Here is a 57,313-nt window from a genome sequence, read left to right on the forward strand (position 1 = left end):
GGCGCCGTTGCCTGCCGGCTTGGCGAACTGCGTGCGATAGAGGTCGGCGTACAGGCCATCTGCGGCCAGCAACTCCTCGTGCGTCCCGTGTTCGCGGACTTGTCCGTCGTCGATCACGAGAATCTGGTCGGCCTCGCGGATCGTGGACAACCGGTGGGCGATCACCAGGGAGGTACGGCTGCGCAGGGCGATCTTGAGGGCCCGCTGGACGGCGGCCTCCGACTCGGAGTCCAGGTGCGCGGTGGCTTCGTCCAGCACGACGATCGAGGGTGCCTTCAGCAGCAGCCGGGCGATGGACAGCCGTTGCTTCTCCCCGCCCGACATGCGGTAGCCGCGATCGCCCGAGACGGTGTCGAGCCCACTGGGGAGGGAGGCGATCAGATCCCAGATCTGGGCCCCTTTGCATGCCTCGATCAACTCGTCCTCGGTGGCGGTCGGGCGAGCGTAGAGAAGGTTCTCCCGGATCGTGTCGTGGAACAGGTAGGCGTCCTGGCTGACCACCCCCACCGCTTCGCGGAGCGAGTCGAAGGTGAGGTCCCGCAGGTCGTGTCCGCCTACGCGAACGGTCCCGGAGTTCGCGTCGTACAGCCGGGACACCAGGTGCGTGATGGTGCTCTTCCCCGCGCCGGACGGGCCGACCAGCGCGGTGAGGGTTCCGGCCCGCACGTGAAAGCTCACGTCGCGCAGGACGTCCGGCGTCACTTCCCCGCGCTCGCGATCGGTCCGCAGATGTTCCAAGGACGCCAGTGAGACCTCGTCCGCGGTGGGATAGCGGAACGACACATGCTCGAACTCGAGGTCCGGCGGCACGTCTTGCGCGAGCACGACCGCATCGGGGCTTTCCTGGATCAACGGCTTCAAGTCGAGCAGTTCGAAGACCCGGGAAAAGCTCACCACGATGGCCTGCGCGGTCTGCTGCATCCCGGACAGCTGGGTGATCGGCCCGAACAGTCGCTGGAGCAGGGTGGCGAGGGCGATCAGCGTGCCGAGCTGGAAAGTCCCGGCGAGCACGAGCCCGCCACCGACCCCGTAGACGAGCGCCGTGGCGAGCGAGGCCATCAGCGTCATCATGACGAAGGCGCCCCGGCCCCAGACGGCGAGGTTCACGCCGATCGTGCGGATCTTCCTGGCACGGTCCGCGAATTCGGCCATCTCCTCGTCCGGACGGCCGAAGAGCTTGGAGAGCATCGCCCCTTGTACGTTGAACCGCTCCTGAAGCCGTCCGCCGAGGCCGGCGTTCTCGTCCATCTGCCGTCGGGTGCGCCGCTGTATCTGCCGCCCCACGTGCACCCAGGGCACGATGAACAGCGGAACCAGCGCCAGCGTGATGAGGCCGACGAGCCACGACAGGTAGAACAGCTCGGCCAGCACCACCAGGGCCATGACCGCACTGGTGGCCGCCATCAGCAAGCCGGTGAACTGCTGCTGCACCATGACCAGTTCGGTGTGCAGCCGACCGACCAGCACCCCCGTCTGGGTGCGGGTGAAGAACGCGAGCGGCTGCCGCCGGACGTGGTCGAGCGCCTGCACCCGGAGGTCGTGGGTGACCCCCTGCCCGATCCGCCCGGAGATGTAGGCGGACACCAGCGACAACACCGCGCCCAGCACGGCGAGCCCCGCGGCCAGGCATGCCGTCGAGATCACGACCCCGCGGTCGTTCTTGACGATGCCGTTGTCGACGAGCTCCCTCAAGAGCAAAGGAGTGGTGGCGACGGCGAACGCCTCCAATGCGGCGACAGCAATGAAGAGCACCACCGTGCGAATGTGCGGGCGAAAGTAGGCGAGGACTCTGCGCACCGTCCCCGGGTGGATGTCGGTGTGCCAGGGATCGGGGTCCTCATCACTCTTCTTCATGCCCTGGAAGCGCAACACCATCTCCACGCAGGTGCCCCTCTCATACAACGCACGAAGTCAGCGAATCCCAATCGTGCTGAATCACGTCGATGTCCACGAGTGAGTCCAACTGAGGACTTCGGGCACTTGGACGCAGCGACCGGCGTCTGTGCCGCACGACCGCCGCGGCGCGGGGGACCACCGCGATCACCCTCTCGACCCAGGGCTCGTCGGCTTGCCGCCCGGTCGGGCCTCACTTCCTTGCGACGACGCAACTGGCCACAGGGTAGGCCGGGTGGTATGTGCTCAATTCCAGGGTGTCGAGTTCCTCGGCCGCGACACCCATGAGCGACGCGATGACACTCATCGGATTGCCGTACTGGTACACGGTCTGTTCGGACCAGGCGCCGAACATCTCCCGCAACGCTGCCGGGAGTGGCCGCCAGTAGTCCTCGGGCGCGCCGTGCAGTCGTTGGGCGCTGGGAACCATGCAGTACGCTCTTCCGCCCTTTCGCAGCCATTGCCGCATGTTGTCGACCACCTGCCACGGGCGCGCGGTGTGCTCCAGAACGTTGAAGGCGATGATGGCGTCAAGGGAGTCCGCCGGGATGATTCCTGGGTCCGCCGCGTCACCGACCAGAGAGACTCCCGGGGCCTCTCTGATGTCCAGACCGCGGTATCCGGAAGTACGGGTGAAACCGTAGACGTCCTTGTTTCCGTCATTTCCGCCGATCTCCACAACATCTCCTTGAACGAGATCACGGATTTCGGCGATGAACTGGTTCAGGTAGTGGCGGTCGATGGGGGTGCCCCGGGATATTCCGAAATCCGGGCAGATCGGCGTCAGCCTGCGCAGCTGGCCCCAGTCGATCTCACCGACCGACGGCACCAGGAGGCCACGTTCCTGCAGTTCCGTGAAAAGCCCGCGAAAATTCGGGGTTTCGAGATCGTGGCTCAGATTTCGCCGCATTCCCAGCGCCCGCAGCACCTGCCGGGTCGAACGGCTCTGTGCGGTCAGGTCCGCCGCCGGGGCCATCTTCCGATCATCGCGCACGATGACAGAGCCGCGCTGGGCGCGTATCGAGCAGGTGTTCCCGCTGTAGCTGAGTTCATCCACAGCGGCTTGCGCGTCGGCCGCCAGTGGGGCCCTCCGCACCGCGGTGAACTGGGCTTCCGCCGCTGCGACATCATGCTCGTGGAGCATGATGTCCAGGATGAGCAGCATATCCAGGGAGAGTGGAAAGCCCTCCTCCCCGTTGGCTGCACCCCCCTTTACGCACATCCGGTCGGGTTGGGCGGACAGCGTCACTGTGGAGGTGAACAGTCCGTTCTCTGACATTGTGCATCCGCTCCTCGCTGTTTTTCCGACACCGTTTCCCCGGACGAGCGAATGAACGTATAGGAACGTCACCCCGCAGGAAAATTACCCGTCCCGAGTTCAGGGCACTTTTGCCATACACTGATCCGCAAAGACGCATTCTGGGTCCACCTGCTGAATCAGGTCAATGGCCACGAGTGAGTCCAACTGAAGAATTTTGCCACTTGGACGTGGCCGGCCCGCGGTGGCCTTCCCTGCGCCTCCGCCGACGTCACCGCCTTCACCCGAGGGTGTGGGCCGCCATGCCGGCGGTGAGCATGGCGCCGTCGGCCGGGTCAATCAGGATGAACGATCCGGTGCGGCGGGAAGCGGCGTAGTCGTCGACCGGCACCGGCTCCGCGGTGCGGAGCACCACCTCACCGATGTCATTGACCACGAGTCGTCCCGGGCCCGGCTGCTGGGACAGGTCGGCCAGGGTGAGCCGGGAGTCGATGGCCTTGACCTTGGCGGTGACCGTACGCGTGCCGTGTCGCAGCAGTACCCGGTCGCCCGCGGTGAGCGGTGTGTCCGCGAGGTGGCACACCGTTGCGGTGACCTCGTTGGTCAGCGTGGGCGGCTGGTCGGACGGGGCGATCACGTCGCCGCGGGAGACTCCAGGTCGTCTGCGAGGCGCATCGTGATCGACTGCGGAGCCCAGGCGATCTCGGCGGCCTCGCCGAGGACGTCGATCGCGGCGATCGTGGTGGTACGTCCCGAGGGCGGAACGGTGACCTGCTGCCCGACGTGGAAGAGGCCGGATGCGATCTTTCCGGCGTAGCCGCGGTAGTCCGGGTGCTCCGCGGTCCGCGGTCTGCGGTCTGCGGTCTGCGGTCGGATGACGTACTGCACGGGGAAACGGGCCACTCGACGACGTTGTCGCCGTGGAGTGCGGAGATGGGGATGGCCGTCACCGCGGGCACACCCAGGCGGGTGGCGTAGTCGACGAAGTCCGCGGCGACCGTGGCGAAGACGTCCTCGTCGTACGCGACCAGGTCCATCTTGTTGACGGCGAGGACCACGTGCGGGACGCGCAGGAGGCCGGCGATGGCGGCGTGCCGGCGGGTCTGCTCCACCACGCCTGTACGGGCGTCGATCAGGATGATCGCGAGTTCGGCCGTGGAGGCTCCGGTGACCATGTTGCGGGTGTACTGCACGTGGCCGGAGGTGCCGGCGAGGATGAAGCGCCGGGCAGCGGTGGCGAAGTAGCGGTAGGCGACATCGATGGTGATGCCCTGTTCGCGCTCGGCACGCAGGCCGTCCGTGAGCAGCGCCAGGTCCAGGCCCTCCTTTCCGCGGCTCCTCGATGCGCGCTCAATGGTGCGGAGTTGGTCGGCGAGGACCGATTTGGAATCGTGCAGCAGCCGGCCGACCAGCGTGGACTTGCCCTCGTCCACGCTTCCGGCGGTGGCCAGGCGCAGAAGTGAGATGCCGTTCATGGTCAGAAGTAGCCTTCGCGCTTGCGGTCTTCCATCGCGGTCTCCGAGAGGCGACCGTCGGCGCGGGTGGCTCCGCGCTCGGTCAGCCGGGAGGCGGCGATCTCGGTCACGATCTTTTCGACGGTGTCGGCACGGGAGTCGACGGCACCGGTGCAGGACATGTCGCCGACAGTGCGGTAGCGGACGAGGCGGGTCTGGGCGGTCTCGCCGCGTCTTGGGCCGCCCCGGTCGCCGGCGGCCAGCCACATCCCGTCGCGACGGAACACCTCACGCTTGTGCGCGTAGTAGATCGACGGGAGTTCGATCTTCTCGCGGGCGATGTACTGCCAGATGTCCAGCTCGGTGAAGTTGGACAGTGGGAAGACGCGGACATGTTCGCCGGGGGCGTGCCGGCCGTTGTACAGGTGCCACAGCTCCGGACGCTGCCGGCGCGGGTCCCAGCCGCCGAACTCGTGCCGCAGGCTGAACACCCGTTCCTTCGCGCGGGCCTTCTCCTCGTCCCGTCGCCCACCGCCGAAGACGGCGCCGAGCCGCGCGGTCTCGATGGCGTGCAGAAGCGGCACCGTCTGCAGCGGGTTGCGGCTGCCGTCCGGGCGCTCGCGCAGCCTGCCGCTGTCGATGAACTTCTGCACCGAGGCCACGTCCAGGCGGAGGTTGTGCTCCGCCACCACTCGGTCGCGATACCTCAGCACCTCCGGGACGTTGTGCCCGGTGTCGACGTGCAGGAGCGCGAACGGCAGCGGGGGCCGGGGCCATGGCCTTCAGTGCCAGGTGCGGCATGACGATGGAGTCCTTGCCGCCGGAGAACAGCAGCACCGGCCGTGCGAACTCCCCTGCCACTTCCCGGAATACGTGTACCGCTTCCGACTCCAGGACATCGAGGTGCTCCAGGTCGAACGCGGCACTCATGCCGGCCCCCGTCCAGGGTCTTTGGTCAGCCACCCGGTGGCACCGTGGTCCAGCGCAGCGGTGCGGGTTCGTCGTTCGGTATCGGACATGAAGACTCCCAGGGGTGGCACGGCCATGCGCGCATCCGGCAGTCGGACCCGCCCCCAGGGGAAGTGAACGGCGCCTCCCACTGCGGCCGTACGGTTCCGGGCGGGTACGCGGGGCGGGCGGTCTGCGGTGCGGCGGCCCGATCGGCGCGTTCGAGCCGGCCATCGTTGTCCTCGGTGCGGCCATTGGCCGGCCCTCGAAGCGCGGACAGAGCATATCCATCGCTGCCTCATGAAGCTTCTTGTCCAGCGGAGCCGTGCATTTCGTCGGCATATCGAAAACTGGATACGGGCCGACAACATCGCGCCCGCTCAACTGGAGGCATGAATGAATCGCACATCATCCCGCTTCGGCCCCGTGACCGGCTGTTCGCCGTACTTGCCGTGGTGCTCGCCGTGCTCCTGCTGCCCGTCGCGTTCGTCCGCCATCCCGGCCGCGCCCGCGAATGGGCCTGCCACTGGGCGCTGGGGGTCCGGTTTCCGGCCGAAAATCTCACCGGGCTCACCTACGGTGCCAGGGCGGCGTTCACCGCTGCACGCGCTGAGGCGCTCTGGCGTCACGGGCAGCTCATCGGCCTCACCTCGGGATACCGCGACCCCCTCGTCCAGCAGCGGCTGTTCGACGAGGAGGTGAGTCGCGTCGGCTCACCGGCCGCGGCCCGGATGCTTGTGCTGCCACCGGCGGAATCCAAGCACGTCAAGGGCACCGCGCTGGATGTGCGCCCGTACGAAGGCGCGCGCTGGCTCGAGGAGCACGGTGCCCGCTACGGCCTCCACCGCATCTACGACAACGAGTGGTGGCACTTCGAGTACCGCCCGGACGCCGGCTTGCAGGCTACGGAGGGGATCAGCAATGCTCTCCCGAATCCGCAAGCGGCATCAACGTGCTGAACTGCGCCGTAAAACGCGATTATTCTGCGGCCAAACTGGTCGCCCAGTTCTCCAGGCATTCCGCGAACCCGGTCCAGACCTGCGCGTGCTCTCTGGCGAACTCGGCGATCACGTTGTACAAGTGCGGCGGGACGCGGTGCAGGATCCTTTCCCACTCCTGCCCGTCGATGGAGTGCATGGCCAGCATGCGCAACAGAATGCGGCCGGTCTCGCTCAACCGCAACGCCGGATCGGCCTTGAGGCGCTCCAGCGTCACGAGGCGGTCTCGATCCACCGCGCGGCCGAAGCCCGTTTCCGTGCGATGCAGTGGACGCGACTCGGTTCGTAACTTCAGGCTTCCTTCCGGGACCGGGCTCTCACCGCGCTCGAGCCGGCCGCGCACGTCCCGGACCGTCTCCGGGGAGATGCCGACCTGATGGGCGACCTGCCGGAGCGAAAGGCCCGGGTTGCTGCGGATGAGCTCGGCAGCGTGTCTCCTGCGCCCCGAGCCGTCGGCCGGACGGATGCGTCCATCCCTGCCGATCCTTGCCTCGGTTCCCTTGTCGCCGCCGCGTCTGCGCAGGTCGGCCACGGTACCGGCGGAGATGCCGGTCGCCGAGGCTACGCGCCGGTCGGACCACTGCGGATGCGTCCCGATGATGTGCACGGCAGCACGCTTGCGATCAGCGAGCGAGAGCGGCAGACCGTGCCGTATGTTCGCCTCGACGGCCAGGACGAAGGCGTCCGCTTCAGTGCCGTCGACGAGCCTTGCCACGATCTTTGTATCGCCTCTGAGTCGCGCCACCTTCAACCGGTGCAGGCCGTCGACCACCCGCATCGTCGGTCGGTGGACGAGAATAGGCGGCAGTGCTCCCTCTGTCGACAACAATGTCTCGACGTGCTCCGGATCCTCTCCTGAGGTTCGGGGCGAGGATACGGAAGACAGCCGGGACAACTCGATTTCGACGACAGGGAGAGCGACCATGTCAACGCTTGTCGGATCCACCTGAACTCTCCCTTTCGGGTTTCTACTTCGTCGGCGACGTTGCGGTGCGGTACGGAATTACCCATTGCCACTACTTACCCGTTCGGTGCCTGTGGTGCAGACGGAGTTTCCTGCCTCAAAGCCCGGGCCACAGCGCGAGGGCGCGGCCGGACGAGCTGCCGAGCTGAAGCGGACCGATGGGCCTCCCAGGTCCCAGGCCCGCTGGAGATGGGCCCACTGACGTGGGTGTCAACGCGCCTTCGGCGCCCCAGTGGAACGCTGGTGACAGTAACAGCGCCGCGTGACGGCAGTCAACGGAGGTATAACTGTAAACTCCCTCTACTCTTACGTGAGTTGATGGCCCCTACGGTCGGCAGCCCACAGACCGGGGCAACGCAGCGGCATCACGCGCGCGGACCGCGCTAACTGCGGCTGCAGCGACCGTTCACCGATGCGGCGACGACCGGTGAATGTGCGAAGGCTCGTGCGATCTGTGACAGCCAAACGGCCTCGCTGACCAGATCGTCGCCCCCGTACGGTTCGGAGGGGACGGGGTGGCCAGTACTGGCGCCTGAAGCCGGAACGGGGGCTCCGTTCATTTTGGCCCGGAGCGCCGCCTTCAGCTGGGCTGCCTCAACCACCGCCCGAAGGTCGTTGCCGGTGAGGCCGGCCTCTTCGCCCAGTTCGGCTGTCCGCATTGCTGTTTCAGGACTCATGTAGGGGCGCAGCGCGATCTGTCCGTCACGGATCTCGATGGTCCGGCGATACAGACGGTAGTTCAGATTGACCATGACCGAAGCTGGAGAATGCAATACGATCTCGGGTAGTTCTTGATGCATCGCCAGCCATAAGGGGGAAAGGCTGCGGTAGGTGCGGTAGTTGTTCCACCAGGTATTCAGGGTCGACAGGCGGGGCCCCCAGGACGGCATGGTGAGACCACCGACGACGAGTGGTATGCCGATCCCTGCACCAAGCACGGTCACCAGTTCCCACTCCAACGGGTGGAGGCCGAATTGCACGCTGACCACGGCCGACGCTCGACTGACGAAATTGACCGAATAGACCACTGCGCCTACAGCGGTCAGGCGCAGGCCGCGGCGCAGCCATGGCTCTCCCGCGACCTCGGCATATCTCCAGCACAGGCGGGCGATCTCGACGAGCGCCACCAGCAGGGCGCCCACGTAGATGAGCGAGTAGGCAGCCACCACGGGCCGGTGAACGTTCTGCAGAAGAAAGTGCGCCGAGCGTTCCTGCGACTCGGACGAGGCCATGATCCACAGCGACAGCATGGCCAGCATCATGATCGCGGCCATACCGAGCCGCCATTGAGCCCTCGGCCATGCCTGTTCGGGTGGGTGCGCCCAGAACAGGAGGACAACGAGTAGTGCGGCACTGAAGGCCACGCCACCGAGGACGTGTATGGCCAGCGCCGTCACGTCGGATATGCCTAGATACTCGTCGACGGCCAGGGAGACCGCGGGGGTCGCGAGCGCGAAGGCCGACCCCTTCAGGAGGAGAGCGGCCAGTAACGCGAGCAGCCCTGGATCACACCGACCCGATCTCAGGGAGTGACACTTGTAGAAGAAGGCCACCCAACACAATAAGGCAAGTAAAGGGTATAAGACACTCTTGGCTCCGGTCACAGCAACTCCGCGGCAGGTAAAATTAGCGACCGGTCGCCTTCAGTCCACCAACAAGCGTTGCACTCTTCGCACGGCCTCGTCGACCTCCGGCACGGCCCGGTTCAGTCCTGACGGCGACCGGTCGACACCCTGGAGAATCAGTGAGGCGATCATTTCGGCCTCCTTTTCTTCCGGGGTGTTGTAATAGGTGCGCTGCAGCACTCGCTCGATCATATTCGGGCTCAAGGTCGGCATGAGCCGGCGCGTTATATCGTTGTTCACATCCGTGAGGCGGACATGGCCGCACAGAAGATGGCCGAGCTCGTGAACAATGATGTGCTCCTGATGGAGCGGGCTGGCCTGTTTCTCGTAGAAGATGTAGTCGGTGCCGGCCGTGGACACCCACAGCCCGCAGGGGCTGCCTGCCGGCATGGCGATGGCAATCAACTGAATGGGACGGCCCTGCCGTTGTGCAACGCTCTGAATCAACGTGTGTACGTCGAACGGGCTCGGTATCTCCAAGTTGCGGATGAGAGCCTTGCACCGCCGCTGTAAGCCTCCCAGTTTCACGCACCCTCTCCGTTTCTCTCGTCAGGCACTGCGCCGCCAGGTAAGGACGGCAACTTTCCGTCCTGGTGGCCTCGTTCTGCTGAGCGGTGATCCGGCGCGTCCTGCTGCAGGCCCTCCAGTTCACGGACCCGCTCGATCACCTCGCTGATCGAGCGCAGACTCTTGGACGACAAGCCGGCCGCTCTGAGCGCGACGCTCTGCACGCCTGCATCCTTGAGCGCGACGAGCAGCCTCAGGTCCGCGTCGACGTCCGCTGCCACCTGGTCGTCGAAGAAGTACGCGGCGGGCACTCCGAAGAAATCCGCGATCGCCTGCAGATGCCGGATGGTGGGGTTGTCCCGCTGGCCTTTACGCAGCAGCCAGACATAGCTGCCGGAGATCGACACCCCGCTTGCCGTGATGGCCTGGGCCACTTCCTCCGTGCCGTAAGGCTCACGTCCGGGTGGGACGACCGTCCGGAACAAGTGCTCCAGTTTGTCGGCGAGCGCGCGCCCCGCCGGACCACGCTCGCTGTCCATGGCCGTCTCCCTTCTGGTGTTTCTCGCCCGCACCGCCGATCCTCAACTAGCGTAGGGGAAGCCCCCTTTGTGGTCCATCGTGAGTCGAACGGCGGACCGCGGGAGTCGGCGTGGCCGCCCGCCGAACTACGCGAGCGCGGCGGCGACCTCGTCGAGGCACGCCCCGCGGGAAGCCTTGACGAGTACCACGTCGCCGGTGTCGAGGTGACCGCGCAGCCAGTCGACGGCCGCGTCGTTGCCGGCCAGCACCACTGACCGTTCGCCCGCGCCGTCGGCGATCGGCCGGGCGGCTTCGCCGACCGCGACCACCGTGTCGGCCCGGGCGGCGGCGTACGCCCCGACGGCACGGTGCTCCGCCTCGCTGCCGTCGCCGAGTTCGAGCATCGCGCCGAGGACGGCGATACGACGCCCGCCCTCGATCGCCTCCAGCGCGTCCAGGGCGGCGCGGGTCGAGTCGGGGTTGGCGTTGTAGGAGTCGTTGAGCAGCGTCGCCCCGCAGGCGAGGTCGCGCAGCTCCATCCGCCACTTCGACAGCGAGACCGTGCCCAACGCCGCCGCGGCCACCTCCAGCGGTATGTCGGCCGCGAGCCCCGCCGCCGCGGCGGCCGACGCGTTGAGTGCCTGGTGCGCGCCCACGAGCGGCAGCGCGACGCGCGCCGCGGTGTCGGCGGTGCGCAGTGTGAAGGACGGCCGGCCGAGCCGGTCAAGGGTCAGGTCGAGCACGCGTACGTCGGCGTGCTCGGCCCGCCCGAAGGTGAGCACCGGGCCGTCGGTGAGCGCGCGCATCGCGACCACCCGGGGATCGTCGGCGTTGAGGACGGCGGTGCCGCCGGGCGCCAGCCCCCGCACCAGTTCGCTCTTGGCCTCGGCGATGGCGGCGCGCGACCCGAACTCGCCGAGATGGGCCACTCCGACGTTGAGGACGACAGCGATGTCGGGCGCGACGAGGCCGGTGAGGGCGGCGATGTCGCCGACATGACGGGCTCCCATCTCAAGGACGAGGAACTGGGTGCCCATCTCGGCGCGCACCATGGTGAGCGGTACGCCGAGCTCGTTGTTGAGCGAGCCGGCCGTGGCAACCGTCGGCGCGGCGCTCGACAGCACGGCCGTCAGCAGGTCCTTGGTGCTGGTCTTGCCCTGCGAGCCGGTCACCCCGGCGACGGTCAGTCCGTTGCGCAGGCCGGCCACGACGTGGGCGGCGAGCCTCTGCAGCGCGGTCTGGACGTCCTCGACGACGACGGTGGGCAGCGGCGTGGGCTGGGAGCCGAGCACGGCCACCACTCCGGCCCGGCCGGCCTGGCCGGCGTAGTCGTGACCGTCGGCACGCTCCCCGGCCATGGCGACGAAGAGGCCGCCCGGCTCGGCCTGCCGGCCGTCGAGCACGGCCGGCGCGGTCACCGTCACGGCGCCGTCGCCCACGACCGTGCCGCCGACGACCGCAGCGATCTCGCTGAGGCTGAGCGGGACCATGCCCACGCGGCGCGGGAGCCCGCGGGCTGGAGCGAGGCCGGCGAGGTAGAGGTAGGAGGAGGCAGGTTCGCTGTAGGTCACACCTCCAAGTCAAGGCGGCGTCATGTTGCGGGCACGTATGCGGTTTTCGATACGCCGACGATATGTTACCGCTGGGTAACATATCGTCGACGTATCGAAAACCGCATACGTTGCGGCAACGCCGTGCCGCCTTGACTGAGGGCATGACCTACAGCGCATCAAAGCACACGGCGTCCCGCGAGAAAGCAGGAACCGGCATGGGCAAGCTGAACGTCGGAATCCTGTTCGGGGGCTGTTCCGAAGAGCACCCGGTCTCCATCAAATCTGTGCAAGAGGTCGCAAAAAGCATTGATCTCACCAAGTACGAGCCCTTCTACATCGGAATCACGAAGAGCGGTGCCTGGAAGCTTTGTGACAGCCCCGGCCCGGACTGGGAGAGCGGCGACTGTCGCACGGCACTGCTGTCACCGGACAGAAGCGTAGGCGGATTGCTCGTTCTGGAGCAGGGGCGGTACAGCACGGTCAAGCTGGACGTCGTATTGCCCATCCTGCACGGAAAACTCGGCGAGGACGGCGCGATGCAAGGCCTGCTGGAGGTCGCCGGCATCCCCTACGCGGGCTGTGATGTGCAGAGTTCCGCTCTGTGCATGGACAAGTCCCTGACCTATCAAATCGTCAGGGGGGCCGGGATCGCCACACCGAACTTCTGGACGGTGGCGGCGGACGAGAATATTGATCCCGGGAAGCTGACGTATCCCGTCTTCACGAAGCCGGCCCGTTCGGGGTCGTCCTTCGGCGTGACCAAGGTGTCCCGGGAGGAGGAACTGCTGCCTGCGGTGGAGACCGCGCGGCAGTACGACTCAAAGGTGCTGGTCGAAGAGGCGGTCGTCGGCAGCGAAGTCGGATGCTCCATCCTGGGGAACGAACTGGACTTGATCACCGGCGAGGTGGACCGAGTCGCCCTGTCGCACGGGTTCTTCAAGATCCATCAGGAGAAGAATCCGGAGAGCGGGTCCGAGAACTCGACGTTCATCGTTCCCGCTGACATTTCAGCAGAATCGCGCTCACTCGTTCAGGAGACGGCGAAGGTCATCTATCGCGCCCTGGGCTGCAGCGGTCTGGCACGGGTGGACCTGTTCCTCAAGGAGGACGGAAGTGTGGTCCTCAACGAGGTCAACACATTGCCGGGCCTGACCTCCTACAGCCGTTACCCGAGGATGATGGCGGCTGCGGGGTTGCCGCTGACCGAAGTGATCGACCGCATGGTGACGTTGGCACTGACGGGGAAAATCCAATGAAGGACAACTTCGCCTTCCTGGACGAAGGCGTACCCGGAATACGCTGGGATGCCAAGTACGCCACCTGGGACAACTTCACCGGCAAACCCGTGGACGGCTATCTGGCCAATCGAATCGTCGGCACCATACCTTTGTGTTCGGCTCTGGAAAGGGCGCGAGAAAAGGCCCGGGCCTATGGCTTCGGCCTGCTCATCTGGGACGGGTACCGCCCCCAACGCGCCGTGGACTGCTTCGTGCGCTGGTCGAAGCAGCCGGAGGACGGCCGGACGAAGCAGCGGCACTATCCGAATATCGACAGAGCCGACATGTTCGAGATGGGCTATGTCGCCGAGAAGTCCGGCCACAGCCGGGGCAGCACCGTCGACCTGACGCTCTACCATCTGGCCACCGGAGAGCTGGCCGCCATGGGTGGTGACCACGACCTGATGGATCCGATCTCGCATCACGGAGCACACGGGATCACACAGTCCGAGGCGAGAAACCGGCAATACCTCCGCTCCATCATGGAGACATGTGGTTTCAACGCCTACGCGTGTGAATGGTGGCATTACACCCTGAAGGACGAGCCGTATCCGGACACGTATTTCGACTTTCCGGTCACGTGACTGAACCGGGCCCGGGAAGTCGAAGCCGCCGAAGCGCGTGCGGCTCACGCGAGAAAGAGAAGGTATGTCAGAGCGCCATTCCGGCTGGTGCCTGCGGTGTGGGTGCAACCATCACCGCGGGCCGGCGGGGGATCTGAGCCGGGCGATCCCGCGGTTCGAGCGGACGCTGTCGAACTCCGCACGGGTGCTCGGTGAGGAGCACCCCGACACCCTGACCGCCCGCAACAACCTCGCCTGCGCGTATCAGTCGGCCGGGGACCTGATGCGGGCCGTCCCGCTGTTCGAGCAGACCCTGTTCGACACCGCACGGGTGCTCGGTGAGGACCACCCCGACACCCTGACCGCCCGCAACAACCTCGCCAGTGCCTATGAGTCGGCCGGGGACCTGATGCGGGCCGTCCCGCTGTTCGAGCAGACCCTGTTCGACACCGCACGGGTGCTCGGTGAGGACCACCCCGACACCCTGACCGCCCGCAACAACCTCGCCAGTGCCTATGAGTCGGCCGGGGACCTGATGCGGGCCGTCCCGCTGTTCGAGCAGACCCTGTTCGACACCGCACGGGTGCTCGGTGAGGACCACCCCGACACCCTGACCGCCCGCAACAACCTCGCCTACGCCTACCAGTCGGCCGGGGACCTGGGCCGGGCCATCCCGCTGTTCGAGCAGACTGTGGACGCCCGGGTCCTGCTGCTGGGTGAGACCCACCCCTCCACCCTGACCACCCGCAACAACCTCGCCTACGCCTACCAGTCGGCCGGGGACCTGAGCCGGGCCATCCCGCTGTTCGAGCAGATTCTGTCCGACTCCGCACGGGTGCTCAGTGACAACCACCCGCTGACACAAGCAGTCCGCCAGGCTCACCTCGCAGCCTGCGCCCAGCGGGCTGTCGAGGGCCCCAGGACGATGTGAGCGCCCGCCTCGTCCCTTGGACGAGGCGGGCGCTCAGCCCCGGTTGTTCCTGCTTTCGAATGTCAGGCAGTTGGTGAGGGAGTTCTCCACGGTGTCGCGCAGGGCGTGGTCCGTGTAGTAGGCGGTGTGCGGGCTGATGAGCACATTCGGCAGCTCCTGCAGTCGCAACAGCCCCTTGCCTTCTATGGCTTTGCTTCGGCAGTCGGCGTAGAAGATGCCTTCCTCGCCTTCGACGACATCCAGTGCCGCGCCACTCAGACTGCCGCTCTCCAACCGCTGCACCAGTGCCTCGGTGTCGATGAGCGCACCCCGTGCGGTGTTGACGATCAGCGCGCCGTTCTTCAGCTGTGCCAGGCGCTGCCGGTTCAGCAGATGGTGCGTCTGCGCGGTGAGCGGCACATGCAGCGTGACCAGGTCGCTGCGCCGCAGCAACTCATCGAGCGGAACGAGCTCGACAGCGGCACCGGGGCGGTCCGCGGGACGGTGGTCATGGGCCAGGATGCGGCAGCCGAAACCCCGCAGCCGGTCGATGACCGCCGCGCCGATGCGGCCCGTCCCGATCACTCCGACCGTCAGGTCGCGCAATTCCCTCCCGCGCTCCTCGCTGAGCCGGTAATCGTGCATGTCGGTGCGCCGGACGATGGCTTTCGCATCCCGCACCGCCATCAACATGAGCATCAGCGTGTAGTCGGCCACGCTGTCCGGCGAGTAGGAGACGTTTTCCACGAGGATGCCGATGCTGTCCGCGTATGCCACATCGATGTGGTTGTAGCCGATGCTCCGCGTGGAGATGTAACCCACGCCGGCCCGGCCGAGCGCACGGAGAGTGGCGTGGGTGATGTGCGTTTTGTGGCCGACGCTGACGCACCGGCTGCCTGCGGCCAGTTCGGCATTGGCCTCGGACACTGGTGCGTCGGTGACGACCGGCCGCACACCGAGGCCGGGCGCCAGTTCGCGGAACAGAACGGCTTCGTCCGGGCCGCACCCGTACATGGTGATGCGGGTCGTTTCGCTGTGGGTCATACCTTCAGTCAAGACGGTGTGCTGTTGCCGGAACGTATGTGGTTTTCGATATACCCGCGATACGTCGCGGGCGGGGCGATGCCCGGCCGCAGTGGCAGGTCCCACTCGCCGACGTACCGCACCGCCTGGCCGCCGGTGCCGGCCTTGGACCGGACGAGGCCGACGTGCGCCCCGTAGAGCCTGATCCGCTCGGGATCCTCGGCCCACATCTTCGCGAACATGGTCTCGAAAGAGCGCAGCGGCCGGGGTGTGAAGCGCTCGCGCTCGGCGGCGTGGACGTAGAGGTCGTGGAACGCCTTCAGGTCTTCCGGGTTTCCGTCGCCGGCCGTGACCACGACGCCCGCCCTGTCAGCCTTGTCAATGTCGCGGCGCCACTGCTGGTTCATGCCTCTGAGTACGTCGTCCTCGGCTCTGCCCGCCAGCGGAATCTCGTATCTGTACTGCGGATGTCCCATCCCGAAGCCGTCCCGGGGACTCCGCGGAAGCCGGCCGGCGGCGCTGAGCCGGGCGGCCACATGGGCGCCGACCGGGTCGGTCCACCGGCCGGACACCTCGGTGGGCCGCCTGCTGCCGAGATGCGCCGCCGGCGGATCGAGCCACGTTTCGATCTCGCCGGTCCAAGGGCGGCGGAGTGTCGCCCGGGCGTATGCACATCTCCATACGCCGACGATATGTCCCCGCCCCGCGGTGGGAGCGGCGTTCACCAGCTGATTCCGGCCGCCACCGGCCGGTGGTCACTGCTCGTGGCCGGCAACAGCCACGCGCTCCTCGGCTCCACACCGCGGACCAGGATCTGGTCGATCCGCGCCACCGGGAACTTCGCCGGCCAGGTGAAGCCGAAGCCGTCCCCGGCCACGTCCTGGACCGAGCGCAGCTGCGAGGAGAGGCCGTCGAGCGCACGATCGTCCACGGTGCCGTTGAAGTCGCCCAGCACCAGTACCCGCTCACTGCGCTCGGCGGCGACCGCCTCGGCGAGCTTCGTCGCGCCGGCGTCGCGCGAGTCGGTCCAGAAGCCGCCTCTGGGCATCACCCGCACCGAACCCAGATGCGCCACGTACACCGCCAGCGGTCCCTGCCCGGTGGTCACCGTGGTGCGCAGCGCCCGGGGCGGGTCCACCGGGGTGTCCTCGGGCCGCAGCTTCTCGGCCAGGGGCCCGGCCCTGCCCCGCAGGACGTCGACCGGCCGGGTGCCGGACAGCGGCAGCTTGCTCCACAGTCCGACCGTGCCCTGCACGGTGTGGTGCGGGTATGCCTGCGCGAGCTCCTTCTCGTACGTGCCCCTGGCCTGGTCGGTCAGCTCCTCGAGCGCCAGCAGGTCCGCGCCGGAGGCGGCCAGGTCACGGGCGGTGCCGACCGGATCGCGGTTCTCGGCGGCGACGTTGTGACTGACGACGGTGAGGTCGCTGCCCGCGTGGGACTTGTCGCCGAGCAGCCCGCCGAAGAGGCTCACCCACGCCACGGCCGGAAGCACCAGCGCGGTGACCGCGGAGGCGGAACGGCGCCAGAGCGCCGCAGCGAGCAGCACCGGGACGAACAGACCGAACCATGGCAGGAAGGTCTCCACCAGACTGCCCAGACCGGCCCGGTCCGTGAGCGTCCCGTGCAGCAGCAGAAGCAGGCCGAGCAGGAGCGCGCACGCCGTGGGTACCGGGCCGCGCTTCCACGGGCCCGGCCGGGAGCCACCCGCGGGCATCGCGGCTGTGACGGCCGTCGGGCCGACGGTGGGCAACCAGCGAACCCGGCGGGTCGTCGTTGCTCGTGCTGATGCTGGAGTTCGAGGCATGCCGCTAGTGAAAGCACTCCGGTGTTGCCAGCACGTATGTGGTTTTTGTTACGCCGACGATATGTGCCGACTCGTAGTCTTCAGAACATGCGTGTCTTGATCGTCGAGGACGAGCCCTACATGGCAGAAGCGATCCGCGATGGCCTGCGCCTGGAAGCGATCGCGGCCGACATCGCCGGTGACGGCGATACCGCCCTGGAGCTGCTGAGTATCAACACCTACGACATCGCCGTCCTCGACCGTGACATTCCCGGTCCTTCCGGCGACGAGATCGCCAAACGCATCGTCGCCTCCGGCAGCGGCACACCCGTTCTGATGCTCACCGCGGCCGACCGGCTCGACGACAAGGCGTCCGGGTTCAAACTCGGCGCCGACGACTACCTCACGAAACCTTTCGAACTCCTGGAGCTCGTGCTCAGGCTCAGGGCACTCGATCGCAGGCGCGCCCACAACCGGCCGCCGGTGCGGGAGATCGCGGGGCTGCGCCTCGATCCGTTCCGCCGCGAGGTCTACCGCGACGACCACTACATCGCGCTCACCCGCAAACAGTTCGCGGTCCTCGAAGTCCTCGTCGCCGCCGAAGGCGGTGTCGTCAGCGCCGAGGAACTCCTGGCGCGCGCGTGGGACGAGAACGCCGACCCGTTCACCAACGCCGTCCGCATCACGGTCTCCGCCCTGCGCAAACGCCTCGGCGAGCCCTGGCTCATCGCCACCGTGCCGGGCGTCGGCTACCGCATCGACACGACGCGCGACACCGGGCGTGAGGGAGGCAGCGGTCGTGGATAGGCAGCCCGGATGGAGCGTGCGCCTCAAACTCACCCTCAGCTACGCCGGATTCCTCATGCTGGCCGGCGTCCTGCTGCTCGCAGCGGTATGGGTGTACCTCCTGCGCTCCTACCCATCGGGCATGCTGATCCGCTCCGTCCTCCTGCAGGGCTTCGGCCCGGCGGTAGCCGTTGTACTGGTATGTCTGCTGATATTCGGTCTTCTGGGAGGCTGGATCCTCGCCGGACGCATGCTCGCCCCCCTGGACCGCATCACCCACGCCACCCGTACGGCCGCAGCCGGATCGCTGTCCCACCGGATCCGGCTACCGGGCCGCAAGGACGAGTTCCGCGAACTCGCCGACACCTTCGACACGATGCTCGCGCAGCTCGAAGCACACGTCGCGGAACAGCAGAGATTCGCCGCCAACGCTTCCCACGAGCTGCGTACGCCGCTCGCGATCTCCAAGACACTCATCGACGTCGCCCGCGCCGACCCGAACCAGGACAGCACCGAACTCGTCGACCGCCTCCACACCATCAACACCCGGGCCATCGACCTCACCGAGGCACTGCTCCTGCTCAGCCGCGCCAACCAGCGGTCCTTCACCCATGAACACGTCGACCTGTCCCTCGTCGCGGAGGAAGCAGTCGAAACGCTCCACCCGCTCGCGGAAAAGCACGGCGTCGCCCTCGAGACCAGCGGCGACATCGCCCCCACGACCGGTTCGCCCGCACTCCTGCTGCAGCTCACCACGAACCTCGTCCACAACGCGATCGTCCACAACCTGCCGCAACAGGGCACCGTCTGGGTTCACACCGGCGTGCGCCCCAAGACCGTGGTGCTCACCGTCGAGAACACCGGCGAGCAGCTCACCCCCCAGCTGGTCGCGACCCTCACCGAACCCTTCCAGCGCGGCACCGAGCGCACGCACACCGACCAGGCAGGCGTCGGCCTGGGCCTGGCCATCGTCAAGACCATCACCAAGGCACACGACGGAACCCTCACGCTCACCCCACGCCCTGCCGGCGGGCTTCGCATCACTGTGGAACTGCCCGAGGCATGAAGAGGGAGTATCACGAAAGCGGTGTTCACCACTCGGTCGGCGTAGACGGGGCAGGCGGACATACTCGGCGTCCCGGTCGCCGAGTTGGAGCGTGCCGCCGCCTACGCCAGGGGCGACGTGGATCAAACGCCGCTCGGCGGGGGGTTGGGCGCCGGCCCGTCACCTCTGGTTTATCCGCGGGGATTTGACGTGCCGTGAACCCTAGTGCGCTCATGTCCCCTGCCCCCCAGGCCCGCACGAGGGCATCCCGCTGACGGACGTTGAGACCGCGGTACTCCAACACCCGCTGAAAAACCTGCGCTCCGAGCGACTTCGGCCCAAACCGGCCCGAACGCCGCGCTGCCCACGGTGGATGACCCATCTGTTCGCCGACGGTGCGGTCACCGAGCGCGTGCACACGGCCATGCCCGCGCTGATCGTGGTCGCGGTCGCCACCGCAGTACACGCCGGGGCCGACGCACTCGCCGTGTACGCGGCCACGCGCCTGGCCCTAGAGACCGCCGCCGAAGCGGACCTGCAGATCCTCGACCTGGCACCGAAGGTCGAACTGGAGGCGTAGGACCGGCCCGGTTTCACCGACCGGCTCCAGGCCGCCGACAAGGGCGCCGAGGCGACAAAGAACCTGATCACGGACGCGCAGGCGGTCGCCTCCGCGCTCGCTCAACTCACCGCCGTCGTCACGGTGCTGACACTCCTGCACCCGATACTGCTGCCGCTTCTCGTCCTCGCCGTCGTCCCCAAGGGCGCAGCCGCCATCAGCACCGCACGGATCCAGCACCGCGCCGACTACCAAAGCATCAGCGACAACCACCTGCGCTACCTAGAGCGTTGCTACTCCACCCGCCAGCGCAGCGCGCCGAGGTCCGCGCCACCACCATGGACGCCTTCCTGGCCGCCTGGTACCGGCAGATCACCGACCGGATCAAGGCCGCGCACCGGCGCGCGGCGCGCCGCACATCCTGCACGTCACCCTCCACACCTTCAGGCCAACCACCGCCTGTGCGCACATAGTTCACTGTCGCCCGGGCCACCTCGGGCACGCCGCGACCCGTGTGGAGCGTGTTCACCATCCACGCCTCGCCCTTTCTGCACGCCAAAGAAGCCGCACACGACGCCGATCATTCCGAGAACGCACAGCACACGGCGCTCCAACTGCGGGCCTTGGGCGAGGGCAACCTGAACGAGACCCGCGGTGCGCTGGCTGGTGCCGTCAGCGGTGAAGGACGTGGTGAACGAATTGTTCGTGCTCTATTTCGACAGAGACAGGCTGCTTCTGTACCTGCACGGGTCGGAGAATTCCGGGACCTACACGGAACTTGCCGAGGCCGTCCTCGGGACACAGTGCGAACTGATCAACGGGTCCCGCCCCTACCATGTGCTGGCACACCTGGACCGGCTGATCCCGACCAACGTCGGTCTCAAGGACGCCCGCGGCCACATCACCCGGTTCTCCATGCACGCCGGCAGCGATGTGTCCCAGGGCCTCGGCAGCACCCAGGAACACAAAACCAAGACACACATCACCGCCTCCGGGCTGGACAACGGAGATCGTGTCTCCATCAGCGCCGCGTCCCTGGGACGGTTCTGGTCACCCAGCACCGCCCCAAGCCTCAAAGCATGGACGGACTGGTGCGACAAGCAGGGCTCGAAGCTCCTGGACGACAGCATCGACCTGCAGAAAGTATTCAAGGGATTCATCACTCCACCCGTTCCCCGTCACCAGCTGCAGCACATCAAGCGCCGTGCCCATCTCCCCCGGCCCCGGCACACCGCCCCGCACCTCGACCGCCGCAGACCGGCGCACCTCCGGATCCGCACGCAACCAGCCCTGCAGCCAGCGCAACTCCCCCACAGCCGACTCGACCCGCACCTCTAACCGCACCCAGACCACCCCAACTCCTGCACCAATTCAATGACGATGCAGACCTATCCCCTGGGAACGCCGAAGAATCCAAGCCTCTTGTGTCGACCCCGCCGACACGCCCCCTCTCGCGCTACGCGCACATACCAACCACCACCGAACCTGCCCACTGCTCAATGCAGATGACCCAACCTGACCACCCAGACCTCTACCTGGCAAAACCCCAGCTCACCCCCACCAACAACGGTCAGTACACCGCAACAAGACACCCCACCTCCTTGATCCCTCCCACACAGCAAACTGATACCCCAGGTCAACCCACCACCCACTGATCAGACCGCTCCCGGACATCCAAGCCCTCGCCGACCTCGGACTCGAATGGGCGGCATCCTGACGCTGTCGGCCGACCCGAGCGCTCTCTCGCTGCCCCGAGTCGAGCCGGCGGACGTAGAACTCCGGGAACTCCGGGCGCGCTCTGTTGCGGCAGGCGTACTCGTCCGGCCGCAGGCCCGCCTACGCGGCCCCGATCGCGCCGGGCGCGACGTTTTATGCCGAAAGAGAAGCCTCACCTCGCGTGCCATGCCCTGGGAAAGGGTCGTGGGGTCGGTTCCGTTGATGTATGGAGGTAGCCCGTGGGGCTGGACCTGAGCCGTGTGACGCGCTCCTCGCCGTACTGGCCGGTGATCAGTCACACGACCCTGCGGCGGATCCTCCCGGGGTTCGCCGTCTCCGCGCTGGGTGACGGCATGGCCGTAGTGGCGGTGAGCTGGCTTGCGATCGAGCTGGCGCCAACCGCGGACCGCGGCATCTGGGTGGCGCTGGCTGCGGCCGCCTACACCCTTTCCGGGGCGGTGGGTGCGCTGGTGCTCGGCCGCTTCCTGCGCCACCGCGGCCCCACCCAACTGACCGGCTGGGACGCGGCATTGCGGGCGGTCGCGCTGGGGGCCATCCCGGTGCTGCACGCCTTCGGCGCGCTCGGCATCGAGTGGTACGTCGTGCTGCTGGCGGTCTCCTCCGTGCTGCATTCCTGGGGTCAGGCGGGTGTATACACGCTGATCGCCAGGGTGCTGCCGGAACGGGACCACCTGGCGGGCAACGCCGTGCTGTCGGGTGTGGGGTCGATCGCCACGGTGGTGGGGCCGCCGCTGGCCACGCTGCTGATCGTGATCGGGGGGCCGGCGACGGTGCTGGCCGTGGACGCGATGACGTTCCTCGTCCTGGCTGTCACCTTCCTCGTCGCCGTCCCCAAGGACGCGGTCCCGGAGCCCGAGGACGACGCGGCCTCGCGGACGGCCGGTTTCGCGGTGATCCGCCGCATCCCCGCGCTGTCCGGCCTCCTGGCCCTGAGCTTCGCGTTCTTCTTCCTCTTCGGTCCGGTGTACGTGGCGCTCCCGCTGTACGTATCGGACGACCTGGACGCCCCGGCCGGTGTACTGGCGGCGTTCTACATGGCCTTCGGCATCGGCGCAGTGCTGGGTTCGGTGCTCACCGGCTTCCTCAGCCGGTGGCGGTTGTGGCCCACGACGGTCGGCATCGTCATCGGCTTCGGCGCGCTGATGCTCCCCCTGGGCCTGGATGCCCCGACGGCCGTGTCAGTCGTCTGCTTCGGGGTGGCCGGGCTGCTCTGGCCGCCGTACTCGTCGCTGTCGACCACCCTCTTCCAGCGCTCGGCACCCAGCGCGCTGCTGCCGCAGGCCCTGGCGGCGAGTTCAGCTGTCCGGGTGCTGTCGGTGCCCCTGGGCACCGCGCTCGGTGGACCGCTGGTGGCCGGCCTGGGCGCGGTCGGGGCACTGCGCCTGTCCGGTGCGGGCATCGCACTGGTGGGCGTGATCGCCGCCGCCGCGCTGACCCTGCGGGCCGCGCGCACGCGCCCCGAGCCGGAAGCGGGCGCCGCTGAGGCGGAGGCGGCCACCGAGGTGGATGCGCGGCCGTAGCTCAGTGAGATGGCGGCTTCCATGGACGACGAGCAGGTGTTCGGGCCGGTCCTGTACAAGCTCTCGCTCGCGTCTGCCGTGTCGCGCGGCCTGCTGGCGCGGTACCAGATCATCGTCCTCGAGCTCCAGGACCCGGTCCTCACTCCCGAGCGTCTCCATGGCGAGGACCGGTACACCGAGGAGGTAGCTTTCCGCGACACCATAAAGATCAAGCTCAGCCAGGCGGTCTGTCAGAGGTCCCTGCGGCAGGTGTAGTTGGAGACTGTTTTTGCCGCGGGCTGAGCTCTGCGTGAGATAGAGCTCCAGCTTGATGCACTCTGTGTCGATGCCATTCTTGAGATCGGCCTGAAGGTGCTGCCGATCGCTCAAGGTAAAGTTCTTCGCCTCCCATCTCGAGTAGCTCCAGGACACCGGCTTGCCGTCGCTGTTGCGCGGCGATGTGGCGTAGCGCCAGTGCACGGTGAAGGACTGCCAGCTGAGGGATTCGCTATGCAGCAGCACGATCACGTCGGCATCGCCGTATGCCTTCTCCACACATGGAGTTCCCCAGACGTCGCCGATCGCGGAGCGGCCGCCCTGGCAGCTGACGGCGTGGGCGGGGGTCGTGAAGGCGAGGGCGGGGGCAAGGGCTGCCAAGGCGATGAGGGCCGCCTTGAGCCGGGAACGTGTCACGATCGAGTTTCCCTTCTTCCGGTGGCACTGGGCTTTCGTGCGATCACTGGTCGTAGGGGTTGCGGGCTGCTGGGGCGTACAACACGTGTCGTTGAAGACCCCGTCGCGGCACAGCTCCAGGCCCACTGCCTGCAGCGCTTGGTACGAGGTGTATCTGACGTCGAACTTGACGGTGCCGGGGCAGTCGCTGACGGGACGTTTCCGGCCATACACCCAGCCGTTGCGTGATTCCCTCATCGTCGGGGTCACGTAAAGGCCGTAACAGTCACAAGCAGTTGCGTTCACGGTGATGGTTCCACATCGAAGGCACTGATGTTCTTCCAAAGACCAGACACGCAGCATCGAGTACGCCGGACGCGTTCACGCGGACGCCGACGTCGTCCCTCTCCTCGCCACCTGCGAAGACGACAGCGCCTAATACTCCAGCTGCAGTTCGTGATCTCGATGGTGAGGGCGCCGAGGAGACAGGTGGCCAGTGTCGATCATCTGGACGAGATCGACCACGCCATCGGGGGGCGTTGTCCGCCTACTCGAGTTCACCGAGACGTACGTAGGGCGTCCTTTATCTCGCTGAGCTTCGCGGTTGTCGCCGGGGTCCACTCTTTCGCCTGTCCGCCGAGGCGGAGGGCATCCTCGATCTCGCTGAGCTTCGCGGAGGACAGGACGGCTGCCCGCTCGATCAGGTCGTCCCGGGACATGGTGGTCAGCCACGTGCAGGGGGTGAAGCCTGGACGCGGGAATGCGAACCGCAGTACGCCTTCAAGGGGCAGTCCTTCCATGGCGCCTACTTGCACTTCGACGCCCAGACCGCTGATGTCGACGCCCGCCGGCGCGACGACCTGCATCGCCCGGATCCCGGACGCGTCGTCTGCCGACAGCAGTACGACCAGTCGCCGCTCGTCGAACTCGACCCACCAGACTTCGCCACGCTGCATATGTCCTCCTGACACAGGACGGCAGACGAACGCTGCACGACCCTGACGCGCTGTGGAGACGGGTGCGGCCACCGTTGATCATCGGTGTGTGAAGACAAACGATCAAGCGGTGGCCGCAGGTCACAGCGTAGACCCTGCCCACTGGCAGGAGGCGTTCGAGGGCCTGATGAGCCGGATCGCAGGCCGGTTCACGCGAGTCGAACCCCGACGCAGGGCCGGACGGTTGGTGCTTGGGTTGCTGTCGGACCTGCCGCGTAAGAACTGCTGGACCATCGCCGAGTGGGCCGGGGAGGACACCCCAAACGGCATGCAACACCTGCTCGGGCGGGCCAAGTGGGACGCCGACCAGGTCCGCGACGACGTAGGCGGCTACGTGGTGGAGCACCTGCACGACGACCAGGCGGTTCTGGTGGTCGACGAGACCGGCGACGTGAAGAAGGGCACCGGCAGGGTCGGCGTCCAGCGCCAGTACACCGGCACCGCGGGCAGGATCGAGAACGCCCAGGTCGCCGTCTACCTGGTCTACGCAGGCCGGCGCGGGCACGCCGCAGTGGACCGGGAACTGTACATTCCGCGCTCCTGTACCCCCGACCCCGACCGCTGCCGCGCCGCCGGGCTCGGCGAGGAGACAGGGTTCGAGACCAAGCCGGAGCTGGCCGCTCGCATGGTCGCCCGGTTCCTGGACACCGGGCACCAGGCCGCCTGGGTCGCCGGCGACGAGGGTTACGGCGGCAACCCGACCCTGCGAACCGCGCTGGAGGAACGCGGCACCCGCTACGTCCTCGTGGTGGCCTGCTCGCACAAAGTCACCACCGGCGCCGGGAAGTTCCGCGCGGACGCCCTGGCCAGAAAGGTGCCCAAGCGGGCCTGGCAGAAGCTGTCCGCAGGGGCCGGAGCCAAGGGCCACCGCTGCTACGACTGGGCCGTCATCGACCTCGTCGACCCCCGGCCCGGCAATCGCCAGTTGCTCATCCGCCGAATTCACAGCACCGGCGAACTCGCCTGCTACCGCTGCTACTCACCCGCACCGGTGCCACTGACCACCCTGGTGCGCGTCGCTGGATCAAGGTGGCGGGTGGAGGAGTTCTTCCAGTCCCGCAAGGGCCTGGCCGCCCTGGACGAGCACCAGGTCCGCCACTACCCGTCCTGGTCCCGCTGGGTCACCCTGGCCATGCTCGCCCACGCCTTCCTGGCCGTCGTCCGCGCGGACGAACGCGCCCACCATCTCGCACTCGACGCCCTCATACCGCTCACCTGCAACGAGATCCAACGACTGTTCATCACGCTCGTCGTCCAACCCGTCCACGACGCCGTCCACCGGCTCGGCTGGCCCGACTGGCGACGCCGCCACCAGGACCGATCCCAGGTCAGCCACTACCGACGACAAGCCCACTCATACATGAAGATCACGAACTACGGCTGGAGTAACTACCGATACCCCTCCCCGTTCCGCATGCTGCTACCTAGTGACCCTGCGTCAGCATCAACGACGCACCGGCGACGGCATCCAGCCGTATGGCAACGCCGGCGGGTCACCAACCGGACGCGAAGCACGGAGGAACGAACTAGTGACCCCCAAGGGCCGATTGGCCGTCACCGTCATCGGGCTCATCCCCTTCACCGGCCTGGTGATCACGCTGCTCGTCCTCGGGCAGCCCGACGCCGTCATCAGTCCACTCATCCTTGTGATCGTGCTGGGTGTGCAGCAGCTGCTGCAGGCGCTTGAGGCGGGCAACCGCCGGAACGACGGGCCCCGCCCCGCGACGCCGCTCCCGCGGGCGGTGGAGGACCGCGCCTGTACCGCTGCCGAAGACGACGGCACCGACAAGAAGGCCGCATGAGTACGGCGACGGGCACCAACAAGGGCCCTGGCAAGCCTGGGCCGACTCTCGGACCAATCGTCAAGACCGCGCCCCTCTCCCACCGTCAGCGGCTCGAACCGATACGACAGGCGTAATTCGCCAGCGGCCTGAGCACCGAGGAGATCTACGAGAAGTCGAGGGAGAGGCTCACCAGCAAGGGAAAGGTGTCGAAACTGCTCCGTGGGGCCGAGGACTACCCCCGCTGGTACCGAGTCCTTGCCCTGTACGAGGTGTTGTCACCGCCGGTAGACAAGGACTTCATCAAGGACAAGTGGATCGAAGGGGCCGTGGCCGTGGGACGGTCTTCTGGACCACGGAGTGCTTCGACGAGGTCAAGGCCGAGGCCAACACGGGCGATGAGCAGCTGAGCTGAGGCAGGCAGCAGGCGGATCAACCTCTCGCTGAAGACACAGATGACCGTCAGCATCGCCTCGGCGGTCCTCCCCCTGCTTGCCGGCCTCATGGGCTTCTTCGACTCAGGGCCGCAAGTGAATCAACGGCAGAGCAGGGACGGGCAGCGCTGCGTCGACTGGACGTGCAGGGTTGAACCGGGCGACGACGGCCAAGGCGCGGACCCCCGGGAACCGGAGTACGTAGACCTCCCAACGCCTACAGATACACGAGGCCTGCTCAAGGTCACGCCCGGCAGCGACATCTGGGTGTACTCCGTCGGCGACTCCACCAGTTGGGGCTGGATCGAGGCCGGAGACACGTTCTTCGTGAGGTGTCGTACGTACGCACCTCGTTCAGATGCCCTCATCATTGCCGGAACGCAGTACGCAGTCGATGCGGATGAAGCGTTCGACTACACGGACCTCTCCCGCCGGAAGGCAGGGAAGCTTCCCCGATGCTCGCCGTCGTCCGCCCACTCGTCCAGCGCGCCGCCCCCGACCAGGTGACCGTCTCCTGGGGAGGCGGTGACGAAGGGCCCGTAGCCGGTCAAGGCTCGAGCCCTTCGCTTCGTCCACGGCCCATGACCGTCGCGCACACGCGCGTACGCGATGAGCGATCCAAAAAGGTTCAGAAACCCTGGCCGGGCTGCCTATTGGCGCCTACTTCCTGCTCCGTGAGGCGACTCAGCTCCAGCTCCGTGAAATCCTGGGCCACTCGCTGTACGGCACCGGGCGGCCCGTGAACGCGTCCAGGACCATGCGCTTGCCGACCGGCCGGTCCAGCTTCACCGACACCTTCTCGCCGCGCAGTTCACCACTGCAGTTACCGTCCTTGGAGTCGGCCGCGGATGCGGACAGCACCACGCTGCCGCTCGTCTCGAGAACCCCCACGGTGGGGCCGTCGTCGCAGGAACCGTGGGTGGCCACCACAGAGATGGACCGACTGTCCTTCGCTACCTCCGTCAGACCACCGAGTGGCGCCAGTACGTCAGTGGGTACTTCTTCCTGACTGAGTGGCTTGATCGGTGGCGCGGGGAGCTTGGACGGGCTGACCGCGGCCCGTTTGAGGGGGCTGGCGTAGCCCTCCAGGGTGAACAGCCAGGCCGGGACGGTCGCCGGTCCACGAGTGGTGACCACGGTCATTTCGCCCAGCCTCGCTCCGGTCACGGTCAGGCGCGGTCCGGGGCTGCTGTCACGGTCCAGGGTCTTGTAGGCCTTCTCGGCCTCCATCAGTGGTGTCGTGAGCGGGCTCCCGCTCTTCCACCTCACGTGTCCGCTCTTGTGCGGGGCGGACGGGAGCTTCCCTCGCAGGTCGAAGTTCCCGGTCTCATAGGCGCGCCTGTCTGCTTCGCTGCGGAGGCCGTTCTCGGGCAGCTGGACGACTGACTGCATGGGGTAGTAGCCCTCGTGCCACGCCTCGGCTGCCTTGGAGCCGTCCCAGGCATCGGCTACCTGACGGGCGCGATCCCCCAACTGGGGCGCCGGCTCGGTGCTGCGGGCCTCGGCGTCACCGTTGTCAGCCTCCGCGTTGCCGCACCCTGCGGCGGCACCAGCTCCAACGGTGCACAAGGCAAGCACGGCGAGAAGGCGGACGGTGCGCCTGACGTTGGTATGCATGGGTCTCCCCGGGGCTGGTCGGTGAGCGATAGAGGCTGTGTGACGGACGGGTGCAGGGCCGTGCCGTCCCTGTGACGCGCCGCCCCTGGTCCGGGTTCGGTCAAATCCATCGTCCGCTCGAGCCTGTTATCGCATCGTGAAGAGGCGGCTGAGAACTTCCGGGCTTGGGGCTGCGCTGCGCGATCGCACTGGGCCCGGCAGGACAGAGGACCTCGGCCCCGCCGGGTCAGGTAGCAAGCGCCGGAGCGCTGGTCTGTGATCAGATCAGTAGACCTTCAGGTCCTGCTTGTTGAGCACGTCCTGCACCGGATGGTGGAAGGACACCCGGTCGGGCTGCGCGTCTGTGTTGCCGCAAGGTCGATCGGCGTAGTTCCCGCCGGAGTTGATGCCCAGAGCGGTCGTCCCGGTGAACATCGGACCTCCGCTGTCGCCGTGCCGGACGCAGAGGCTCGTCTCGATCATGTTGTAGAGCGTCGCTCCGTCGTCAAAGGTGACGGTCACACTGGGATCGAGCACCATTCCATCGAGATCCTGACTCACGGTGCCCACACGCTTTACCTTCTCGTTGTCCGAGGCCCACCGCGAATTCGTGATCTGGCCCTCGGACCCGTCTTTGTACTGGATAGTGCCGTACGGAGTGACGTCGGGGTTGGTGTGGTCGATAACGGCCCAGTCTCCCGGCTCAAAGCTCCAGTCGACCTGCGATCCCAGCTTGATGTTGCCGCTGTACCGGAACCATGTGTAGTTGCCGCCGATCACGCAGTGCCCGGCAGTCAGCATGAACTTCTCACCCGAATCGTTCTGAACGTTGAACCCAGCGCTGCACATGTAGTCGACAGAAACGATGCCAAGGCCACCGCGCATGGCATAGGCAGTACGCTCCAGCTTGCCCGGGACGCCTCTCTATGCGTACCGCGTCTCCGTGATCCGCAGCAACTCGCTCGATCCGGGCCCGCTCAGCAGAGGACACACCGTCATAGATCTTCACGCTCACCTGGTTGCTGCTCGGATCGACACCCCACGAGGTGTTGGAGATACCGGCCAGCTCATCCAGTTCGCCGTGGACGGCCTCGAGTTCAGCTGCGTTGTGTTCAACGAGCTTCGACGTCCCCCTGGCTTTTCGTACCACCGCTGCGGCCCCTCGTCGGTGACCGCGACGACGAGACGTCCGTCCTGGTAGTAGACACCTGCCGTTCGATCATCACCGAGGCTTACTGCCACTGCTGCCGCCTTGGCCTGATCGTTGAGCGGCGTAGGTGCCGCCTGAGCGGTGGGCGACACGAGCGCAGCGAGCAGGCCGCCAGCCGCAGCGATCCCCGCACCGTAGCTCGGACGTCTTCGGCGGAGCCGTACGGGGCGTTCAAGAACGCTCATCATCGAGCCAGTTACTGAGTGGGGCACGGCACGCCGAAGCCGGTCGATCAGACAGGTTCCGTGGGCTGCCGCGGTAACGTGAATGAACCGGCTCGCGAAGGGCTGGACCGTGTACCTGAGCTGTCCCGGGACACTCACGGATACCGACAGAGGGTGTGGGGCACCCACTTCGCGCGCTCACCACAATCACAGCACGCAATGCGTGGTGATCCAGCCGACCGGGCGGCGACCAAGGACTCACCATGCCCTCCTCCTACCGGCGCCGAGCTGCGCACACCCGCGCCGCCTTCACTGGCGAGACCGCCTCCCTGGCCGGCCCCGGCATCACTCGCCGGCACACTCCAGGACTCGACGCCTGCACCGCGCCGCAACGGCGCCTTCGCGCTCTGCTGGCCCTCGGCATGTTCAACCACGGACCCACCAGTTTCTGGCCCCGCCTGATGAGCCTGGCCGACATCACGCGCTACACCCTGGTCTTCTCGCCCCGCCAGGACGATCTGGTCATCACCGCCCGGGCCCCCTACAACGTGGCCTGCTGGCTGGTCGGCCGCGACACCCTCCCTGAAGTCGGTCTCCCGGGACTTCGAGTAGAGACCTCATACGACGAGGGGTGGCGTCTGCGGCATCTGCCCACGGGCGCCACGATGACCATCACCGGCGACCGCCACGGACGCCTGCTGGACAGCCCAGGCGCGGACAGCAACTACCAGAAGTTGTGGGGAACCGAAGTAGCTGTAAGCGAAGAGGAGAACGCCGTCCTGAAGGCGCTTCCCCGCCTCGACGAGGACACCGAGGCGGCGCTGGCCGCCCTGACAGTCCGGCTCTGCCTCCGGGACCCGGCCGGTACCTGGAACCTCGGCATGTGGTTCTGGGAACCCTCCGGCCGCCCTGTTCGAGGAGGCGCCCACCACCGTCGGCTGTCCGCCGAAGGAAACCGGTGCGAACTCCACTGGGACTCCGCCCCATACCCCGACGACCTGAGAACTGCCCTCACTCACCCCGTCATCGGACTCCCAGGCGCGACAAGCCGCTCTACCTCCACCGGGTGGCAGCTGCTCTACAGACACACCACCCTCACCGCTGTTCCTTGGCCGTTCCTCCCCTGACCCAGCGCAGGCTCGTGTCGCCTACAGCGGGAACTGTATGCCGAGTTCCTGCATGGCCAGGCCAGAGAGGGCGGGCCGCCTTCGGAGCGTTCGGTCTTGGAGCCCCCTGACACAGGGTTCGAGGGTGCGGGGGTCGACACCTTCGGCGGGGGCGCTCCTGGCGTACAGCCCTTCGGGGTCGCTGTCGCGGTCGTGCGGCAGGACCCAGAACACTCGGCGGCGGAAGGTGCCGGAGTGACGGGAGGCCTTGGCGATGGGGCCGAGGATGGTGTTACCGACCACGCGGCCGTCGCGATGGTAGGCGGGCTTGCTCTTGCGGTTGGGCAGCCGGTCCAGGCTCTGACGGACGTAGTCGAGTTTGTCGATGTCTTCCAGCCAGACGAGGTCGGTTTCGTGGCTGATCTCGTCCGCGCTGATCAGGGAGCTCAGGCGGGGGCGTCCCCTTCCTCGTCGGTGAGCAGTCCGATGCCGGGGTAGTGCTTGCCATCTCCCTTGGCGAAGCCAGTCCCACGAGGTTACGGGTGCGGGACGGGAGGCGAACGCGCGGGAGGAGACGACGCGCTCCCCCTCACTGTGGCACCACCGCATGTATGCGGCGTAGAGCACGGTCTGCTCGGCGCGCAGGTCGGGGGCCAGGCGGCAGCGCTCTTTGTAGAAGCGGCCAGTGTGGTCTTCTGTTTCGGCGTAGGCGGTGGTGGCGATGCGGACGCGCTGGAGTCCGGTGAGGTCCTTCTCGCGGGCTAGGTAGCGGCGAGCGCCGTCGATGAGCCAGCCCAGGATGCCGGGGCCTTCCTCTATGACGAGGAGGTCGGCCAGGTTGTCGATCTTGCGGTCGTCGGAGACGATGCGCTCGAACGGGACCAGGCGCATGCGGCGTCAGAACGCGAAGCCGCCGGTGCCGACTTCGGGGCGGGTGTTGCCCAGCAGCCGGAGTTTGTGGGTGGGTTCGAAGCTGTAGGGGTCCTGCCGCATGCGCCGTGCCTTGATGCGGTCGCCGCCGGTGAGGAGTTTGACCCGGGCCTCGTCGAACTTGCCGTCGGGCCTGATCTCGGAGCAGACGTAGACGCGCATGCCATGGAGTTCGGCGAGGTCGGTGGGGTGGCCTTCAAAGGGTTTGGCCATCAGGAAGCCGGGCGGGGCCGCGTCCGAGCAGTCGCCGAGCTTCATGCAGACGTCCAGGAAGATGCACTTGCCGTTCTTGCCCTTGCCGAAGAGGAAGGGCACGACCTGGCCTCCGACGTCGCCGGTGATCGAGTACCCGAGGAGTAGTTGCAGGTAGTTGATCATTTGCTTGCCTTCGGCATCGTCGCCGAAGGTGTCGGTCAGGAAGCGGTTGCGTGGCCATGTTCCGGGGCCGACGGTGGTGGAGCGGGAGTGGAAGTCCTTGCTCGGGTCGGGTGCCGTCAGCAGCCCGGTGCGCAGGTCGACGATTCCTTGGGGGGTGCACAGGGCGTAAGGGTCGGCGTCCAGGCGGTCGGGTTTAGCGCCATGCCGGGTGCGGACTGCGCCACCTGACCCGCAAGGGAGTCTCGGGCCGGGCCGGTCTCCGTTGTGGCCGGTGTGCTGGGGTTCGGTGCGAGGCCGGCAGACGCCGTGGACGTGCGGCTGTGGCCCCCGGCGACTGGCCACCGTTGCAGCGCGCCGCCCTGACCCTGGCCCTCGCTGGGACGTTGCTGACCTGATCGCTTAGTGCCTGTTTCTGATCCCCGGTTTTGAGCAGCCTTGGAGCCTAGGATGGCGGGGTGTCCGGGGACGACGGGCAGGCCGGAGAGCGGGTGTGCGAAGGCTGCGGTGAACGGCTCAGGCCCTAAGCACGTCCGGATGCGGTGTACTGAGCACTGGGCATCGTGAAGTTGCTGGTCACGGGTCTGCTGTGGGCGGGGGCCGGAGTGCTCGTCCTGATCGTGGGCGGATGACTTCCGCGTAGATCATCGGTCACCGGGAGACTTCGCGGTTCGTCAGTACCAGCAGGGCCCGCACCAGGGCGGTCGCCCACTTCGGGTCGGTGCGGATCTTGCCGAGGACCCGCCAGTTCTTGAGGTGGGCGAAGCCGTGCTCGACCGGTGCTCGGACGGCGGCGAGGGCCTTGTTGGACCGTTTCTGACCGCGGGTCAATGGGCGGTTCCGGGCGGCTTTGTAACCGGTGATCACGGCCGGGTCGGCGTCGGGGGCGCTGTCGTCGAGGCCGACGACTCCGGCGAATTCGGCGAACCCCTGCACCGTGAGGGTCGACGTGGCGCCCGGTAACGACGCCGGCGAGCGTAGGGCCCGCGTGCGCGAGGCGCTCCAGGGCGGCTGCCCACGGTGCGATTCGGGCAGGTCGGCGATGTGGACGACCTCGCGCTCGGCGTAGAGCGCTGTTGCCTTCGGTAGCCGCCGAAGCGTCCGAGAACCTGAAGGGACGGTCGTTTCGTCTCCCTGATCGTGAAAGGGATGGCAGACCTCGACGAGGCAGAACTCGTGCGTCGCGTCGCCGGTGGTGACCGGTCGGCGTTCGACGAGTTGTATCGGCGTACTTCGCCCTGGTTGGCGGTGCGGCTCCGCCGCCGCTGCGCCGACGACGACGTCGTCGCCGACGTGCTCCAGGAGACCTACCTGGCGGTCTGGCGTGCGGCCGGCAGCTATGCGGACTCCGTGACCGAGGGCAGTGCGGTCGGCTGGCTCTGGGCGATCGCCGCGAACCGTCTCGTCGACGCGTTCCGCCGACGTGCCCGGCAGGAGCGGGTGCCGACGGTTGCCCTTCTCGATACGACCGCGCCGGCCGCCGAGGACGAGGTGATGGCGAACCGCGTCGACCAGAACTTCGAACAGGCGCTGCTGCGGCTGCCACCGGAGTTGCGGCAGGTGCTGCAGGCGATGGTGCTCGATGACCTGTCGGTCCGTCAGACGGCGGTGCTGCTCGGTATGCCGGAGGGCACGGTGAAAACCCGCGCGCGGCGGGCTCGGATCGCGTTGCGGAAGGCGCTCTCATGACTCATCCCACCACCACGATCCTGGCCCGCTACGCGGACGGCGGGCACGGACTCGACGACGCCGCGCTCTGGTCGATCGAGGTCCATCTCGACGCGTGCGCCAACTGCCGTGAGTCACTGGCCGCCAAGGCCACCCCTGCCACGACGGATCTGCTCGACCGTGTCGCCGTCTCGCTCGGCCAGGCGATCGAAGCGAGCCCGTCGCCGACCCGGCAACGCACACCAGCAGCGGCCGTGCACCGACGCTGGCTCGCGTGGACGCTGCTGCCCTGGCTCGCGGTGACCGTCGCGGTGCTGGGCTGTGGCGTACTCCTGGACTCCGCCGAGCCGAGCCTGCCGTCGCTCGTGCTGCTGCTGGCCCCGGTGGCTCCGCTGCCCGGCGTCGCGGTGGCCTGGAGCCGGCGGATCGACCCCGCCTGGGAACTGATCGCCACCACAGCGGCAGCCGGCCTGGCCATGGTGCTGCGGCGGACGCTCGCGGTGCTCGTCGTCGTGCTTCCGGCATTGCTGGTGGCGGGTGTGGGCACCGGAACCTCGCTGGCCCTCACCCTGCTGCCGTGCCTGGCGTTCACGGGGGCCACCCTCGTGCTCGGCGCCCTCATCGGCGTACGGCGCGCGGCGATCGGACTCGCGGTGGTCTGGTCCGCGGCAGTCCTGCTGCCGAGTGTGGCGGCACAGTCCCTGTCCCCGGTACTGCAGCCGGGCAGCACCGCCGACTGGGTGGTGGCCACCGTGGCCCTTGCCGCGATCACACCGCTCGCCGCCACGCACTTCCGCCGCCTGACCAGTGGCAACTGACCCCCCCATCAACAGGATCAACAGGAGAGACCCATGCGAGCGGTGCGTGCTGCCGAAACGGCTCCCACCCTTCATCCCTGGCTCGTCCGCGCAAAAGAACTGCGTGTCCGGGCCGGCCGGCACCTGGCCGTCGACGAACTCGACTTGACGCTGACTGCCGGCGTGCACGGTGTGCTCGGCCCGAACGGCGCCGGCAAGACCACTCTGATGCGCGCGCTGTCCACCGTCGTCAAGCCCGCCAGCGGCTCATTGACGCTGCTAGGCGCGGAGGTGGACGGCCGTGCCGACCTGCGTGAGGTGCGTCGCAAACTGGGGTATCTGCCGCAGCAGTTCGGCTTCTACCCGCGGTTTACCGTCCGCGAGTTCGTCGCGTACATGGCCTGGCTCAAGGAAATGCCCAAAACCGCGATACCCGACGCCGTGCAACGCGCGATCGATCGGGTGGGTCTCACCACCAAGGCCGACGCCAAGATGAAGACGCTGTCCGGCGGCATGCTGCGCCGGGCCGGCATCGCCCAGGCCATCGTGAACGACCCCGAACTGCTCCTGCTCGACGAGCCCACCGTCGGACTTGACCCCGAACAACGTCTCGACTTCCGCGACCTGCTGCGTGACCTCGGCGCCGACAGCTGTGTCCTGGTCTCCACCCACCTCGTCGAGGACGTCGTCGCTGCCTGCACCGACGTCATCCTCATGAACGAAGGCCGACTCCTCTTCCAGGGCACCCCCGACGACCTGATCGCCCGCGGCGGGCAGGGCGAGGCGGGCGACAGCCCTGCGGAGCGCGGCTACTCCGCACTCCTGCGCCGGCACCGGAGCAACGCATGAACCGCATCCTCGGCATCGAGCTCCGGCGCTCGGCCGCCCTCGGCGCCGCGCTCCTGATCGCCGTCGCCGGCACGATCGTCCTCCACGCCACCGCGGGGCGATGGTCCACGGGGTGGATGGCGCTGGCCATGACGCAGCGCGAATACCTCGCGGTTCTCTCGCCCCTTGCGATGGCCGCCGGCGCCTGGCAGTCCTATCGCGAGCACCGGGCGAACGTCGCCGAACTGCTCGCCGCCGTGCCCCGCCCGAGACCGCAGCGCATGGTGCCGATCCTGGCCACGACGGCCCTGGCGGTGCTCGTCGCCTACCTGGTCACGCTCCTCGCGGCGGCACCACGGATCGCCGACACGGCGCGCTACCTGCCGCCGGGCGCGTTTGTCGTCGTGGCCGTCGGGCTGGTCGCGATGATCGCCTCGGCCTGGCTCGGGTTGGCCGTCGGACGCCTGGTGCCGGCGCTCGCCACCGCACCCGCGCTGGCCGTGATCGGCTTCGCGCTACTGATCCTCGCGCCCCACGGCCTTCCGGACGGCGGATTCACGGCGGCGTTCTCGCCGGCCATGGGGATGAGCATGTTCAGCGACTACGACACCGTCGACGGCGGAGTCAGCGCCGCCCAGGCACTCTGGACGGCCGCGGTTGCGGTGGCCGGCGTCGTGCTCTTCGCCGTCCAAAACCGTAAGTTCGCGTTCGCCGCGCTGCTGCCGCTGGCCATCGGGGCCACGGCCACGGCCCTGGTGGTGCCGACCGGCGATGCCTATGACCAAGGGACGCTCGACCCGGTCGCCCAGGAGCTGGTGTGCACCGACGACACCCCGCGGGTCTGCGTCAGCCGGGCGCACGAAGGGTTGCTGCCCGAGGTAACCCCCAAGGCCCGGCACGCGTTGGAACTCCTGGCGAAAACATCAATCGTCGAGGCACATGAGGACACGTCCACGTTCTCTCCTCCTACGTCACCGAGGTCGCGGGCCGACACCGCGCTGATGAGTATCACGGTCGACAAGCACGGTCATCTCGCCCACCCGGGACGGCTCGAACCGACGATGCTCACCGGAGTGTTCACCGGCCCTCTCAGCTGCGGAGACAACCGGAACTTGACAGTCGCCACCGCTGCGGCCTACTGGCTGCTCGACCGGGAGCCGACCGCCGGTCCCGATGGTCTCGAATTCGATGACCCGGACGCCGTCAAGCTCTGGAAGGGACTACATGCACTGCCGCGAGCCGAGGCCGAAGCCCGGGTCCTCGCCGTCTATCAGGCCGCCCAGAAGTGCCAGGACACCACCGACCTCCTGAGCCGAGGCACCCGATGACAGGACTGACGCTCTACGTCCGCTCGCGCCAGGTGCCGGCGGCGCTCGGCGCGGCCGGCGCGGGCACTGCCATCGTGTGGCTGCTGGCGACGGCCTTCAGGGGTAAGGGCGAGGTGAGCAGCACCGTACTCGCCCTGACGGTCCTGCTCCTGGTAGCCGTCGCCACCACCACGCTCTCAGGCCCCGACGACACCCTGGACCGCACGGCGGCGAGGCCGTGGGGGTGGCTGCGGATGTCCCACCTGGCCACGGCCCTGGGATGCGTACTCATGCTGCTGCTGGCCACACTGCTCACCGGCACGCGGTTCGGGCCGTTCGGATGTGTCGTCCGCGACGCGGCCGGCCTGCTGGGCCTGACCGCCCTGGGGACGGCCACGGTCGGCACCGCTCGCTCGTGGTTCCTGCCTCTCGGGTGGACGCTCGGCGCGGCGGCGTTCCCGGGCATGGGCACCGCGGGGGAGGCGCTGACCTGGCAGACACAGGCCTCCGACAGCCGACCCGCGGCCGTGGTCGCAGCGGTACTCACCGTCGCCGGAACCGCCGCCTACGTCAGCCGAGGCCCACGTACTACAGCCGGAGATCTGTGACGGAGCCTGTGTGGTGTCGTTGACCGGGCATGATGCTGGGTGTGACGGCTGAGCAGATACCCGAGTGGGATAAGGATCAGTGTGGGACGCCGGCCGGCTGCGGGACGCGGACCGCAATGACGTCATCACGCATCTGGGGGAAGCGGATGCCATGGTGATGCTCACCTACGCCACCGCCGCCGGGCACGCCTCCATCGACCGCCGCCCGTCTCTGCCCGAGCAATGAGGCGCGTGCATCGTGAACCGCGGGTCATGGTCCTGCGTGTGCGGGGCGATTCGGGTACTCGCGCCGGTCGGCGGTCGATGACCATGGCGTAGATCATCGGGCAGATCCGGTTCCGGCGGGATGCCGGGTTCGGCTGCGCCCCCGATCGGCCCCGCAAGCAGGTCGGCACGCTGTGAGAGCGCGGGAGGCTGCACAGATGCAGGTGCGTCAGTGGATCACCGCCCGCCAGAGCGAACTGGACGCCCTTGCCGAGCAGCTTCAGGATGTTCAGGTCGAGCGGGATGAGCTGGCGATCGCGGAGCGGGTGTTGAACCGCCTGGCCGAGCAGGCTGAACGGGCCCAGGCCGAGGCTGCCACTCCGGTATCGGCAAAGGTGGCCGGGCGGGCGGTGGCTACTTGCGCACGTGGAAGCGCAGCATGGTGACCCCGCCCGACTGGACGTTGCTGAACGGTTCCAGGTCGATCCGGTCGAGGCCCGGCGGCGCGAAGCGGACGCCGTCGCCGAGCAGCACCGGCAGCACGTACACCAGGATCTCGTCGACGAGGCCGCGCTGCAGGCACTGGGCGGCCACGTCGGCGCCGAGGATCTCCAGGTTCTTGTCGCCGGCGGCATGGCGTGCCGTGGCCACGGCTTCCTCGATGTCGCAGGTGAGGAAGGTGACGTTGGGGTCCGGCTCGTCGGGCGGGCGGTGGGTGAGGACGAACTGCGCCCCGCCGTCGTAGTCGGTGTTCTCGTCGGACATGCGCTTGCCGGCCTCGTACGTGCCCCGGCCGATGAGCATGGCGCCCGTGGCCGCCATGACCTCCGGGAACGTCGCCGACGTCATGTGCTCGAAGATCCAGTCCATGGTGTAACCGGGACCGGCGATGAACCCATCGAGGGACATCACCCTGTTCACGACCACTTTGCCGGTGCTCGCATGTGTCATGCGTCTTCTCCAAGCACGTGGAGGGCCGGGATCGCATCATAGGCCGGTGAGCAACATCTTCTCCGGCGGTAGCCACCACCTGGACCTGTCCAATGGCGCCACCGCGGTGTTCATCGACGTGCTGATGCTGGCCGTGTCCGATCTCGCCTCCGAGGACTGGGACTTCCGCTTCGCGGCGCTGCTGACCCTGCAGGACCAGAACGTCATGGGGCGCGGTGCCGTCGGGTTCGACCTGGCGGAGTTCGACTGGGGTGCGACGGAGCGGGAACGCGCCCGCGCGAAGGACTTCGTGCTGCGTGCCACAGCACTCGCGGCGAGCGGACATCGCTGGAGCGAGCTGGGCTACCACCCGCCCCGCGTGCATGACTACCTGCACCGCTTCACGACCATGGTGGAGTCCTGCACCCCGCCCGCCGACAGTAGCGCCACACGCGGCTTCCCCGGCCCGGACGGGGCCGCGATGGCCTCGTGCGTGCGCCACCGCGTCCTCAGCGCGCTCCCGCTCTGGGACGGCTGCTTCCTCTGTAATCGGCCGCACTACTAGCCCGGCTCGATTCCACATAAGGCGGGCTCTGCCTGCGGAGTTCCCTCCGTGGGAGACGGTTTACGGGTTTTTCTGGAGGTGGAACCGGGCCGGGGTCGTCACCTACATCCGGGACGGGCTCCGCCGCCGGATCCGTACCGGGAAGGGCCGCTGCCCGCATCCGGTGACACTGATCGTCGACTCCCAGTCGGTCAAGGCCGCCTCGACCGTCGGCAAAGACAGCCGCGGATACGACGCCGCGAAAAAGGTCAATGGGCGTAAGTGACATATCGCGGTCGATACGCTGGGCCTGCCCGTGATGATCACGGTGACGCCCGCCGACATCCTGGACCGCGCCGCCGCACGCGACGTGTTCTGGCGCCTACGTCTCACTCAGCCGCAGATCACCCAGGTCTGGGCCGATCGCGGCTACGCCGGCGACCTCGTGGACCGGGGTCCGCGAACGCCTCTGGCTCACCCTGCGCATCGTCTCCTGGCCCAAGGGCACCAAGGGATTCGTCGTCCTGCCCCGCCGCTGGAAGGTCGAACGCACCGTTGGCTGGTGCATGAACGCCCGCCGCAACGCACGCGACTACGAACGCCTGCCGCAGCACTCCGAAGCCCACCTGCTGGGCCCTCATCACCATGATGACCCGGCGACTCACCCGCAAGAACCCCCGCACCAGCCAGTGACGAAGAAGACGGCGGCGGACAACGGCTGACCGGGTCAGATCAAGAGCACTCGCTCAGGACGCCAACACCCTTCTCAACAAGAAGGCGCGCGAGCCGCACCTCGCGCGGCGCTACAGACACTCGAGGATCAGGCATCTGGAAGGCGTCGCCGTCGAAGCGCGGAATGACGTGGAGGTGCAAGTGGGGAAGCGCCTGGCCGGGTATGCCGTTGTTCTGCGTGACCGTGCTTCCGACAGCTTGGTAGGCGCAGTCACGTGAGCGAGCGGCAACACCAGGGTGTGACCTGGGTTTTTCTCCCGCTGCATGAGAGTGGGGATGACGGGTCACCCTGGCCGATGCCCAGAACTCGCTGGTCGCACGGGAGTTGCTGTTCCGTCTCGCGCTGATGCACCCGGAGATCGCCATCGTCTGGGCAGACTCCGCCTAAGCCAAGAAACGGTTCATTCCCTGGGCGAGGAAGTACCTCGACATCACCATCAAAACGGTCCGGGGATGCGGGGCGAGTGGTGCTGCGGTCGAGGCGGGGCACCGAGATGGAGCCGGCGTTCCCGGAGGTTGCGGCCGGCGCCGCGCAGCTGCCGGACGCGACCTCGCTCGATGGCGTCATGTGACCTGTGAGGGTGTCTCAGCCCCAAGATGTCTCAGGCGGCGCAGCTCCCATAGGCGAGGCGTGACGGGCGTCGCGGCCACGTGCCGCAGCGGCCGCTCAGAGGTGGCCGTCCAGGAACTTCCGTACCTCGGCGATGGTCATAGGACCCGTGCCGTGCGCCACCGCCTCTCCCTTCTTCAGCAGGACGCAGGACGGGGCTCCGGTGATCCCGTATCGCTCGGTTGCGCCTGGACAACGCGTGATGTCGGCGCGGACGGCCGTCAGGCGGCCCGCGTAGTCGTCGGCGATGCCACCCACGACGAGGTCCATCACCCGGCAGGACTCGATTGCCTTGGGCCATGTCCCGGTGAAGTATGCGAGGACCGGAACTCCGCTCATCCCGAGGATGAAATTGAACTCCGCGTCCTCACGGGGTCGGTGAACCCGCTTCGCCATGGAAGCTCCTGACCTCACGTTCCGTCATTCCATCCCCATCTTCCCTCGCGCGGTGTGCCAGGCCGGCCCGGTCGGTCGTCCGGTTGACCTGTAGGAAGGGCGGCACGGGGCCGTCGCAGAACCACGGTGGTCCCCGGCGCGAGCGGCTCGGCCCCCGCCTCTGGTGACTCGGCCTGGCTGCCCCGCCAGTCACCCAGTTGCAGCCCGGCGCGCGCCTGTGGGTCGGCTCGTGCCAGGACAGCGCCCTACACGACGACATGAAAGCCGTTTTCCAGGGTATAAGGGCCCGGATCACCGACCAGATGCTCGATGAGCGCGTCGACGAGCGGGCCGGTGCGCATCGTCCACCGGATCCAGTCGAGCCGTATCCGTCACCGCGCTTCTCGGAGACAGCGCCCCCGACGGGCTTCCCGAGGCCTTGTCTGGTCTTCACATCAACCCCCGGTCTCAGCTGGCTCATACCGCTCTTCCCCGGGCCGCATGAGCCGGCTGATGGCACCGAGAACGAGGCACGATTCCTGGACCGCTCGTGGACGGTCGCAGTGCGCGTCAGCCGGCCCGAAGACCGACCGCCAGCGTCAGTTCAAGGACCCGGTGTGGCGATGCGAGATCCGGGAACAGCTCCCGCAGCTGCGACATCCGATACCGGACGGTCTGGGGATGGACGAACAACGCCGCCGCCACCTCGTCCCGCCTGCCCTGGTGCAGCAGCCACTCCCGCAACGTCTCCTCCAGCCGCTGTGCGGTCGCGACAGGCAGGGTCCGCAACGGTGCGAGGGCTCGGGCACGCAGGTCTGCGTACGCGTCCACGTCGGCGCTCAGCACCAGCTCGGGCAGGTGGTCCTCGGTGTCGCGAATATCGGAGGAGAGGGAGCGCGCGCGTGCGGCTCGTGCGTACGAGGCGGACGCACGAGTCCATGGCCGGGCCGGGCCGACCACGGCGGTGCGGTCGGTCAGCTGCCGCAAGAGATGTGATCGGTCGGCATCGGGGACGAGCAGCACACCGGTGGCGTCCGGCAGATCGTCGAGGACGAGGGTGCTCGGGTCGAGCGCGCGGTGGGCAGGCCGCGCCTGGGCGGAGGGCAGCAGGACCGCGGTCAGCGAAACCGGAGGCTGCCATCCGGCCCGTTGAGCAGAGGCCAGCAGCACGTCCGGGCTCGCGCCGGCGAGGAGGTCGCGGGCCAGGTGTTCCAGGTGGCGCTCGTGGTCCCTGCCCCGGGCGGCCAGTTCGTCGGCGTGGCCCGCGGCGCTCGCGGCGGAGAGCTCGTCGATGTAGGCGAAGGTCAGCTCGGCGAACTTGGCGACCTCTGCGGCGGGCAGACCTGCGGGTACGGCACCCGCTGCCAGGCATCGCCAGGCCACGCGGGCGCCGACGCGGTAGGCGCTGAGCAGGGCGTCCATCGAACGGCCGTCGCGCACCTCGCCGCGGCCCAGCTCGTAGGCTGCGTCACCGGCGTCGCCGCCTGTGGCGTTCCCGCTCGCGAGGTCCAGGTAGTGCCCCAGGGCGGTGCGGACGGCTCGGCGGATGGTGGCGCCCATGTGGCCCGAGAGGGCGTTGGCGTAGGGAGGGACCTCGTCGATGATCGCCTGGACGACCTCGTCGGCGGTGGTCTTCAGCGCGCCCCGAAGTGCGGTGACCGTCGTCTCGTCCAGGGCCAGCTCGCTGGCCCTCCGGATTGCATGGCTCACGATTTTATTCCCTGCGAACAATTCCGCCGACCAGATTCACGTCCTTCGGTCAGGACTTTACGCCTTGAGGCACAGCAAGCTGGAGTCATGACGAGTGCAGCCCTCCGCAGCGGGGCGTGGAAACTGCTGGAGATGGTCACGACGCCGCTGCTGCCGTCGGACTACCTCGACCTGGTCAGCCCGCTGCGTGCGGGCGCTGACCTGCGTGGGCGCATCGAGGCCGTGCACCCCGAGACGGGTGACGCCGCGACCATCGTGATCAGGCCGGGACGGGGCTGGCGCGGTCACACAGCCGGTCAGTACGTGCGGATCGGGGTCGACGTCGACGGGGTGCGCCTGTGGCGTGCCTACTCCATCACTTCACCGGCAAACCGCCAGGACGGCCGCGTCACGATCACCGTGAAGGCGATCCCGGACGGCAAGGTCAGCAACCACCTGGTCCGCAGGGCGAAACCGGGCACGCTGATCCAGCTCGACCAGCCGACCGGTGACTTCGTGCTGCCGCAGGCCAAGCCCGCCAAGGTGCTCTACCTGACGGCCGGCAGCGGCATCACGCCCGTGATGGGCATGCTTCGCGACACCGAGTTCAACGACGTCGTCATGGTCCACTGCGCGCCACAGCCGCAAGACGTGATCTTCCGCAACGAACTGCACGACCTGGTCGCGGACAAGAAGCTGCGGCTCACCGAGGTGCACACCGACACAGACGGCATGCTCGACATCGCGCGTCTCGACGAACTCGTGCCCGACTGGGCCGAGCGCGAGACCTGGGCCTGCGGGCCCGCGGGCCTGCTCGACGCCGCCGAAGAGCACTGGACCGAGCACGGCGTCCAAGAGCGCCTGCACACCGAACGCTTCCGCCCCGGCATCGTCGTCACCGGCGACGGCGGCGAGGTCACGTTCAGCGCCACCGGCAAGACCGTCGACGCGGGCGGCGCCACGCCGTTGCTGGACGTCGGCGAGGAGGCCGGCGTGCTCATGCCCTCCGGGTGCCGGATGGGCATCTGCTTCGGCTGCATCACACCGCTCAAGGCCGGTGCCGTCCGCGACCTGCGCACCGGCGAGATCACCGAGGCCGAGCCGGGCGTCCTCATCCAGACCTGCGTGTCCGCCGCGGCGGGCCCCTGCGACATCGAACGGTAGGAACACCTTGACCGCCATCGACCCCACCGCCCACCTGACCGCGGAGCAGATCGAGGAGCTCGGCCGCGAGCTGGACGCGATCCGCGACGAGGTGATCGCCAGCCGGGGCGAGAAAGACGCCGCCTACATCCGCAAGGTCATCTCGGCGCAGCGCAAGCTCGAGCTGGTCAGCAGGGGCGTGCTGCTGTTCTCGATGTTCCCGCCCGCGTGGCTGCTCGGCACCGCCGGGCTGTCCGTGGCGAAGATCATGGACAACATGGAGATCGGCCACAACATCCTGCACGGCCAGTGGGACTGGATGCGAGACCCGAAGATCCACTCCACCACCTGGGAGTGGGATCACGTCTCGCCGGCCGACCAGTGGAAGCACTCGCACAACGAGCTGCACCACACGTACACCAACGTGATCGGCAAGGACAACGACCTCGGCTACGGCATCATGCGCGTCGACGAGGACCAGAAGTGGCACCCGTTCCACCTCGGCCAGCCGCTGTGGAACTTCATCAACGCCTGCTTCTTCGAGTACGGCATCGCCGCCTACGACCTGGAGCTCGGCAAGAACCTGCACAAGCGCCGCCGCAAGAACCCGGAGTTCCGCGCGCGGGCCAAGGCCGTGGGCCGCAAGATCCGCAAGCAGGTGCTCAAGGACTACGTGATCCACCCGCTGCTGTCGGGCCCGTCGTTCCTCCCCACGCTCGCCGCCACGTTCACCGCGAACCTGGTCCGCAACATCTGGACCCACTCGGTGATCATGTGCGGGCACTTCCCCGAGGGCGTACAGGTCTTCGAGCGCCGGTCGATCAAGGGCGAGACGCGCGGCCAGTGGTACCTGCGCCAGATGATGGGCTCGGCGAACATCAGCGGCAGCAAGGCCATGCACTTCATGACCGGCAACCTCTCGCACCAGATCGAGCACCACCTCTTCCCGGACCTGCCGAGCAACCGGTACGCCGAGGTCGCGGTGAAGGTGCGCGCGCTGTTCGAGAAGTACGAGCTGGAGTACGTCACCGGGCCGCTGCCCAAGCAGGTGTTCTCCGCGTGGCACAAGGTCTTCCGGCTCTCACTGCCGAACAAGAAGCCCAAGGTCAAAACGCCGGACCGCGGGCAGGAGCTCGTCGCCGCCTGATTCCCGGCACTGGTTCAGATCTCTCGGCCGTACCGGCGGCACCGCCGGGTTCGGTGAGATCCGTCGCGGACGGTGGACGGCCGCGACGTCAGACCGCACGAACGGGATCCGGGGCAGCCAGTGTCCGGCTGCCCTGCTACCTGGACGTGCGCCAGGAACTCAGCACCCAGCCCCCCGGCGAGGTGTTGTAGTGCGTTGACCTGCCATGGTCGGGCCGGTAGTCGGGTGCGTACGCGCACTCGGTTTACCGACGGGCGGGCTGGGCGGAAGGCACGGGCTGTGACGCGGACACTACCGGAACCGATGCTCGCCACCCCTGTGTCCGACCCTGCGCTGCTGCCGGGGTGCGCGGGGTGAGCCGAAGTGGGACAGGTGGCGGGCCCTGGTCTCCGACGACGCGGGCCGAGTCGTGCTGCACTCACGGCGGCACGAGCTTGGCCGCTTCGTTCCCGGAGATCGAATCCGGGAGCAGCCAACTGGCGGGACGCGACGGCACTATGAAACGCGGGCGCTGTGCCTGGCCGCGGTCGGCGCCGGCTCACCACTGGGTGATGAGCGGTGTGTCCGGTCCGTGCTGCCGCCAGGCTTCGGTGAGGCGGACGAGGCGGGCGGGGGCGGCGATGCCGCGCACCGTTGCGATCTTGCCGCCTGTGATGTCGAACGTCACGGCGCCGACAATCTTGCCGTCGGGCACGAAAAGGATGGCGGGGGCGCCGTTGACGAGCGCGTAGTGGACAGCAGAGATTCCGCCGGCAAGTCGCTGTTTTGCGGGTGTGGATTTGAAGCCGGCCCGTGCGATGGCGGCGATGCGCTGCGGAGTGTCGTACCGCAGCAGCTTCTCGGTCAGGCCGGCACCGTCGGAGATCGCGGTCGCGTCGTCGGTGAGCAGCGCCACCAGGCGTTCGGTGCGGCCCGAGGTGGCAGCGGCGAGGAATTCCTCGACGATCCTGCGGGCGGATGCCGGGTCGACTTCGCCGCCACCGCGGCGCGCGGCGGTGATGCGGTGCCGGGCCCGGTGGAGGTGCTGCTGGCTTGCTGAATCGGTGATGTCGAGGATCTCGGCGATCTCGGCGTGGTTGTGGGAGAACGCTTCGCGCAGGACGTAGACGGCCCGCTCCAGCGGTGACAGGCGCTCCATAAGGGTCAGCACGGCCAGGGAGACCGATTCACGCTGCTCGAATGTGTCGGCCGGGCCGAGCATCGGGTCGCCGTCGAGGAGCGGTTCGGGCAGCCAGGCACCGACGGTGCGTTCGCGGCGGGCCTGGGCCGAGCGGAGCCGATCGAGGCACAGGTTGGTGACGACCTTGGTCAGCCATGCCTCCGGCACCTTGATCCGCTGCCGGTCGGCAGCCTGCCAGTGCAAGAACGCATCCTGCACGGCGTCTTCCGCGTCGGCGGCGGAGCCAAGCAGCCGGTACGCCAGCGAGGCCAGTCGGTTCCGGCTGGCCTCGAACCGGCTGGTGTCGAAGCGATCATTGGCGGTGCTGTCCACGCGGAACACCCTAACTAGACGGCTGCGCTGCCGCGTTCTCGGCGGACCCGGCGGCCAGGCGGCGCTCGCGCCCGGTGCGACCGCTGGCCAGACAAAGCGCGACACCGAATCCGAGCCAGGTCGTGAGCACGAGGACGGAGTGGGTGGAGCCGTGGCCGTCGAAGAAGGCTGTGGAGCGCAGCAACTGGCCGCCCGCCCCGGGCGGCAGCAACTGGCCGAGCGTGCCGGACCAGCCCGGCAGCATCTCGGGTGCGGTCGAGGTGCCTGACAGGGGGTTGCCGATGAGCATCATGGTGACGGCGCCGAGGCCGAAGCCGGCGTACCCGAGCTGTGACTCCAGCCCGATGATGGTCAGGGATGTGGCGGCGATGGCCAGGGCGATCGCGCCGGTGTTGACCAGGTAGGAATCGTCCAGTGAGCCGAGCCAGAACTGCAGGATCGCTGCCACAGCCAGGCCTCCGGTGATCGCGAAGGTGAGTGCCCCGGCGATCTGGCGGGCGATGCCGCGGACGAGCCTGGTCAGTAGCAGCGCGGCGAGCAGGCCGCCCATGACCAGGGGCAGGGCCCCGGCGGCCAGGCCGGCGCCGCGGGGGTCGTCGGCCGGCAGGGCGACGATGTCGCGGACAGGGGACGTCTTGCTGGGCCCCTGCGCCTGACCGAGCCCCACCGCGACACCCTGCAGGGTCTGGGCGACCGCTGCGCCGGCGGCCGAGGCTGTGATGACTTGCGGAGCGCCGGAGCTGACGTCTACCGCCCCGTACACCTCCCGGTCGCGGATCAACCGTTCGGCGGCTGTGGTGTCGGCGACCTCGGTGATCGCGAAGCCGCCTGGCAGACGTTGGTGGAGCGCGTCGCTGACCTGCTTGACCGCGGCGGGCGGCCCGGCGACGGCGATCGGCACGTCGTGTACATGCGACCGCACCGACGGCCAGGCGAAGGCGGAGAGCAGCACACTGATGAGTGCTGTGAGCAGGACGACTGTCCTGGCCACCGTCGGCCAGGACGACGGCAGTGTGTCGGCTACGCGTGGGACCGGAGTATCCATGCGTCCTCCTCGGACAGAGAGATTTCTTTGCCTGGTGACGGAGACGTGCTGGTCGCACACCCCGGGGCAGCAGTGGCTCCGCCCGGATGCTGGTCCACCTCGCAGGTGGGCGGCCGGTATCTGGCTCAGTGCCGGGGTGCTCAGGCGCGCACAGGATGGGGCGGAGGTGATCCGCCCCTGACCCTCGAAGCGACTGGTGTCGAAGCGCTGTGGCAGCGCTTGCCCACGGTGGCTACGCGGCCGCCTTCTCTGCGGACACTTCCGGTACGGCGACCAGGTGGCGCTTGCGCTTGGGTAGGCCGAAGGTCGGGTGCGAGGTGGTCCACAGCGACATCTTCAGGATGCCCGCCTTGATCCGCGCGGCCTTCCTGCCGCCCACGTACTTCGGCTTCGCCTGTGCTTCGCCGTCGACCATCTGCAGGATCCCGTCCCGCCGCCCGAGGCTGATGTGGTTGCCGTGGTAGTCCAGCTTGGCGTTAGGGATCTTGCGCCCGGTCAGGCGTCCCACGATCGCGGCCGTGGCCTGCATGCCGGTGTAGCCGGCCGAAGCGCAGGACATCGGCAGCGGCCGGCCGTTGTCGCCGATGGCGTAGGCGCTGTCGCCCACGGCGTAGACGTTCGGGTGCGAGACCGACCGCATGGTGCGATCGACGACGATCCGACCGTTGTCGGTGACCTCCAGCCCGCCTGCGGCGGCGATGGCGTCGACCGCGAAACCGGCCGTCCACACGGTCGCGTCGGACGTCAGGACGGTGCCGTCGGCGCACAGCACCCGCGCCGCTTCGACGGCTTCGACGCTGGTGTGCTCCAGGACGGTGATGCCCAGCCGGTCACAGGCCTGGCGCAGATGGCTGCGTGCTCCGGCGGAGAGCGGGGCGCCCAGTTCGCCGCGAGCAACCAGCGCCACCGACAGGCTGGGCCGGGATTCGGCGATCTCGGTGGCGGTCTCGATGCCGGTCAGCCCGTCGCCGACGACCAGCACATTCCCGCCTTCGCCCCGCTTGTCCAGGCTGTCCAGGCGCTCGCGCAGGCGCAGCGCCGCCGGACGGCTGGTGACATGGGAGGCGTGCTCGGCCACGCCAGGGACGCCGTGGTCGGCGACGCGGCTGCCGAGCGCGTAGAGGAGTGTGTCGTAGCCGAGCTCGCCGCCGCCGTCGGCGTCAGCCACGGCGACGACCTGCCGCTCGGGGTCGACGGCGGTGACACGGGCCAGGCGCAGCCGTATCCCCGTGCCGGCGAAGACGTGGGCGAGCCGGGGAGCCTCGATCTCCTGGCCGACCGCGAGCTGGTGCAGCCGCAGCCGCTGGACGAAATCCGGCTCAGCGTTGACCACGGTGATCTCGGTGCCTGCCGGGGACAGCCGACGGGCCAGGGTCCCGGCCGCGTAGGCCCCGGCATAGCCGGCGCCGAGAACGACGATGCGGTGCTTCATGTGATGCTCCTGTCGGTTCGCTAGCTCCCTGTCGGTGACTTGAGCGGGACAGCGCCGCGATTCCTGACAGGAACTACATGTGACATGGATCACAGAGGGGCAGGAGCGGGCAGGAGTGTCGCCCGCCGATGCTCGCAACGTCGAGGCGGCGCGGATGGGACTCCGCGGGCGCGTGATGGCCACGGGCCACCGAACCTGCGACGCGGCGACCGCTTCTCCGCATCTGACCCTTGCCAGGCCGGCTCGGGTGTCGGACACCCAGTCGGTTAAGCCCGGAACTCCGTCATCGTGTCTCCGTTCCTGCTCGGTCGGCAGCGCGAGCAGATGTGCGGGGGGCGAGGCGCGGCGGCAACCTGTCCCAGGTCGAGCCGGGCCTCCATGTCCAGGCTTGAAGGTGCCGTACGGGTTGACGTTGGACCAGAACAGGGCAGTCAGGCCGCGCCGGTCCTCATCGGTGAGTTTCCTCGACCAGGCCGTTTCGGCGTGGACCTGCTGCAGCAACAGCGTGTTGACGTGCACGAGACTGCTCTGCAGCAGGTGCAGGGCGAGCATTGAGGTCTCGGCGTGCTCCTGGTCCGGGCCGGTCAGGGCACCGTCCTTGCCGTAGTGCAGCACGGTGTTCGCGCTGTTCCGGTTCCAGAGCCTCGCACTGCCGGTCTTCCACCAGCTCGACCGGACAGAACTCCACGGCCGGCCACTCGGCCAGCGCTTCTCGTCCGAGACCGTCGACGGCCGGAACCCCAGGGCCCCGCGGATCTGCGTGTCCGCCAGACCCATGGGATTGCGGGCCCGGCCGGGTGCCTGGCCCGGTAGAAGGTGTTGCGCCGCCATGGCCTGCCCGTCCGCGCGGCACGCAACACCGCAATGATGGAAGCGATCATCGACTCGCCGCCCATCGTGGTCGCCGAACTCGTCGGCATCGAGCCCCGCACGGCAGAGCGCTGGGCTGGGCCAGCTGGCGGACGCTGGATCGACTTCATAACAGCTCGACTTCATAACAGCCGATCAGATCTAGACCACTGGGCGAGCGGGTTCAGCTGCGCCGGGGCAATTCGGCGCGCCGTACGGCGTCGGAGGCCAGGGCGATGGCGACGCCCAGGCTGGCGAAGGCGCCGCAGCCGACGAAGACCGGGGCGGCGCCCCAGGCTCCGGTGGCGGCACCGACCAGCGGATAGCTGAGGGGCGCGAGACCGACCATGGTGAGCATGGCGACGGAGGTGACCCGGCCGAGATAGGCCGGGTCCGCCGCAGTCTGTATGAGGGCGTTGTCCAGGCTGCCGAAGACGCCCGCAGACAGTCCGATTACCGCGGCTAGGCCGTTTCTTCTGGATCATCGAGCGGACCAGATGAAGATGCCCGCGATGTGCAGTGCGGCCAGGTAGACGGTGGCGGTCTTGTCGTATCGAGTGGCAAGGCCGCGCCACTGCTTGAGCTTGTTGATGCACCGCTCGACGGTGTTGCGCTGTCGGTAGGCGGCCTTGCCGAAGGCTGGTGGCCTGCCTCCGGATGCCACGCTGTTTGCGCTTGGCGATCTGATCGGCAGGCTGAGGAATGACTGCTCTGATGCCCCGGCGGCGCAAGTGGCAACGCATGGCGCGGGAGGAATACGCCTTGCCCGCCAGGACCGCCTCCGGGGTGATCCTCGGCCGTCCGATCGGCCGGGGCACCCGTAGGCGAGCCATAACCTGCGTGAATGCCGGTGCTTCACCCGCCTGGCCCGGTGTGATGTGGAAGGCCAGGGGCCGGCAACGGCCGTCACAGGTCAGGTGGATCGCCGACGTAGAGGCCGACGACTGGGAGGAAGTCGTCGAGGTCAGTGTGCATGCCCCTGCTGGTGACCTCAAGGTCGAGTCGCTGGACCTCGGCCCAGACACGGAGGTGCAGTCTCTCAGTCCATCAGGGCCTGACTGGTACAGGCTTCGAGTCCACGCCCGAGGACGCGAGAACCTCCGCGACAAAGTGAGCATGGAACCTGTTGAGGACTATCTACTCGTCGTATGGCAGGATCCCCCCGCAGACCCAAGCATCCTTCGTTCCAGCGAATACATTGAGCTCCGGTTGCAAAGTCATATCCCTCAATCAGAATGAACGGAATATTCCGAGGCCGTCGCGATCGCCTAAGGGTTGTCCCGTAAACGATCTCCGAGCTGCCTCGGGCGTGACGGGCCGTGGACCGAGTCGCTCGTCTATCCGGCGTGGGCGAGGTTGCGCAACCGGGCAATACCGAGCATGGCGTGGTGGACTCCGTCGCCTTTGAGGCGGCAGTCGCGGAGGATTCTCCACGTCTTCATGCGGGCGAAGACGTGCTCGACGCGCGCGGACCTGCTTGTGGGCCTCGTTGTGCTCCTGCTTCCAGCCGGGCAGGGCTTCGCCCTTGCGCCGGCGGTGGGGTATGACGAGCCCGGTGACCGGGTAGCCGCCGTCGGCGATCGTGAGCGTCCTGCCAACGGCGGCCTTGGCGCGGGACTCCTCCCACGCTTTGCAGCGTTGCGGTTCCCGGGCAAAGGCCGGCCGACCACGACGATCAGCCGGGTATCGGCATCGATGACGATCTGATGGCCCGAGGCGATCGATGATGCGGTCGGCCGCGGACTTCGAAGCGATCGCCCTTAACTTAACGAGCCGAATTGTCGGTGCGGGATGAGGCAGCACGCGAGTTGGGCAAACGCCGTACCCAGGCGGTGCTAACTCTCGCCCGCCGACGGGTCAACGTTCTGCGGGCCCTGATCCGTGACGGGCGGTGCTACGAACCAGCACCACTGAGCCGAAGCTCAGTAGTTGTCACCGGCGGAGCCGGACGAGGTGGGAGAGAGGAGCGATCGAAGCAATCTGGTTGTCACCAGTGAGGCGTGCGGCTTGTCACACGAGCTCATTCAGCAGCCCTTGTGTCACCAATAGCGGAGACCCACGGACGGACCTCGGCTCTTGACGGCCACCAAGATCTCCGAGGCGGCCTGGGCGGGCGAGTGGTGGGCCGGGAAGGACGAGTTGTCCGGCAGCCTCGGGGGCCGTCAACGTCCCTTCCCGTCTCGGTGCTCACCACAGGACCGTGCCGCAGTGACGTGGGCCTGGCTCAGGTGGAGACAGCACTGCGGGACAGGGCGGTGTGCAGCGCGAAGGTGCCGAGCAAACCACCTGCCGTGAACCGTTGGACAGTCATGGCGCGGGGCCGGGCGGCCAGAAACCCCGACACCCGCCCTGCGCCCAGCATGATCAGAGCGTTCACCAAGATACCCACGACGATTTGCACACCACCGAGCTGGAGCAGTTGTCCCCAGGCCGGACCTCCCTGCGGGTCCAAGAACTGGGGCAGCAGGGCGGCGTACATGAGAGCGATCTTGGGGTTGAGCAGGTTGGTCAGCAGCCCCATCGAGAACAGGCGGGCGTCGGAGACCCGAGGCAGGTCAAGGGCCGGGGCGAAGGGCGAGCGGCCGCCGGGCTTGAGCATGTCCCATGCGAGGTAAGCCAGGTAGGCGGCCCCGGCAAGCTTGACCACCGTAAACGCCACCGGCACGGCGGCGAACAACGCAGACAGGCCCGCAGCCGCGGCCAGCAGATAGCACACGAATCCCACGGCAGTCCCACTTAGGCTGACCAAGCCCGCCCTGCGGCCTTGGGTGATCGCGCGGGAGGCGAGGTGGATCATGTTCGGTCCCGGAGTCAGCGCCATGCCCAGTTCGACCAGGGCCACTCCTCCGACTGCGGTCAGAGTGATCACCGGTCAACCTCCAGGTCGTTCGTCGGGTACCTGATACGGAATGGGTCACCCGGCGCAACGGACGGGTACGACGCATGGCGGCGCCTCCCGCTGCAGCATATGGCCTTGCCGCTCGGCACCTTCAAGCGCCCCCAGCTCCGTTCCTGGCCTGTCGACGACGTCAAGTGCTGGGCGCTCGACTGAGGTTGGAAAGGCCCCCTGTCACCCAGTCAGGGACCCTGCCGCCGCGGGACGACCGGTTGGAGGCTCTGCCCCGCTGGGCGGACGCCTTCTTGGCCCGGGCACCGGTCCCCTACCGCAAGCACCTCACTCCCTTCCCCCATCAGCCAGCAGCATCTGGTCGATCACCGGCTTGAACGGATCCAGCTTGGAAAGGCGAGGCGCGTACGGTTCCCGAGCTTGCGGCCACGCCGAACTCAGCGCCTTCTGAACAGTCCGCCAGCCCACCCGGTACTTGCGCTCCAGCGCCCGGTTCGACATGCCCTCGCGAGCGTCACGCCGCAGCGCGGCATACAACTCGACCTTCGACTGACCAGGCGGCATCGGCGGTGCTCCTTCACTGAGCACATTCGCCTTGCCATCGCAATCCCGCGAGTGACACTACTTCTCACGAACAACTTCCCAGCTAACCGGCCGGTGACATCCACTCAGACGGACAACTGACAACCCACAAACACCGTCAGAGCCATCCTTGCGAAAACCATTGGTGCCCGGCTTGCTCCGCTGATGGACTGACGTCCTACCGTGAGTCTGCCGCGTGACGGAGGTAGTGGTTGTGACAGGCTATGACGTGCTTGCCGAGGTGTACGAATGGCTCATCTCGGATGCAAAGTTGCCTCCAGCCGAGTTCGCTGCGTCGTTCGACGACGTCCTCAATCTCCTGCCGTCGAACGCTCACGTCCTCGACTGTTCGTGCGGAACCGGACAGTTGGCGGTTGGCCTCGCCGGTCGTGGCATGCAGGTTGTCGCAACTGACGCCAGCGAGGTGATGGTTCGTCGAACTGTAGAGTTGTCTGAGGAGTTCGGGGCATCCGTCCGGGCCGTACGGGCGAACTGGGAAGAGTTGCCCAACCATTTCCAGGACAACACGTTCGACATGGTGTTCTGCGTTGGCAACTCGCTTCACCATGCCGCGGGCGCGACAGGCAGAGGTGCTGCTCTGGAGTCGATGTCACGGCTTCTGCGCCCCGGCGGGCGCTTGGTACTCACATCCCGCACTTGGGAACTCGTGAGGGCCAGAGGTTCCCGGCTGGAGATCAGTGACCGACTCGTCCGCCGGAACGGTCGCGATGCCGTCGTGGTCTACCGCTGGGAGATTGCGCCGCATTGGGAGGAGGAGCACCACATCGAGATTGCGATCGCGCAAGTTGATGCGACCGGGTTGGTTCTTGTCCGCTCGGAACTGCTGTCCTGCTGGCCCTACCGGTACGAGGAACTCGAAGTCGAGCTGCACCGGGTCGGACTCCAAACGGAACTGAGCACGTTCGATCTTGAGGCCGAGAACTACATGGTGGTCGCGAGCAAGGTATAAACACCGGACTCTCAATCCCTGGCCGGACCGCGCGGTTGCTCGCAGGACGCTTGCGCCCTCTCATCGGTGCGGGTTCAAGTGGTCAACGCAACGCCTCGGACGAGGAGTGCTCGTCGATCAGACGGCGGTAGATCCGGGGTGACGGCATAGCGCTGTTTCCTGGTCGCGTCCAGATCAATGAGCGGGATCTCGTCGATCAGCAGCGTGAACGGATCCAGCTTCGACGGCCGCGCCGAAGCGGTTGCCGTGCGTGGCTGCGGCCAAGCCCAGGTCAGGGCCTTGTTGACCGTGCTCCAGGTGACGCCGTACTTGCACTGCAACGCCCGGTTCGGCATGCCATCGCGGGAGTCGCGCCGCAGCGCGGCATACAACTCGACCTTCGACTGGCCAGGCGGCATCGGGGGTGCTCCTTTACTGAGCACATCCAGCTTGACACCGCAACCCCGATGGTGACGTCAGAATTCGCGAACATCTTTCTGGGCCATCACCTGGTGCCGTCAGCTTTCACGAACAACTGACGTCACCAACTAACGACAGAACCAGTGCCTACCACACTCATCAACACCACACATCCGTGGAGCGGGGTGCCTCCCAAACTCGTCGACAAGCGACGTCACTGCTGCCTGATAAAGCCACCGCCGCATTCAGGGACACCACACGCTGAGTCTGGGTATTGGTCCCACCTGACCCAGCGCACGGTCATGGAGGAATACGACAGCCGCGGAACAACTGCACTCCGCCAACATCAAAGAGGCTCGGCTGGCCTGTTAACCGAACTAACTCAGCTGTCTTCGCAGGTCAGACCGGGTATCTGCTAGCTTCCCGATGTGCTTGAGGAGCAGCGGCCCGGAAGGGACCTGAGGAACTTTGTCCTGCCTGAGTCAGGCCAGTTACTGAAGACGGGAGATCCCTGGGAGCCGTACAGGGTGCTGGATCAACTCGGGAGGCCGGTCGAGCCCACTGCGCTGTACCTCAAGGAGCTGATGGCGAGGGACAGCTCGCCGTTGACGCCACGTTCGTACGGCATGGATCTGCTGCGCTGGTTCCGGTTCTTATGGGCGCTCGGGATCGAGTGGGACCGTGCGACCCGGGAAGATGCCCGGGACTTCATGTTGTGGATGAAGGTGGCGGACAAGCCAGAGCGTGTCCATTGGCGCCACCGCGGCAAGGCTCTCTCCGAGGTCCCACCGCCTCGCAGTGACAGGCCGGCGCCGGGGACACCGAATCCGGTGACTGGTAAACCCACGGTCGGGACCAAGTACTCGCCGACAACCCGTGCTCATTGCGAGACGGTGCTGCGGGAGTTCTACAACTTCCATCTGGATGACAACACCGGTTCGTTGCTGGTGAACCCCTTCCCATTGGTCCGTGGGCGCCGCTTGGCCCAGCCCGGGACACAGCGTGATGGTGAGAAGAAGCACCGGAACCGACGCACGGGCCTCTACCGGCCGACCGTTCCGCAGCGGGTCCCACGGCGGATTCCCGACGAGATGTACACCAGGGTCTTCGCCGGGCTCCGTTCTCACCGTGACCGCGCCTTGCTGGCCTTCTGGGTCGCCACTGGCGCCCGCGCCGAGGAGCTGCTCACCGTCAAGCAGGGCGGCGCGGTTGTTGGCGAGCAGACCGTCAGTGTGATCCGCAAGGGCACCCGCGACTACCAAGACCTGGCCGCCACGCCGGACGCGTTCGTCTGGCTGCGGCTCTACCAAGAGTCCGCCTGGAAGAAGGGCGTCCCTCGGGGCCGCCACCATCCGCTGTGGTGGACGCTGCGGCGCCCATGGCGGCCGCTGGAGTACGACGCGGCGCGCATGATGTTCAACCGCGCTAACGATCTCCTGGGCGCTAACTGGACCCTTCACGATCTGCGGCACACGGCGACGTTCCTCATGCTCGATGACCCGAACATGCCGCCGGTCTACGTGCAAAAGATCCTCGGCCACAAGTACCTGTCGACCCTGGACATCTACAACCGTCCGACCAGGGACGACGTCATCAGAGCCGGCCTTGCCCACCACGCCCGTCAGGAGAAGCGACGCGAGGAGACTCCTGTGCCTGTTGACGAGCCGTCCTACAACCCCGACTCCTTGTCCATCCTCTTCGGCCGGGACGCGTCATGACGAGCACTGCGACGCACGTCGGCTCGTCGAGCTTCGTTCCGCGGGTCACAAGTTTGGTGGGCGCCGAAGCGCTCACACTGATGAACCGATTCCCGCATCGGGAAAGACCAAGCACGTGGGAAGCGACCTCGATCGCGCGTGAAGAGGTCCTTGAGCGGCTGGCTCGCCCACCGCTACGAGCTGTGGAAACCAACGCCCAGGCGAATCGAATGTTCGGGGCACGTCTCCTGCTCGACTGGCTGATGACCTTTCCGGGAGAAACCTGGCAACAGCGCTGGCAGAAGAGCCCTGCCCACGGCCAGCACATTGCGTCGCAGGGGTGGAGGGATGCCTTCGCAACCTGGGCCCGCTCGGAAGGGCGAGTATCTCGCCGTGAAACGCTCCTCGTCGGGGTGCTGGCGCTGCTCTGCGCGGATGCTGTCAGACCCGACCCGGAATTCCTCATCGGGTCAAGATCGCGGCATCTTCGGCCGGCTCTGGAGACCACACGCGACCCCGAGGGGTTCGCCCGCTTGAGGGCTTCACTGCCGACCGACCTCTCGGCTGCGAATATCTCGTCCGGGCTGAAGACCATTGCGGAGATCATGGCTTGCCAGGGCGGCACTGTCGAGGACATCGTCGTCGGCGACCTGCTGCTCTGGCAAAGCAAGAATCCGAGCAACAGCAATGGACGGATCCAGCTCGCCTACACCTGGCTTCGCGACTTGGGTCTCTTTCCAGCAGACGCACCGCACACACTGTTCCGGATCTCGCGCCGTACCGGGCCACTCACCCCAGCGGACCTTGTCGACCGCTACGAACTGCAGTGCCGTCCAATCCGCGACCTCTTGGTCGCCTACCTCTCCCATCGGTCCGTAGGGCTTGACTTCACGACACTGCAGGCGCTCACGATCTCGCTGGCACTTCGGTTCTGGGGCGACCTGGAGCGGCATCATCCGGGCATCGACTCTCTTCGGCTGCCTGCCGAAGTGATCACTGCCTGGAAGGTCCGTCTGGCTACGAAGACCGTCCGCAAGCGTCTGCCCGACGGCTCATTTCGTGAGTTCACAGAGCCACGCCGGGGTGCAATCGGAATCAAAACCCAGGTCAGAGCCTTCTACCTGGACCTGGCGGAGTGGGCAGTGGAAGACCCCGGCCAGTGGGCTGCCTGGGTGGCACCCTGCCCGATCAGCGAAGCCGAGTGCTCGGGAAGAAAGGCTGACAAGCAGCTCAAGGCACGCATGGACCAACGT

The 57,313-nt window shown here is 67.5% G+C and carries 49 protein-coding genes and 12 pseudogenes (2 of these 61 only partly in view); 27 read left to right on the plus strand and 34 right to left on the minus strand.

Annotated features, from left to right (window positions below; genetic code table 11):
• The 4 genes and pseudogenes from OG542_RS00155 to cysD form a co-directional block, all read right to left on the minus strand.
• Nucleotides 1-1,875: the 5' portion of an ABC transporter ATP-binding protein gene (locus tag OG542_RS00155; protein WP_328417673.1), read on the minus strand. Its footprint begins 84 nt before the window's first position; only the first 1,875 of its 1,959 coding nucleotides appear in the window; it begins with the start codon at nt 1,873-1,875; its stop codon lies beyond the left edge, outside the window.
• A gap of 211 nt (nt 1,876-2,086) precedes the next feature.
• Complete coding sequence (locus OG542_RS00160; RefSeq protein ID WP_328407060.1) at nt 2,087-3,172, minus strand: methyltransferase domain-containing protein; 1,086 nt, start codon at nt 3,170-3,172, stop codon at nt 2,087-2,089.
• 259 nt (nt 3,173-3,431) lie between these two features.
• A pseudogene (locus tag OG542_RS00165) lies at nt 3,432-4,626 on the minus strand (sulfate adenylyltransferase subunit 1).
• Nucleotides 4,627-4,628: 2 nt separating this feature from the next.
• Nucleotides 4,629-5,535 (minus strand): annotated as a pseudogene (gene cysD, locus OG542_RS00170) (sulfate adenylyltransferase subunit CysD).
• Nucleotides 5,536-5,798: 263 nt separating this feature from the next.
• Here cysD and vanY-N point away from each other — a divergent pair.
• A complete protein-coding gene (vanY-N, locus tag OG542_RS00175; RefSeq protein ID WP_328407062.1) occupies nt 5,799-6,512 on the plus strand; it encodes a D,D-peptidase/D,D-carboxypeptidase VanY-N in 714 nt (237 codons plus the stop codon).
• A 19-nt stretch (nt 6,513-6,531) separates the two neighbouring features.
• Here the strand turns inward: vanY-N and OG542_RS00180 are convergent, their stop codons facing one another.
• The 5 genes from OG542_RS00180 to OG542_RS00200 form a co-directional block, all read right to left on the minus strand.
• On the minus strand, nt 6,532-7,497 hold the full coding sequence (locus OG542_RS00180; protein WP_328407064.1) for a ParB/RepB/Spo0J family partition protein: 966 nt from the start codon (nt 7,495-7,497) through the stop codon (nt 6,532-6,534).
• A 401-nt stretch (nt 7,498-7,898) separates the two neighbouring features.
• Nucleotides 7,899-9,119 (minus strand): MAB_1171c family putative transporter, encoded by a 1,221-nt coding sequence (locus OG542_RS00185; protein WP_328407066.1) that lies wholly within the window; start codon nt 9,117-9,119, stop codon nt 7,899-7,901.
• Nucleotides 9,120-9,158: 39 nt separating this feature from the next.
• Complete coding sequence (locus OG542_RS00190; protein ID WP_328407068.1) at nt 9,159-9,620, minus strand: ParH-like protein; 462 nt, start codon at nt 9,618-9,620, stop codon at nt 9,159-9,161.
• Nucleotides 9,621-9,664: 44 nt separating this feature from the next.
• Entirely contained in the window at nt 9,665-10,186 is a 522-nt protein-coding gene (locus OG542_RS00195) for a helix-turn-helix domain-containing protein (protein WP_328407070.1), read from the minus strand.
• Nucleotides 10,187-10,312: 126 nt separating this feature from the next.
• Nucleotides 10,313-11,656, minus strand: coding sequence for a UDP-N-acetylmuramoyl-tripeptide--D-alanyl-D-alanine ligase (locus tag OG542_RS00200; RefSeq protein ID WP_328417675.1), 1,344 nt, complete (start codon nt 11,654-11,656; stop codon nt 10,313-10,315).
• A 278-nt stretch (nt 11,657-11,934) separates the two neighbouring features.
• On the opposite strand from OG542_RS00200, the gene vanA reads away from it, so the two are divergent.
• The 3 genes from vanA (at nt 11,935) to OG542_RS00215 (ending at nt 14,490) form a co-directional block, all read left to right on the plus strand.
• Nucleotides 11,935-12,975 carry a D-alanine--(R)-lactate ligase gene (vanA, locus tag OG542_RS00205; RefSeq protein ID WP_328417677.1) on the plus strand — a complete coding sequence of 347 codons (1,041 nt, stop codon included), beginning with the start codon at nt 11,935-11,937 and terminating at the stop codon, nt 12,973-12,975.
• Nucleotides 12,972-13,580, plus strand: a complete 609-nt coding sequence (gene vanX, locus OG542_RS00210) for a D-Ala-D-Ala dipeptidase VanX (RefSeq protein WP_328407072.1) — start codon at nt 12,972-12,974, stop codon at nt 13,578-13,580. Before vanA ends, vanX begins: the two co-directional genes overlap by 4 nt.
• A gap of 64 nt (nt 13,581-13,644) precedes the next feature.
• A complete protein-coding gene (locus OG542_RS00215; RefSeq protein WP_328407074.1) occupies nt 13,645-14,490 on the plus strand; it encodes a tetratricopeptide repeat protein in 846 nt (281 codons plus the stop codon).
• A 33-nt stretch (nt 14,491-14,523) separates the two neighbouring features.
• Here the strand turns inward: OG542_RS00215 and OG542_RS00220 are convergent, their stop codons facing one another.
• The 3 genes and pseudogenes from OG542_RS00220 to OG542_RS00230 all read right to left on the minus strand — a co-directional run bounded on the left by OG542_RS00220 (nt 14,524) and on the right by OG542_RS00230 (nt 17,206).
• Nucleotides 14,524-15,513, minus strand: a complete 990-nt coding sequence (locus OG542_RS00220) for a D-isomer specific 2-hydroxyacid dehydrogenase family protein (RefSeq protein ID WP_328407076.1) — start codon at nt 15,511-15,513, stop codon at nt 14,524-14,526.
• 8 nt (nt 15,514-15,521) lie between these two features.
• A pseudogene (locus OG542_RS00225) lies at nt 15,522-16,133 on the minus strand (peptidoglycan bridge formation glycyltransferase FemA/FemB family protein); the annotation flags it as partial.
• 80 nt (nt 16,134-16,213) lie between these two features.
• Entirely contained in the window at nt 16,214-17,206 is a 993-nt protein-coding gene (locus OG542_RS00230; RefSeq protein WP_328417679.1) for an endonuclease/exonuclease/phosphatase family protein, read from the minus strand.
• A 177-nt stretch (nt 17,207-17,383) separates the two neighbouring features.
• Here OG542_RS00230 and OG542_RS00235 point away from each other — a divergent pair, with 177 nt between their 5' ends.
• From OG542_RS00235 to OG542_RS00245, 3 genes are all read left to right on the plus strand, one after another.
• Nucleotides 17,384-18,082 carry a response regulator transcription factor gene (locus OG542_RS00235; RefSeq protein WP_328407078.1) on the plus strand — a complete coding sequence of 233 codons (699 nt, stop codon included), beginning with the start codon at nt 17,384-17,386 and terminating at the stop codon, nt 18,080-18,082.
• A complete protein-coding gene (locus tag OG542_RS00240) occupies nt 18,075-19,127 on the plus strand; it encodes a sensor histidine kinase (RefSeq protein WP_328407080.1) in 1,053 nt (350 codons plus the stop codon). The genes OG542_RS00235 and OG542_RS00240 overlap by 8 nt, the downstream gene beginning before the upstream one ends.
• Nucleotides 19,128-19,479: 352 nt before the next feature.
• Nucleotides 19,480-19,686, plus strand: coding sequence for a hypothetical protein (locus OG542_RS00245; RefSeq protein ID WP_328407082.1), 207 nt, complete (start codon nt 19,480-19,482; stop codon nt 19,684-19,686).
• Nucleotides 19,687-20,715: 1,029 nt separating this feature from the next.
• Here the strand turns inward: OG542_RS00245 and OG542_RS00250 are convergent.
• On the minus strand, nt 20,716-21,018 hold the full coding sequence (locus OG542_RS00250) for an effector-associated constant component EACC1 (protein ID WP_328407084.1): 303 nt from the start codon (nt 21,016-21,018) through the stop codon (nt 20,716-20,718).
• A gap of 602 nt (nt 21,019-21,620) precedes the next feature.
• Here OG542_RS00250 and OG542_RS00255 point away from each other — a divergent pair.
• The gene (locus OG542_RS00255; RefSeq protein WP_328407086.1) at nt 21,621-22,922 is read left to right on the plus strand and encodes an MFS transporter; all 1,302 of its coding nucleotides are present in this window, start codon (nt 21,621-21,623) and stop codon (nt 22,920-22,922) included.
• Between the two features lie 21 nt (nt 22,923-22,943).
• Nucleotides 22,944-23,177, plus strand: a complete 234-nt coding sequence (locus OG542_RS00260; RefSeq protein WP_408057699.1) for a hypothetical protein — start codon at nt 22,944-22,946, stop codon at nt 23,175-23,177.
• A gap of 953 nt (nt 23,178-24,130) precedes the next feature.
• On the opposite strand, the gene OG542_RS00265 is transcribed toward OG542_RS00260, so the two are convergent.
• Nucleotides 24,131-24,529 (minus strand): type II toxin-antitoxin system PemK/MazF family toxin, encoded by a 399-nt coding sequence (locus OG542_RS00265; protein ID WP_328407088.1) that lies wholly within the window; start codon nt 24,527-24,529, stop codon nt 24,131-24,133.
• 166 nt (nt 24,530-24,695) lie between these two features.
• On the opposite strand from OG542_RS00265, the pseudogene OG542_RS00270 reads away from it, so the two are divergent.
• The 3 genes and pseudogenes from OG542_RS00270 to OG542_RS00280 form a co-directional block, all read left to right on the plus strand.
• Nucleotides 24,696-25,739: pseudogene (locus tag OG542_RS00270) on the plus strand (IS701 family transposase); the annotation flags it as partial.
• A 490-nt stretch (nt 25,740-26,229) separates the two neighbouring features.
• The gene (locus OG542_RS00275; RefSeq protein WP_328407090.1) at nt 26,230-26,370 is read left to right on the plus strand and encodes a hypothetical protein; all 141 of its coding nucleotides are present in this window, start codon (nt 26,230-26,232) and stop codon (nt 26,368-26,370) included.
• Between the two features lie 434 nt (nt 26,371-26,804).
• Entirely contained in the window at nt 26,805-27,290 is a 486-nt protein-coding gene (locus OG542_RS00280; RefSeq protein WP_328407092.1) for a hypothetical protein, read from the plus strand.
• A gap of 177 nt (nt 27,291-27,467) precedes the next feature.
• Here OG542_RS00280 and OG542_RS00285 read toward each other — a convergent pair whose 3' ends face one another.
• From OG542_RS00285 to OG542_RS40575, 3 genes are all read right to left on the minus strand, one after another.
• The gene (locus OG542_RS00285) at nt 27,468-28,400 is read right to left on the minus strand and encodes a hypothetical protein (RefSeq protein WP_328407094.1); all 933 of its coding nucleotides are present in this window, start codon (nt 28,398-28,400) and stop codon (nt 27,468-27,470) included.
• A 264-nt stretch (nt 28,401-28,664) separates the two neighbouring features.
• Entirely contained in the window at nt 28,665-29,264 is a 600-nt protein-coding gene (locus tag OG542_RS00290; RefSeq protein WP_328407096.1) for a S1 family peptidase, read from the minus strand.
• Nucleotides 29,188-29,529 carry a S1 family peptidase gene (locus OG542_RS40575; protein WP_408057701.1) on the minus strand — a complete coding sequence of 114 codons (342 nt, stop codon included), beginning with the start codon at nt 29,527-29,529 and terminating at the stop codon, nt 29,188-29,190. Before OG542_RS40575 ends, OG542_RS00290 begins: the two co-directional genes overlap by 77 nt.
• 487 nt (nt 29,530-30,016) lie before the next feature.
• On the opposite strand from OG542_RS40575, the gene OG542_RS00295 reads away from it, so the two are divergent.
• The gene (locus OG542_RS00295) at nt 30,017-30,880 is read left to right on the plus strand and encodes a hypothetical protein (protein ID WP_328407098.1); all 864 of its coding nucleotides are present in this window, start codon (nt 30,017-30,019) and stop codon (nt 30,878-30,880) included.
• Between the two features lie 21 nt (nt 30,881-30,901).
• Here the strand turns inward: OG542_RS00295 and OG542_RS00300 are convergent.
• From OG542_RS00300 to OG542_RS00310, 3 pseudogenes are all read right to left on the minus strand, one after another.
• Nucleotides 30,902-31,309: pseudogene (locus OG542_RS00300) on the minus strand (DUF6009 family protein).
• A pseudogene (locus OG542_RS00305) lies at nt 31,306-32,388 on the minus strand (DNA primase family protein); the annotation flags it as partial. The pseudogenes OG542_RS00305 and OG542_RS00300, both read right to left, overlap by 4 nt.
• Before the next feature lie 427 nt (nt 32,389-32,815).
• Nucleotides 32,816-33,157 (minus strand): annotated as a pseudogene (locus OG542_RS00310) (transposase family protein); the annotation flags it as partial.
• Between the two features lie 156 nt (nt 33,158-33,313).
• Here OG542_RS00310 and OG542_RS00315 point away from each other — a divergent pair.
• The 7 genes from OG542_RS00315 (at nt 33,314) to OG542_RS00345 (ending at nt 38,022) form a co-directional block, all read left to right on the plus strand.
• Nucleotides 33,314-33,853: an RNA polymerase sigma factor gene (locus tag OG542_RS00315; RefSeq protein WP_328407101.1), complete on the plus strand. Its 540-nt coding sequence runs from the start codon at nt 33,314-33,316 to the stop codon at nt 33,851-33,853.
• Complete coding sequence (locus tag OG542_RS00320) at nt 33,850-34,650, plus strand: hypothetical protein (RefSeq protein WP_328407103.1); 801 nt, start codon at nt 33,850-33,852, stop codon at nt 34,648-34,650. The genes OG542_RS00315 and OG542_RS00320 overlap by 4 nt, the downstream gene beginning before the upstream one ends.
• Before the next feature lie 33 nt (nt 34,651-34,683).
• Nucleotides 34,684-35,478 (plus strand): ABC transporter ATP-binding protein, encoded by a 795-nt coding sequence (locus OG542_RS00325; protein ID WP_328407105.1) that lies wholly within the window; start codon nt 34,684-34,686, stop codon nt 35,476-35,478.
• The gene (locus OG542_RS00330) at nt 35,475-36,785 is read left to right on the plus strand and encodes a hypothetical protein (RefSeq protein WP_328407107.1); all 1,311 of its coding nucleotides are present in this window, start codon (nt 35,475-35,477) and stop codon (nt 36,783-36,785) included. The genes OG542_RS00325 and OG542_RS00330 overlap by 4 nt, the downstream gene beginning before the upstream one ends.
• Entirely contained in the window at nt 36,782-37,372 is a 591-nt protein-coding gene (locus tag OG542_RS00335) for a hypothetical protein (RefSeq protein ID WP_328407109.1), read from the plus strand. The genes OG542_RS00330 and OG542_RS00335 overlap by 4 nt, the downstream gene beginning before the upstream one ends.
• Before the next feature lie 79 nt (nt 37,373-37,451).
• Nucleotides 37,452-37,598, plus strand: a complete 147-nt coding sequence (locus tag OG542_RS00340; protein WP_328407111.1) for a hypothetical protein — start codon at nt 37,452-37,454, stop codon at nt 37,596-37,598.
• 196 nt (nt 37,599-37,794) lie between these two features.
• Entirely contained in the window at nt 37,795-38,022 is a 228-nt protein-coding gene (locus OG542_RS00345) for a hypothetical protein (protein WP_328407113.1), read from the plus strand.
• On the opposite strand, the gene OG542_RS00350 is transcribed toward OG542_RS00345, so the two are convergent.
• Nucleotides 37,991-38,527, minus strand: a complete 537-nt coding sequence (locus OG542_RS00350; protein WP_328407115.1) for a dihydrofolate reductase family protein — start codon at nt 38,525-38,527, stop codon at nt 37,991-37,993. The genes OG542_RS00345 and OG542_RS00350 overlap by 32 nt on opposite strands.
• 46 nt (nt 38,528-38,573) lie before the next feature.
• Between OG542_RS00350 and OG542_RS00355 the strand changes: the two genes are divergently transcribed.
• Nucleotides 38,574-39,071 carry a hypothetical protein gene (locus OG542_RS00355; protein ID WP_328407117.1) on the plus strand — a complete coding sequence of 166 codons (498 nt, stop codon included), beginning with the start codon at nt 38,574-38,576 and terminating at the stop codon, nt 39,069-39,071.
• Nucleotides 39,072-39,396: 325 nt separating this feature from the next.
• Nucleotides 39,397-39,772: pseudogene (locus tag OG542_RS40840) on the plus strand (hypothetical protein); the annotation flags it as partial.
• 677 nt (nt 39,773-40,449) lie between these two features.
• Here the strand turns inward: OG542_RS40840 and OG542_RS00360 are convergent.
• Together OG542_RS00360 and OG542_RS00365 are read right to left on the minus strand one after the other, a co-directional pair.
• Nucleotides 40,450-40,788, minus strand: coding sequence for a thioredoxin family protein (locus OG542_RS00360; RefSeq protein WP_328407120.1), 339 nt, complete (start codon nt 40,786-40,788; stop codon nt 40,450-40,452).
• 549 nt (nt 40,789-41,337) lie between these two features.
• Complete coding sequence (locus OG542_RS00365) at nt 41,338-42,477, minus strand: helix-turn-helix domain-containing protein (RefSeq protein ID WP_328407122.1); 1,140 nt, start codon at nt 42,475-42,477, stop codon at nt 41,338-41,340.
• A gap of 87 nt (nt 42,478-42,564) precedes the next feature.
• Here OG542_RS00365 and OG542_RS00370 point away from each other — a divergent pair, with 87 nt between their 5' ends.
• Nucleotides 42,565-43,620 (plus strand): ferredoxin reductase, encoded by a 1,056-nt coding sequence (locus tag OG542_RS00370; RefSeq protein ID WP_328407124.1) that lies wholly within the window; start codon nt 42,565-42,567, stop codon nt 43,618-43,620.
• A 7-nt stretch (nt 43,621-43,627) separates the two neighbouring features.
• Nucleotides 43,628-44,746, plus strand: a complete 1,119-nt coding sequence (locus OG542_RS00375; protein WP_328407126.1) for a fatty acid desaturase family protein — start codon at nt 43,628-43,630, stop codon at nt 44,744-44,746.
• Nucleotides 44,747-45,284: 538 nt separating this feature from the next.
• Here the strand turns inward: OG542_RS00375 and OG542_RS00380 are convergent.
• From OG542_RS00380 to OG542_RS00415, 10 genes and pseudogenes are all read right to left on the minus strand, one after another.
• Complete coding sequence (locus OG542_RS00380) at nt 45,285-46,238, minus strand: sigma-70 family RNA polymerase sigma factor (RefSeq protein WP_328407128.1); 954 nt, start codon at nt 46,236-46,238, stop codon at nt 45,285-45,287.
• Between the two features lie 10 nt (nt 46,239-46,248).
• Nucleotides 46,249-47,283 carry a hypothetical protein gene (locus OG542_RS00385; RefSeq protein WP_328407130.1) on the minus strand — a complete coding sequence of 345 codons (1,035 nt, stop codon included), beginning with the start codon at nt 47,281-47,283 and terminating at the stop codon, nt 46,249-46,251.
• A 232-nt stretch (nt 47,284-47,515) separates the two neighbouring features.
• Nucleotides 47,516-48,715: an NAD(P)/FAD-dependent oxidoreductase gene (locus tag OG542_RS00390; protein ID WP_328407133.1), complete on the minus strand. Its 1,200-nt coding sequence runs from the start codon at nt 48,713-48,715 to the stop codon at nt 47,516-47,518.
• A 402-nt stretch (nt 48,716-49,117) separates the two neighbouring features.
• A pseudogene (locus OG542_RS40585) lies at nt 49,118-49,711 on the minus strand (Tn3 family transposase); the annotation flags it as partial.
• Between the two features lie 37 nt (nt 49,712-49,748).
• Nucleotides 49,749-50,030: pseudogene (locus tag OG542_RS00395) on the minus strand (MFS transporter); the annotation flags it as partial.
• Nucleotides 50,031-50,045: 15 nt separating this feature from the next.
• A complete protein-coding gene (locus tag OG542_RS40590; RefSeq protein WP_408057702.1) occupies nt 50,046-50,228 on the minus strand; it encodes a hypothetical protein in 183 nt (60 codons plus the stop codon).
• Nucleotides 50,209-50,682 (minus strand): annotated as a pseudogene (locus OG542_RS40595) (transposase); the annotation flags it as partial. The pseudogene OG542_RS40595 and the gene OG542_RS40590, both read right to left, overlap by 20 nt.
• A gap of 219 nt (nt 50,683-50,901) precedes the next feature.
• A pseudogene (locus OG542_RS00405) lies at nt 50,902-51,282 on the minus strand (transposase); the annotation flags it as partial.
• Between the two features lie 506 nt (nt 51,283-51,788).
• Nucleotides 51,789-52,433: a LysE family translocator gene (locus OG542_RS00410; RefSeq protein ID WP_328407136.1), complete on the minus strand. Its 645-nt coding sequence runs from the start codon at nt 52,431-52,433 to the stop codon at nt 51,789-51,791.
• A 306-nt stretch (nt 52,434-52,739) separates the two neighbouring features.
• A complete protein-coding gene (locus OG542_RS00415) occupies nt 52,740-52,976 on the minus strand; it encodes a hypothetical protein (protein WP_328407139.1) in 237 nt (78 codons plus the stop codon).
• Nucleotides 52,977-53,208: 232 nt separating this feature from the next.
• On the opposite strand from OG542_RS00415, the gene OG542_RS00420 reads away from it, so the two are divergent.
• Nucleotides 53,209-53,964, plus strand: coding sequence for a class I SAM-dependent methyltransferase (locus OG542_RS00420; protein WP_328417683.1), 756 nt, complete (start codon nt 53,209-53,211; stop codon nt 53,962-53,964).
• A gap of 74 nt (nt 53,965-54,038) precedes the next feature.
• Here the strand turns inward: OG542_RS00420 and OG542_RS00425 are convergent, their stop codons facing one another.
• On the minus strand, nt 54,039-54,362 hold the full coding sequence (locus OG542_RS00425) for a hypothetical protein (RefSeq protein WP_328407141.1): 324 nt from the start codon (nt 54,360-54,362) through the stop codon (nt 54,039-54,041).
• Nucleotides 54,363-54,791: 429 nt separating this feature from the next.
• Between OG542_RS00425 and OG542_RS00430 the strand changes: the two genes are divergently transcribed.
• Together OG542_RS00430 and OG542_RS00435 are read left to right on the plus strand one after the other, a co-directional pair.
• On the plus strand, nt 54,792-56,081 hold the full coding sequence (locus tag OG542_RS00430; protein ID WP_328407143.1) for a tyrosine-type recombinase/integrase: 1,290 nt from the start codon (nt 54,792-54,794) through the stop codon (nt 56,079-56,081).
• Nucleotides 56,078-57,313, plus strand: partial view of a site-specific integrase gene (locus tag OG542_RS00435; protein WP_328407145.1) — the 5' portion only. The gene runs 1,245 nt beyond the window's last position; only the first 1,236 of its 2,481 coding nucleotides appear in the window; the start codon lies at nt 56,078-56,080; the stop codon falls past the right edge of the window. Before OG542_RS00430 ends, OG542_RS00435 begins: the two co-directional genes overlap by 4 nt.

The sequence above is a fragment of the Streptomyces violaceus genome, assembly GCF_036014075.1.
Taxonomy (GTDB): domain Bacteria; phylum Actinomycetota; class Actinomycetes; order Streptomycetales; family Streptomycetaceae; genus Streptomyces; species Streptomyces violaceus.

Coding starts and splice junctions, on each gene's coding strand:
- OG542_RS00415 (WP_328407139.1), bottom strand. CDS start 52,976: ATGCCGCCTGGTCAGTCGAAGGTCGAGTTGTATGCCGCGCTGCGGCGT.
- OG542_RS00285 (WP_328407094.1), bottom strand. CDS start 28,400: ATGCATACCAACGTCAGGCGCACCGTCCGCCTTCTCGCCGTGCTTGCC.
- vanA (WP_328417677.1), top strand. CDS start 11,935: ATGGGCAAGCTGAACGTCGGAATCCTGTTCGGGGGCTGTTCCGAAGAG.
- OG542_RS00385 (WP_328407130.1), bottom strand. CDS start 47,283: ATGGATACTCCGGTCCCACGCGTAGCCGACACACTGCCGTCGTCCTGG.
- OG542_RS00245 (WP_328407082.1), top strand. CDS start 19,480: ATGACCCATCTGTTCGCCGACGGTGCGGTCACCGAGCGCGTGCACACG.
- OG542_RS00425 (WP_328407141.1), bottom strand. CDS start 54,362: ATGCCGCCTGGCCAGTCGAAGGTCGAGTTGTATGCCGCGCTGCGGCGC.
- OG542_RS00390 (WP_328407133.1), bottom strand. CDS start 48,715: ATGAAGCACCGCATCGTCGTTCTCGGCGCCGGCTATGCCGGGGCCTAC.
- OG542_RS00370 (WP_328407124.1), top strand. CDS start 42,565: ATGACGAGTGCAGCCCTCCGCAGCGGGGCGTGGAAACTGCTGGAGATG.
- OG542_RS00260 (WP_408057699.1), top strand. CDS start 22,944: ATGGACGACGAGCAGGTGTTCGGGCCGGTCCTGTACAAGCTCTCGCTC.
- OG542_RS00330 (WP_328407107.1), top strand. CDS start 35,475: ATGAACCGCATCCTCGGCATCGAGCTCCGGCGCTCGGCCGCCCTCGGC.
- OG542_RS00295 (WP_328407098.1), top strand. CDS start 30,017: ATGCCCTCCTCCTACCGGCGCCGAGCTGCGCACACCCGCGCCGCCTTC.
- OG542_RS00320 (WP_328407103.1), top strand. CDS start 33,850: ATGACTCATCCCACCACCACGATCCTGGCCCGCTACGCGGACGGCGGG.
- OG542_RS00335 (WP_328407109.1), top strand. CDS start 36,782: ATGACAGGACTGACGCTCTACGTCCGCTCGCGCCAGGTGCCGGCGGCG.
- OG542_RS00345 (WP_328407113.1), top strand. CDS start 37,795: ATGCAGGTGCGTCAGTGGATCACCGCCCGCCAGAGCGAACTGGACGCC.
- OG542_RS00235 (WP_328407078.1), top strand. CDS start 17,384: ATGCGTGTCTTGATCGTCGAGGACGAGCCCTACATGGCAGAAGCGATC.
- OG542_RS00350 (WP_328407115.1), bottom strand. CDS start 38,527: ATGACACATGCGAGCACCGGCAAAGTGGTCGTGAACAGGGTGATGTCC.
- OG542_RS00230 (WP_328417679.1), bottom strand. CDS start 17,206: ATGCCCGCGGGTGGCTCCCGGCCGGGCCCGTGGAAGCGCGGCCCGGTA.
- OG542_RS00265 (WP_328407088.1), bottom strand. CDS start 24,529: ATGCAGCGTGGCGAAGTCTGGTGGGTCGAGTTCGACGAGCGGCGACTG.
- vanX (WP_328407072.1), top strand. CDS start 12,972: ATGAAGGACAACTTCGCCTTCCTGGACGAAGGCGTACCCGGAATACGC.
- OG542_RS00360 (WP_328407120.1), bottom strand. CDS start 40,788: ATGGCGAAGCGGGTTCACCGACCCCGTGAGGACGCGGAGTTCAATTTC.
- OG542_RS00215 (WP_328407074.1), top strand. CDS start 13,645: ATGTCAGAGCGCCATTCCGGCTGGTGCCTGCGGTGTGGGTGCAACCAT.
- OG542_RS00290 (WP_328407096.1), bottom strand. CDS start 29,264: ATGCGCGGTGGCCTTGGCATCGTTTCTGTCGACTACATGTGCAGCGCT.
- OG542_RS00195 (WP_328407070.1), bottom strand. CDS start 10,186: ATGGACAGCGAGCGTGGTCCGGCGGGGCGCGCGCTCGCCGACAAACTG.
- OG542_RS00280 (WP_328407092.1), top strand. CDS start 26,805: ATGACCGTCAGCATCGCCTCGGCGGTCCTCCCCCTGCTTGCCGGCCTC.
- OG542_RS00325 (WP_328407105.1), top strand. CDS start 34,684: ATGCGAGCGGTGCGTGCTGCCGAAACGGCTCCCACCCTTCATCCCTGG.
- OG542_RS00160 (WP_328407060.1), bottom strand. CDS start 3,172: ATGTCAGAGAACGGACTGTTCACCTCCACAGTGACGCTGTCCGCCCAA.
- OG542_RS00200 (WP_328417675.1), bottom strand. CDS start 11,656: ATGGTCCCGCTCAGCCTCAGCGAGATCGCTGCGGTCGTCGGCGGCACG.
- OG542_RS00315 (WP_328407101.1), top strand. CDS start 33,314: ATGGCAGACCTCGACGAGGCAGAACTCGTGCGTCGCGTCGCCGGTGGT.
- OG542_RS00220 (WP_328407076.1), bottom strand. CDS start 15,513: ATGACCCACAGCGAAACGACCCGCATCACCATGTACGGGTGCGGCCCG.